Here is a 55,913-nt window from a genome sequence, read left to right on the forward strand (position 1 = left end):
CACCAACCCCGTGGAAGGCCCCAAGTCCCCAGCCACCCAAGGCTCACCGAAGATCAACATCAACCCGCCGACCATGGACGAGGGCTCGTTGCCACCAGCCACCGGCACCGATCCACGGATCCAGGGCAACGACAACGGCCGCCAGGGCGGCGCCGGCACCCTGGACTCCGGGACGCCGGACAACGGCAAGAGCGGTACCGGCTCCAAGACCACCACCGGCGGCTCGGGCTCCGAAGGTAGCAATCAGTAACGGGCCATTCGCGCTGTCATCCAGCCAGTCCTGCTTGCCAGGATCCAAGAGGAAAGATGCCATGACTCGAGGAAGCAAAGCCAAGTACACCCTGGCCCAGCGCCGCAAGGCGGCGGCCATCGAGGCCAGCTATGAAGAACGCGGCCTGCCCCCGGAAGAGGCCGAAGCCAGGGCCTGGGCCACGGTCAACAAGCAGTCCGGCGGTGGCGAGCGGGCCGGAGGCTCCGGCAGGGACAAGCACCCGGCGGACAAGGCCCGGGCCCGCAGCGACTCAGCCCGGCGCGCAGCCGCGAGCCGCGAGGGCCATCCGCGTAACAGCAAGGCGTCGCTGTCCACCCAGAGCAAGGACAGCCTGCTCCAGGAAGCGCGGGTGAAGAACATTGCGGGACGCTCGCGGATGCGCAAGCAGGAGTTGATCGAGGCCCTGCGCAAGGCCGGCTGAAGCCTTCAACCGGCCCGCAGCAGCACATCCACCTCGGCGCTGCGAGGAGCGGTGGCCGGCCCCCGGCGCGTCACCGCCAGGGCCGCCGCCGCATTGGCCCGGCGCGCGGCGGCCAGGGGTGCGAGACCAGCGGCCAGCGCGGCGATGAACACCCCGGCGTGGGCATCCCCGGCACCGTTGCTGTCCACCGCCTCGACTGCGAATCCAGGTACCCGCACCGCCTCGCCCTGCTGGTTGAGCCAGCAGCCCTGGGCACCGTCGCGCAGCACCATCAATGCCTCGCGGGCCAGTTGCGGGGCCAGCCGCAGCATGGCCTCGGCGATGTCCTGGCTAGCGGTGAACTGCAGGGCCTCGGCGCGATTGCTGCTCCAGATATTCACCCGGGGCAGCAAGGCCGCCAGCAGCGCCGGTTCCACCAAAGCCAGTAGCGGCCCCGGGTCGAACATCAGCGGCAGCGTGGCCGGTAGCTCCAGCAACCAGTCGAGCAGGGCTTGGGCCTTGTGCGCCTGCAACAGGCTATAGCCACTGACGTACAAGTAGTCTGTGGCTGTCACTGTTACCTGGGCCAGGTCCTCGGCCGACAGCTCGCCCTCGGCGCCGATATGGGAAATGAAGGTGCGTTCGGCACTGTCATCGGTCAGCGCCACGCACACACCAGTGTCGGCACCGGGACTGCAAGCCAGGCTCAGGCGAATGCCTTCGGCCTGCATCGCCGCGCGTACCAGGTCGCCGAAGCGACCCTGGCCATGACGGCCGAGATAGACCACCGGCATACCGCTGCGCGCCGCCGCCACCATGACATTGAAACCGCCACCGGCCTCGAAGTTCGCCGACCTGGCCAGCACATCGCCGCCTGGTGACGGCAGGCCGGGCACGTCCATGACCAGGTCGACGATGGCCTGGCCGCTGTGCAGCAACCTAGGCATTGGCCTGCTCGATGAAAGCGGCGCGTCGATCGCGAGCCCCGCCCAGGAGCCCATAACCGCCACCGGCGACCAGGAAGGTGATGACCCAGCCCAGGCCGTTCTGGCCCAGCCAGGAATCAGCCAGCGGCCCGGTGAACCAGACATCCTCGGCGGTGGTGCCGATGCTGGTGAAACAGAACCCCAGGACGATGGCCAGCACCCAGGCGCCAAACGCCCGCCACTCGATGCCGCCCTGGTACCAGTAGGCACTGGTGGGGCTGACATCCAGCAAGTCGGCGGCGCTGTAGTAGTGACGGTGGACCAGATCCATCACGAAGATCCCCACCCAGGCGGTGATGGGTACCGCCAGCAGGGAAATGAAACTGATGAAGGGGCCATAGAAGCTGTCGGCGATCAGCATGAAATAGATCGAGCCGATGAAGATCGCCACGATGTCCACCAGCACCGCATAGACGCGCTTGACCTTGAGGCCCAGGGTCAGCGCAGTGAGGCCGGCGGAATACACCGACAGGTTGTTGGACAGCAGCAACCCGCCAAAAGCGGCGACCAGGTACGGCACCGCCATCCAGGTCGGCAGCATGTCACGGATGGCGATGATCGGATCCACCGCCGACGCCAGGTGGTCATTGCCCACCGATAGCAGCCCGCCCAGGGTGATCAGCAGCACCAACGGGATGCCGGCGCCAAAGGCCGCCGAGGCCACCAGGCGGCCGGCAGTGACCGAGCGCTGCTGGTAGCGCGACATGTCCGCGCCGGAGCTGGCCCAGCCGATCCCGGTGCCGGCGGCCATGGTGCCAATGCCGATGATCATCGCGCTCATGGGCGCCGGCGAGGCGTTGAACACCGCCGTCCAGTCGATGGTGGCACAGAGAAAACCGCCCACCAGCACGTTCAACGCACCGAAGCCGTAGGTCGCCCACTTCTGGATCAGCAGCAAGGTGGCATGGCCCAGGCCGGACACGCTCAGGGTCAGCAGGACGAAGATGGCAATGAACAGCAAGGTCAGCAGCGGTGCGTCCTTGGCCGAGGCCGGGGTCTGGAAGAGGATCGAGCTCAGGGACAGCAGGACGAAGGCCGCGGTGGTGGTATTGACCGTTTCCCAGCCCACCCGGGACAGCATCGACACCAGGGTCGGGCCGATGTTGCCACGCACACCGAAGATGGCCCGGGACAGGGTCAGACTTGGCGCCCGTCCCCGCCGGCCGGCCACGGAGATGAGGCCGACCACCGCGAACGACCCCACCGACCCGAGGATCGCCACCAACAGCACCTGCCAGATCGACAACCCGCGAAAAGCCACCAGCGTCGCCCCCAGGGGCAAGCCCAGGATGCTGATGTTGGCCGCGAACCAGACCCAGAACAGTTGCAGCGGATGACCGTTGCACTCCGCCTCGGGAACCGGCTCGATACCCCGGGTCTCCAGTTGCCCGGCACCCTGCCCGCCTGTCGATGAACTCATGTTTGACGCTCCTTGCCATTGTTGTGGTGTCAGGCAATTTCGGAAGTCGTTGAACGTCCCGGCATTCCCGGCCATATCCGGCGCCTGCGTGGTCTGGCAGGCACCGGGCTTTCCCTGACGATCGGCAGCTTGCCGACGATGCAGCAACAAGCCCGGCGACTCAGCGCAGGGCCAGCAGTTGTTCTACCAGAGGCTGCAGGTCCAGCCCATTGACTTGCCGCAACAGGGCGATCAGCTCGCCAGGCCAGCACTGCAAGCCCTGGCAGGCACCGAGCATGGCGCCCAGGATGGCCGCGATGGTATCGGTATCGCCGCCCAGGCTGGCCGCCATGCACAGGGCCTCGAACGGCTCCAACCGGCCCTGCGCCACTTGCCCGGCCAGGGCGAAGCTGGCCACCACCGACTCTTGGGAAGCCACCGAGGTACCGACCAGTTCATACAGGGTCTGGGCGAATCCGGCCTTGTCGCCAGCCACCCCCAGGGTCGCGGCCCATTGCAGCCGGGCCGCCATGCTCGCGCCGGCCACCCAGTGCCCCTGCACCTCGGCCTGGTTGGCGATCTGCCGGCCCAGGGCCAGGGCGTCGCCCAGGGACGCACCATTGATACCAGCGGAGACCACTGCCGCTACAGCGGCGGCACTGGCGATGCCCAGGCTGGTGTTGTGGGTCACCTGGCAGGCCTGGACCACCGCCCGGATGAATGCCTCGGGCGCCGCCACGTCGCTGGCGATGCCCACCGGGGTGATCCGCATGGCCGCGCCATTGGTGGTGCCGTAGCGCCCCGCCTCCTCCACCGAGTGGCCGGCGAGGATCATTTCGATAGCGTGCTTGGTGGAAGGGCCGAGCAGGTCCTGGGAGCCCCTGGCCTGCATCGCCGCTTCCCAGTCGATCAGGCTCTGGGCCAGCTCCTGGGGGGCGATCCGCCCGTGGCCGCGGACCAGCAACTGGCCGACCAGGATGGCTTGCTCGGTGTCGTCGGTGATCGAGCCCCTGGGCATGTTGGCGGCGATCGGCTGGTCCGGGCCGGCGTCCTCCAGGGTATGGATGGTCCCGAAGCGCTGCAGGATCTGCTCACGACTCAGGGATTGGGTGGGCATGCCCAGGGCGTCGCCCAGGGCCAGTCCATAAAAAGCGCCAAGTGCCCGCTGCAGCGGGCTCACTGGGACTCTCCAAATTGCAGGTGCATGCGGAAATGCTGCGGATCCAGCAGGCTCTCGACCTGCTCCATGAAACGCCCCTGGCGGTCGTAAGTCGTGCGCAGGGCCTTGAGGAACACCTCTCCAGTGGCCCGCCCCAGCAGTTCGGCATCTTCGACGCTCAGCGGCTCGGCGCCGATCCACTGGTCGCCACGCTCGCCGATATAGCCGTAGGCAGCCAGGGTTATGGTCAGGGAATCATCGATCAGGCCGACCCGGGGCAGGCCTTCCAGTCCGCCGGATGCGGGGATCAGCGAACGCTCCAGGGACAATACCCGGCCATCGGTGCTGCGCCGGCGCCGATCCAGGGCGATGAACTGATCGGTACCCAGGCGATGCTTGAGATCCGGGCGGCAGATCGCCTCCAGGCGCAGCACCTCGGTATTGATCAGCGCCCCGCTGTCGGCCAGCGCCTGGGCCCAACCGTGGTTCTGGTCCAGGGCGACACCATCGAAGGTGACGATGGAACCGACCCCGCTTTGCGTGGCGATGTAGTTGCGACGCTTGAGCTCGGCCAGGGCCTCGCGCAAGGTGCCGCGACTGACACCGAATTCCTCGGCCAGGCGATGCTCGCCCGGCAGTTGAGAGCCGTCTTCCATCAGACCGCTTTCAATGCGCCGGATCAGTTCGTCGACCACCCTTTTTTTCTTATCGAATCGGACATGTTTGATCATGTCCGGCTTGATACATGAAACGTCCGAGGAAGAGCAAGAAATATCTTCTTACAACAGTTCGAAACGTCCCCGAGGCGACCGGGCGGCTTGCGCCCGTTCATTTCCCGGCGAGCCTGCAACGGCTGGCAACCTGGAACGGATCCCGGAGGGCTAGGGCTCCTGGCCGATGGGGAAGAACACTCCGTCACTCCACACCCCGAGCCAGCTCTGGCCATCGAGGATGCGGGTCTGCGCCAGGTCCACCAACTGGTAGAAGACGTTGCGGTGGATCAGCGCCTCCAGATTGTGTCGAACCAGGATATATGGCGCCGGCTCCTGGGTCCGGGGATCGATGGCCACCCGCAGCGGGTGCTGGTTGCCGGCACACACCTGTTCATCGACATTGGTGGCAAAGCGCAGCACCTGGTCTTCACCCTGCCCTTGCACCTGGAGGGTCACGGCGACGAAGGGCGCATCGTCGACCTTGATCCCCACCTTCTCCACCGGAGTGACGAGGAAATAGTCGTCGCCATCGCGGCGGATGATGGTGGAGAACAACTTGACCATGGGCTTGCGGCCGATGGGAGTGCCCAGGTAGTACCAGGTGCCGTCGCGGGCGATACGCATGTCGATATCGCCGCAGAAATCGGGGTTCCATGAATGGACCGGTGGCAGGCCTTTTTCGGCCGTGGGAATCTGCGCCAGCAGATCATTGGCTTTGCCTGGACCACTCATGCCACCCTCCTCGTCAATCAGTCGCTCAGACCCAACAGGCTACGAGCGTATTGCTGCAAGGGCGGGCCGAGCAAGTCTTGTGGCTTGTTATCGTGGAACGTCAGTAAACCGCCGCGACTGCGAATCCGCGCCGAATCGATCAGATACTGGGTGCTGGTTTCGATCAACATGATCTGGATGGTGCTGGTGTCGATGCCAAGACGGTCCACTGCTTCCTGGTCCAGCCACTCATCGGAGTTGCCGATGCGATCGTCGGCCTTGGCGAAACGCGCATAGAGCAGGTAGTGCGCACCCTGGCTGCGGGCCTCGGCCATGGCCTCGTTGAGACCTTCCGGAGCGCGAGCCCGGCGAACCATGGGGAAATACTCGACGAAACCGTTGAAAGCCTCTTCGGCCACTACGTTGGGCCGTGGATAGGCATTGCCAGGCGGCACGAAATGCCCCTGGGCGATGAAAATGTACGAATCAGGCTGAATGCGGAACGAGCTGGTGCGACGGGTATCGCTGTGATCGAGCACACCCGCGTCGCTCAGGTGGTAGCGCACCCCTTCGCCCATATCACTGACATTCATGCAGCCGCCGAGCGCCAAAAAGGCCAGCAGCAAAACCAGGCTACGCATCCTACCCCTCCAAGAGCCGGTGACGGAAAACCGGCGAATGGCCACGAGATGCAGCTTCCGCGCCAGCTCCGCACTTGCAGGGCAGCGTTTGCGCAAGAGGATCAACCACCGATGATCTTCATCACCGTGGCACCACCTGAGAAGGCCACATCCTGCTTGTCGCCCAGGGCCTTGACCAGCAGCCCTTGCAAGGCTGGCAGGGCCTGGTGCCGTGGCTTGTCCAGCAGGTCGCCGACATAGTGGCGATTGCTCGACGACAGGCAACCGTGCAACCAGCCGGTGGACGACAGCCGCAGGCGCGAGCAGGTCCGGCAGAACGGCACGCTTTCGTTGGCGATCACGCCGAAGTGGCCAAGGCCGGGAATCTGGTAGCGCACGGCCGTGGCATCCACCGGCGCGTCGGCCTGGAGGTACTCGTAGCGCTGGCCGATCAGGTCCAGCAATTGCCGCAGGCTGACGAATTGCTGCAGGAAGGCGTTGTTGTCGCTGGCCAGGTGGCCCATGCGCATCAACTCGATGAAGCGCAGCTCATACCCCTGCTCGAGGCAGTAATCGAGCAACGGCATGACCTGGTCCAGGTTCTGCCCGCGCAACGGCACCATGTTGACCTTGATCTTCAATCCCGCGGCCCGCGCCTGCCCCAGGCCGTCGAGCACCGTGGCCAGGTCGCCGCCACGGGCGATACCGCGAAAGGCCGCGGCGTCCAGGGTGTCGAGGGAAACGTTGATACGGCGGATACCGGCATCCACCAGCAGCGGCAGCTTGCGGGCCAGTAGCTGGCCATTGGTGGTCAGGCTGATGTCTTCCAGGCCCATGCGCCCCACCGCGCCCATGAAGGCTTCCAGCTTGGGACTGACCAGGGGTTCGCCACCGGTGATACGCAGGCGCTCGATGCCCGCCGCCTCGATCAGGTAGGCCACGCCGCGGGCCATCGCCTCGGCCGACAACTCGTCCCGGGCGGCCACCAGCCGCTTGCCGTTGGGCACGCAGTAGGTACAGGCGTAATTGCAGGCTGACGTCAGGCTGATCCGCAGATTGCGAAAGCGCCTGCCTTGACGGTCAACGATCATGGATGACTCCGGCGAAGGAAGGGAAAGGCGCGCAAAACCTGACTCAAAAATCAGGTTTTGACAAGTCCCATGCCTGAGTATATTCCTCGGGCACTGCGCCATACAGGTCCTGATGGCGCAATCCCAAGGCGGGCGGGCTCAGCTGCCGGAGGTGTCGGGGTCGCGCTTGCGCTTGTTGCCCATGCGCACGCCGATGTCCATCAGGAACTGGAAGAAGCCTTCCTGATCTTCCAGGACATTGCTCCAGAACGGCGAGTGATACAGCGCCACCGCGCCATGCACCAATGCCCAGGAAGCGCAGTAGTGGAAGTACGGCGGTACGTCTTCCAGCTTGCCTTCGCTGATGCGGCCCTTGATCAGCAGGGTCAGGCGCTCGAAGTTGGAAGCACGGATCTTGTGCAGCTCCTCGACCATCTCCGGTACCTGGTTGCCCTTGACCACCTTTTCTTCCAGGCGGTCGAACAGCCGATAGCGCTGCGGGTCACGCATGCGGAACTCGAAGTAGGCCCGGGACAGGGCTTCCTTGTCCTTGTCGACATCGGCAGAGTGCAGCAACTCGTTCAGGTCACGCTCGTAATCGAGCATCAGGCGCAGGTAGATCTCCGCCTTGGACTTGAAATGCTTGTAGATGGTCCCTTTGCCGATACCCACTGCATCCGCAATCATCTCGACAGTGACGCTGTCTTCACCTTGTTCGAGGAACAGCTTGAGCGCGGTATCGAGAATTTCTTGCTCGCGGCGGCGAAACTCACGGACCTTACGAGGTTCTTTCTGCATAAGAAAAGATCTGTTCGGGGTCAAAATCGAAGCCGCGTATTATGCCTAACTTGCGCCAAAATGCACGGATCATCCATCGTTGCTGCTGCTTCAGGCATAAAACCCAACTCACCGCCAGCGCCCCGGGAGGCCTGGAAAAGCCGGTATAGGCCATGAATACGGGGTCGGCAACCGGTTCCAGGAAAAAACACCAGGCAACTCCAAGCCCCGGAACAGACCACCAAGCCCCAGTTCCCCCGCAACGGGAACCGCCACCCCCTGGCCAGGGCTGGTCCTTGACGAAAACCAGGCAACGAGTCGCGTTCTCAATCAGCCACGACCGCATGCCCTGCCCTGGCCACAAGCCGATTACATCAACAGCATCGATGCCCAACAGGGGAACAGCCTATGCCCAGTGATGCTCAAGACAAAAGGCGAGGAGGGATTATTTCGTGGAAAACCGAGGGATATCCAGCAAATTTCGGCAAATTATCGAGCAAGATCCGGCTTGCGCCAAAAGTGAGATCTCAAGCGAAGCGCCCGTATTCCAAATTTGTTTAAGAAACGGACAAGGCAAACTGGACTGAACCCGATCCTGATCAATACTTGAACTGTCGGCGGGACATCTCCCCCAAGTGAAACGCCGATCTAGGTGCCGAAGGACCGCGCGCCTAAGTTTTACTCCTAATGGTCTTAACCCGGATTCACCCCCCAGAACCCGGGTTTTTTTTGCCTGGAATTCCTCCAGGCCAGGGCAGGATCAGGCCTGCTCCTTGACCCGCGCCAGGGGGAACAGCCGCTTGAAGTTCGCCGTGGTCTGTGCGGCAAAGGCCTCGTAGGACTCGCCGCGCAACATCGCCAGGAACTCCGCCACTTCACGCACGTACTGCGGCAGGTTGGGTTTGCCGCGATAGGGAATCGGCGCCAGGTAGGGGGAATCGGTTTCCACCAGCAACCGATCGGCCGGTACTTGCCGGGCCACATCACGCAAGGCGTCGGCATTGCGAAAGGTGACGATCCCCGACAGGGAAATATAGAACCCCAGGTCCAGGGCCGCCTTGGCCATGTCCCAGTCCTCGGTGAAGCAGTGCAAGACCCCGGCATTGGGTAGCGCCGCTTCACGCAGCAAGGCCAGGGTATCGGCCCGCGCGCCACGGGTATGCACCACCACCGGCTTGCCGGTCTGCCGGGCCGCCTGCAGATGCAGGCGGAAGGACGCCTGCTGCAGCTCGGCCGCCTCGGGCTCGTAGTGATAGTCCAGGCCGGTCTCGCCGATGGCCACCACCCGTGGATGGTTCAGTTCGTCCAGCAGCCAGTCCAGCGCCGGCGCGGCCCCAGGCTGCACATCCAAAGGATGCACCCCTACCGAACAGTCGACATCGTCATAACGATCGGCCAGGGCCTTCACGTCCGCGGCATTGTCGGCGCTGACACCGATGCACAGGAAGTGTCCGACGCCGCGCTCGCGGGCCGCCGCCAGCGCGGCATCCAGGGAGCCGTCATGGGCGGCCAGGTCGAGGCGATCAAGGTGGCAATGGGAATCTACGAGCATAGGGGCGACAACTTGCATCCGATAAATGAAAAGGCCGGATGACTGCATCCGACCAGGGAAAGAACTGATTCTAGGCGCCGGGCGTCAGTTCTGGGTAGGCAACGCCGCCCATTGCACCAGCAGCGCCTCGAGCAGCAGCACCCGGTTGAGGTTGGCCTTGTTCAGCACCTTCTGCCGCTGGGCCAGGATCCAGTCCTGCATGGCCAGCACCTTGGCCTGGGCGGACTTCTGCGCCAGGTACTGCACCACCTTGCGCATGTCCGCCAGCCCCAGGCCTTGCTCATCCTGGGTCAGTTGATAGCGCAGGATCAGGTTCGACCAGTCGCAGAACCAGTCGAACAGCAACAACAACGGCACGGCGTTCCAGGACTCGGCCAGCTGGGTCGGCGATTGCTGCTGCTTGAGCAGCTTCTTCACCCCTTCCACCACCTGCGCCCGCTGCTCGCGCGCGCCCTGGGTGTGCAGGCTGACGGCGGCCAGGGGCGAACCGGCGGCCAGGGCCAGCAACTCTACCCGCTCCTCGTCGCTGCATTCGGGCAAGGCAGCGGCCAGCCAGTGCATGCTCATGACCTCGCTGGGCAACGGGCACGCCTGCTGCACGCAGCGGCTCTTGATGGTCGGCAGCAATCGGCTGGGCTGGTGGCTGACCAGCAACAGCACGGTGTCCCCGGAAGGTTCCTCGAGGCTCTTCAAGAGGGCGTTGGCGGCATTGATGTTCATCGCCTCCACCGGCTCGATCAGCACCACCTTGCGCCCGCCCAACTGCGCGGTCTGGACCACGAAGCTCACCAGGTCGCGAACCTGGTCGACCTTGATCGGCTTGTCAGCTTCCTCGGGCTCCAGGATGTAGTTGTCCGGATGGCTGCCGGCCTGCAACAGCAGGCAAGACTTGCATTGGCCACAGGCCTCCAGGCCCTCCGGGCGCTGGCACAGCAGCCGGGCCATCAGGCGCTCGGCCAGGGCCCGCTTGCCGATACCCGCCGGGCCATGCAGGAGGTAGGCATGGGCATGCTGGGTACGCCCCGCCAGTTGCTGCCAAAGGCCATCCTGCCAGGGGAAGACGTCAGCCACGGGCGCGCTCCAGCAACTGCGGCAGCAAGCCATCCAGGGAGCGCTGGACCTCGGCCAGGGGCTGGGACGCATCCACCAGGAAATAACGCTCGGGAGCGGCTTGGGCACGCTTGAGGAAGGCTTGGCGAACCTTCTGGAAGAACTCGCGGCCTTCCTGCTCGAAACGATCCAGTCGACCGCGGGCACTGGCACGCGCCAGGCCAACTTCCACCGGCAGGTCGAAGACCAGGGTCAGGTCCGGGCGCAGCGGGCCCTGGACGAAGTCTTCCAGGGCCTCGATCCGTGCCAGGCTCAAGCCGCGGCCGGCGCCCTGGTAGGCATAGGTCGAATCGGTGAAGCGATCGCAGAGCACCACTGCACCGCGCTCCAGCGCCGGGCGGATCACCGTTGCCAGGTGCTGGGCCCGGGCAGCGAATACCAGCAACAGCTCGGTGTCGGCATTCATGATCTCGTCGGCCGGAGTCAACAGCACCTCGCGAATCCGCTCGGCCAGGGGCGTGCCACCCGGTTCGCGGGTCAGCACCACCTCGATGCCCGCTGCGCGCAGGCGCTCGGCGAGGTACTCGCGGTTGGTGCTCTTGCCGGCGCCTTCCGGGCCTTCCAGGGTAATAAACAAACCAGTCACGGGCAGTCCTTGATCAAATTCATTGCGGGCTTTTCGGCGTTTGCCCAGGCTCGGCAGGAACGGCCGCTGGCGCCGTTGGAGTCGGCTCAACCTCGGACGGTGCCTGCTCCGGCGCGGCGCTCGGGCTCGGCGCCTCGGGAGCCGTCGGGCTGGAGGCCGGAGCCGGACTGGAACGATAGTCGGCACGGCGCTTGATTTGGAACTCGCGCACGGCGCTGTTGTGAGCGTCCAGGTCATCGGAGAACACATGGCTGCCATCTCCGCGAGCGACGAAGTACAGGCTCTTGCCCGGCACCGGGTTGAGCGCGGCGTGGATCGCCTCGCGCCCCACCATGGCAATCGGCGTCGGTGGCAGGCCGGCGTTCACATAGGTGTTGTAGGGCGTCGCTTCCTTCAGGTGAGCCCGGGTCAACTTGCCGGTGTAGCGCTCACCCAGGCCGTAGATCACTGTGGGATCGGTCTGCAGCAGCATGCCGATCTGCATCCGGCGCACGAACACACCGGCAATCTGCCCACGTTCCTGGGGCACGCCGGTTTCCTTCTCCACCAGGGAGGCCATGATCAGCGCCTGGTAGGGGTCGGCATAGGGAACATCCTCGGCGCGCTTGTCCCACTCCTTGGCCAGCACGCTGTCCAGGCGGTCGTAGGCCTTGGCCAGGAGCTCGGCATCGCTCATGCCCCGGACGAAGCGATAGGTATCGGGAAAGAACCGCCCCTCGGGAAACACCCCACCGTGGCCGAGTTTTTCCATCACCTGGGCGTCGCTGAGGCCGGCCAGGGTTTGTTGCAACTTGTCGCTCTTGGCCAGGGCATTGCGGACCTGGCGGAAGTTCCAGCCCTCCACCAGGGTCAGGCTGTATTGCACCACCTCGCCGCGCTGCCAGGCACCGATCAGGCCCTGGGCAGTCATGCCCGGGGTCATGCGGTACTCACCACTGTGCAGGGGCTGGCCCGGCAGGTTGAAACGCCAATACAGGCGCAGCCAGAAAGCATCCTGGATCACACCGTCGGCTTGCAGGCGATTGAAGGTTCCGGTGGGGGTGGAGCCGGCGGGAACATCGAGCAGTTGTTCCTGACTCAGGTTCAACGGTTGCTCCAGGGCCGAGTTCAGTTTCCAGGCACTGACACCCAGCAGCAGCCCTGCCAGGACCAGTCCGGTTTCCAGCAGGAGCAGTAATTTACGTCTCACGAATCAAGCATCCAGTAGTGCGCGGGTAATGCCCTGCAGTTTACGGGTGAGCGGTCCCGCCGACCAGCGCATCCCGGCGCAGCACAGTACCGGCCAGATGCCATAGACGCTGTTGCACACGAAGACTTCATCAGCCTGCCGCAACTGCTCGAGACTGATGTCGGTGATCGCCACGGGAATGCCTTGCAGCTGGGCCTGGGCAAGGATTTCGCCGCGCATCACCCCGGCCACGCCACAACGGCTCAGGTCCGACGTCAGCAGCTGCCCTCCAGCGACCAGGAACAGATTGCTGAACACGCCCTCGATCACGCGCCCGGCGCCATCGAGCATCAGGCCTTCGGCATGCTCGCTATCGCGCCATTCGGCACGGGCCAGGACCTGCTCCAGGCGGTTGAGGTGCTTGAGACCAGCCAGCAAGGGCTGCTCGGACAGGCGCGTGGCACAAGGAAACAGCCGAATGCCTTGTGCGGCATGGGCCGCCGGGTAGGCCGGCAAGGCGCCACCCTGGAGGATCCGCCGCGCCGGCGCCGCAGGATCGGCCGCGTAGCCGCGCAGGCTATCGCCCCGGGTCAGGATCAGCTTGAGCACCCCTTCGTCCAGGGCTTGGGCGTAGGCCAGCACTTCGCTGCGCACCAGCTCCGGATCCGTCACCAGGGCCAAGCGCCGACAGCCTTCGGCCAGGCGCTGCAAGTGCCGCTCGAGCAGCAGCGGCTTGCCGGATCTGACGGCGATGGTCTCGAACAGACCATCGCCGTAGGCCAGGCCACGGTCCTTGAGCGACAGAGCGTCAGCCGGACGACCGTCGACCCAGCTGTGCATCACTCGGAAAACCGACGGAATACCAGGGAGCCGTTGGTACCGCCAAAACCGAAGGAGTTGGACAGCACGACATCGATATCCATGCTGCGCGCAGTGTGCGGCACGAAATCCAGGTCGCAGCCTTCATCGGGCTCATCCAGGTTGATGGTGGGTGGCGCGACCTGGCTGTTGATCGCCAGCACGCTGAAGATCGCCTCGATCGCCCCAGCGGCGCCCAACAGGTGGCCAGTCATGGATTTGGTGGAGCTGACCGCGAGCTTGTAGGCGTGGTCGCCGAACACACTCTTGATCGCTTCGGCTTCCGCCAGGTCGCCAGCTGGCGTCGAAGTGCCATGGGCATTGATGTACTGCACCTGGTCGGCATTGATCTTCGCGTCGCGCAAGGCATTGGCGATGCAACGGGCAGCACCGGCGCCATCGGCGGGTGGCGAAGTCATGTGGTAGGCGTCGCCGCTCATGCCAAAACCGATCAGCTCGGCATAGATGGTGGCACCACGCGCCTTGGCATGCTCCAGCTCTTCCAGGACCAGGGCGCCGGAACCATCGGACAGCACGAAGCCATCACGCCCCTTGTCCCACGGCCGGCTGGCGCGGGTCGGTTCGTCGTTGCGGGTCGACAGCGCACGGGAGGCGCCAAAACCACCCATGCCCAGGCCGCAAGCGGCCATCTCGGCGCCACCGGCAATCATCACGTCGGCTTCGCCGTAGGCAATGTTGCGCGCAGCCATGCCGATGCAGTGGGTGCCCGTGGTGCACGCCGTGGAAATGGCGTAGTTCGGTCCCTGGAGCCCAAGGTGAATGGACAGGAAACCGGAAATCATGTTGATGATCGAACCGGGCACGAAGAACGGAGAAATCCGTCGCGGGCCGGAGTCGTGCAGGGTGCGGCTGGTTTCTTCGATATTGGTCAGACCGCCAATACCCGAGCCCATGGCCACGCCGATGCGATCACGGTTGGCATCGGTGACTTCCAGGCCGGCATTGCGTACTGCCTGGAAACCGGCCGCCAGGCCGTATTGAATGAACAGGTCGAGCTTGCGGGCCTCTTTGGCCGACAGGTATTCCTCGACATTGAAGCCTTTTACCGAGCCGCCAAAACGGGTGGAATAGGCAGAAAGGTCGGTGTGCTCGATCAGACCGATGCCACTTTGGCCAGCCAGAATGCCCTGCCAGCTAGTCGGTACATCCGTACCCAGCGGCGACAACATACCCATACCGGTGACTACGACGCGTCTACGCGACACAGCACTCTCCTTTTTCTAATGACGACACTCTTTGCATCAGGCCTAAAGAAAAAACCGCACGCCGTGACGGCAGTGCGGTTTTTCCATGACAGCAAAATACGACTACAAACGATTAAGCCTGGTGGCTGTTAACGTAGTCGATAGCTGCTTGAACGGTAGTGATCTTCTCAGCTTCTTCGTCAGGGATTTCGGTCTCGAATTCCTCTTCCAGAGCCATCACCAGCTCAACGGTGTCAAGGGAGTCGGCACCCAGGTCTTCAACGAAGGAAGCGGTGTTAACAACTTCTTCTTCTTTAACGCCCAGTTGCTCAGCAACGATTTTCTTGACGCGCTCTTCGATGGTGCTCATACCTTGTTTTCACTCCTAATGGACAAATTCAGGCAGCTGGCCAGTGGGTAAGTGTATAGAAAGGCTTTTCAGCTTTTCAACCGAAAGCTTTACCACTCAACCCTTTGGCCATCTGCCTATAAATAGATTGCAGCTTTATAACGGATTTTAGACAGCTCGTATGACACTTTTTTGAAGCAATCCGTCACATCTGCCTCACATGTACATCCCGCCGTTGACCGGGATTGTAGCCCCAGTAACGTATGCCGCACCGTCGGATGCCAGGAAAGCGACCACTTGCGCGATCTCTTGGGCCTGGCCCAGACGGCCCAGCGGAATCTGTGCCTGCAGGGCTTCACGCTGTGCTTCCGGCAGCTCGCGGGTCATATCGGTATCGATGAAACCAGGAGCGACCGAGTTCACAGTGATCGACCGCGAACCTACTTCCCGCGCCAGGGCACGGCTGAAACCTTCGAGGCCGGCCTTGGCGGCGGCGTAGTTTACTTGGCCTGCGTTGCCCATGGCACCCACAACCGAGCCAATATTGATAATTCGACCCCAACGAGCCTTGGTCATGCCGCGCAGGACGCCCTTGGACAGGCGATACAGGCTATTGAGGTTGGTATCGACCACGTCGTACCACTCGTCATCTTTCATGCGCATCATCAGGTTGTCGCGGGTGATACCGGCGTTGTTCACCAGGATCGCCGGCGCACCGAACTGCTCGGTGATGCTGGCCAGGACCGCAGCCACGGACTCGTCGCTGGTGACATTGAGTTCCAGGCCAGTGCCTTGAACGCCGTTTTCCTTGAGGGTGGCAGCGATACGCTCGGCACCCGAGGCGGAAGTGGCGGTACCCACCACGATGGCACCCATGCGCCCCAGCTCGAGGGCGATGGCCTGGCCGATCCCACGGCTGGCGCCGGTCACCAGTGCAACTTTACCTTGCAGACTCATGCAAGCTTCTCCTAGTTCAGGCCAACGCTGCGCGGGCGGCAGCGAAAGCATCCGGGGTATTCAGGTTAGAGGTCGAAACGCCTTCGGCGCAGCGCTTGTTGAGGCCAGCCAGGACCTTGCCCGGACCGCACTCAACCAGCTCGGTAGCACCGCTGGCGGCCAGGGTTTGCACCGATTCGACCCAACGTACAGGCTTGTACAGCTGCTCCAGCAGATCGCGCTTGAGGCTATCCAGGTCAACCGCCACCGCAGCGCTGACGTTCTGCACCAGAGGGATCTGCGGAGCCTGCCAATCGATCGCGGCGATCGACTCGGCAAAACGCTCGGCCGCAGGGCGCATCAGCTCGCAGTGGGATGGCACGCTGACCGGCAACGGCATGGCACGCTTGGCACCGCGGGCCTTGCAACCTTCGATGGCACGGTCCACGGCAGCCTTGGCACCGGCGATCACCACCTGGCCCGGGGAGTTATAGTTCACCGCGCTGACCACTTCACCTTGCGCCGCCTCTTCACAGGCAGCCACCACGTCGGCATCGTCCAGGCCAAGGACCGCCGCCATGGCGCCCTGCCCTGCCGGCACCGCTTCCTGCATCAGCTGGCCACGACGTTCCACCAGCTTGACCGCCTCGGCCAGGGTCAGGCTGCCGGCAGCGACCAGGGCGCTGTACTCGCCCAGGCTGTGGCCGGCAACGAATGCCGGGCGCGCACCGCCCTCGGCCAGCCACAGGCGCCACAGAGCGATGGACGCGGTGAGAATCGCGGGTTGAGTCTTGTCGGTCTGATTCAGCAGCTCCGCCGGACCTTCCTGGGTCAGGGCCCAGAGATCGTAGCCCAGGGCATCGGAGGCTTCCTTGAAAGTATCGAGGATCAACGGGTACTGCGCGCCCAGCTCGGCCAACATGCCGAGGGACTGCGAGCCCTGTCCTGGAAAGACGAATGCGAGGGATGCAGACATGTAACGAGCCCCTAATGATCTTGTCGTCGGAGAATTGACGTCACACCGTAGTGGACGCAAGAAACTGACAGTTGGATGGCCAATCGTACCGAGCGGTCACATTTAAGCATCCCGCCGGGAAAATGCCTAAGGCAGCAGGTCTTCGAGGCGCCCGTGCAAGCGTCGCGGCAGATCTTCCTGGATCTCGATCAGCGCGCGCTGAATCGCACTCTGGAAGCCCTGAACTCCCGCCGAGCCATGGCTCTTGACCACGATCCCCTGTAAACCCAGGAAGCTCGCGCCATTGTGCCGGGCCGGCGCCAGGTCCGCCTGCAGTCGCCGCATCAAAGGCAAGGCCAAGGCCCCTACCGCCCGAGAAAGCATGCCCTGCTTGAACAGCGCCTCGATGCGGGACGCGATCATGGTCGCCAGGCCTTCACTGGACTTGAGCAGGATATTGCCAACGAAGCCGTCACACACCACCACGTCCGCTTCGCCACGATACAGACCGTCTCCCTCGACAAAGCCGATGTAGTTCAAGCCCCGGGCCTGCTGCAGGAGATTCGCCGCCAGCTTGACCTGCTGATTGCCCTTGATGTCTTCGGTGCCGATGTTCAGCAAGGCCACCCGGGGACGAGCGATGCCCAGGCTCTCCGCCGCAACCGAACCCATGATGGCGAACTGCAGCAAATGCTCGGCACTGCAATCGACGTTGGCCCCCAGGTCGAGCAACTGACAGTAGCCGCGCTGGGTGGGAATGGCAGCCACCATTGCCGGGCGATCAATACCGGGCAAGGTCTTGAGTACGTAACGCGACAGCGCCATGAGCGCCCCGGTATTACCGGCACTGACACAAGCCTGGACCTTTTCCTCGCGCAACAGCTCAAGCGCCACCCGCATCGAAGAATCAGGCTTGCCGCGCAAGGCCTGGGAAGGCTTTTCGTCCATGGTGATCACCTCGCTCGCAGGGGCGATCGACAGGCGCGCGCGATCCACGGCCGAATGGCTGGAAATCAGTTCTTCAAGGAGGGAGGGTTGACCCACCAGGGTCAGGTGCAGCGAGGGGGTAGCAGACAGGCACGCAATACTGGCCTGAACAATGCTGCGGGGACCGAAGTCCCCGCCCATTGCGTCAATCGCGATGACTTGAGCGGACAAGGATTACTCGTCAGCGCCCTTGTCGATCACTTTACGACCACGGTATACGCCTTCTGGCGATACGTGGTGACGCAGGTGAACTTCACCGGTGGTCTTTTCTACGGACAGGGTGCTAGCCTCGAGAGCATCGTGGGAACGACGCATGTCACGGGCAGAGCGGGATTTTTTGTTCTGCTGAACAGCCATAATTGATTAACTCCTAAACGTTTGGGTCACGCTTTAACTGCGCCAATACACTGAACGGGTTGGACCGCGTTACCTCGTCCTCGCTCGGTTCGGGCTCATCGAGCCCCGCCGGCTGCTGGCATTCTTCCGGATGATGAGCAGGCACGATGGGCAAGGCGAGCAACAGCTCATCCTCGATCAACGCCTGCAGATCCAAAGGATCTTCGCCCAGTTCCAGCACGTCATAACCTTTCGGCAACGACTGGGTATTCGCACCCTCCTTCACCACCGCGTAACTGCATTCGCTGTGGATCGGCAGGGTGACCAGCTCAAGACAACGCTGGCAAACCATTTTGACTTCGACGTCGATGGAGCTGTGGATAACTACAGCTTTACGCTCGTCACGCTCGAAAACGAATTTAGCCTGCACCGTACCGACATCGTCGGCAAGCGGGTCGCAGAGTCTCTCCAAATCGGCCAGCAGCACTTCCCCCTGGAGGGTGGTACCACGGTCAGCCAATTTGCGCGGGTCAACGTGAGGTGGAATCGGGTCATTCAACATAGGCGCAGCATTATAGGGATGCCCCCAGCCATGTCAAAGGAAATTCAGCCCTGTCCGTCACTTGCCCGCCCCGCTAGAATTCCCGGCCCGCCCAGGAGATGCGCATGCTGCCTTTACTACTCGCCTCAAGCTCGACCTACCGCCGGGAATTACTGTCCCGCCTGCAACTGCCATTCACCTGCAGCTCCCCCGACATAGACGAAAGCCATCGCCCAGGCGAAAGCGCCGTGGAACTGGTCAAACGCCTGGCCGAGGAAAAGGCTCGTGCCCTCGCCCCCAGCCACCCAGGCCACCTGATCATCGGCTCGGATCAAGTCGCAGTATTGGGCGAACGAATCATCGGCAAGCCCCACACCTTCGACAAGGCCCGCCAGCAACTGCTGGACGCCAGCGGCGCCAGCGTGACCTTCCTCACCGGCCTGGCCCTGCTCAACAACCAGACTGGCCAATGCCAGGTCGACTGCATTCCCTTCACAGTGCACATGCGCACCCTGGACGACCAGCGCATCGAGCGCTATCTGAATGCCGAGCGCCCCTTCGATTGCGCCGGCAGCTTCAAGGCCGAGGGCCTCGGGGTCAGCCTGTTCAAAAGCACTGACGGCAGCGACGCCACCAGCCTGGTCGGACTGCCACTTATCCGCCTGGTGGACATGCTGCTGGTCGAAGGCGTGGACATACCTTGAGACCACGAAAAAGCCGGCCATAAGGCCGGCTTTCATTGGACGCCAGAGGCTCAACGCAAGGTCGGCCCCTGGAAGCCCATCCACATGGCGATCTGCTCGGCGACGCTGGCGCCAAGCTTCTTCGAGAAGCGATCGAAGGGCGACTCCTGGACGGTGAAGTCCACCACTTCCTTCTCTCCGATCACGTCACGCGCAACCGAACTGGTATTGCCCAGCCCGTCAATCAATCCCAACTGCAACGCCTGCTCGCCGGACCACACCAGGCCGGAAAACAGCTCGGGGTGCTCCTTGTCCTTCAACCGCTCGCCACGCCCCTGCTTGACGCTGGCGATGAACTGGCGATGAGTGGTGTCCAGCACACCCTGCCAGAACTGCGTCTCCTCGGGCTTTTGCGGCTGGAAGGGGTCAAGGAACGACTTGTGCTCACCAGAGGTATAGGTACGACGCTCGACCCCCAGCTTCTCCATGGTCCCGACAAAGCCATATCCAGCTGCAGTGACGCCGATGGACCCCACGAGGCTGGCCTTGTCGGCATAAATCTGATCAGCAGCACTGGCGATGTAGTAAGCGCCCGAAGCTCCAAGATCGGAAATCACCGCATAGACCTTGGTGTCCTTGTGCAAGGCCCGCAGACGGCGGATCTCGTCATAGACATACCCGGACTGCACCGGGCTGCCACCCGGACTGTTGATTCGCAGCACGATGCCCTTGACCTTCGGATCGTCGAAAGCGGTGCGCAGACTGCCGACGATATTGTCCGCACTGGCAGATTCCTTGTCCGCGATCACCCCGGCCACATCGATTACCGCGGTGTAGCTGCCACCACGGGTGGCGCTCTTCTCGATGCTCATCAACGGAGTGAACACGAGCAATGCCACGAACAGATACACAAAGGTCAGCAACTTGAAGAAGATCCCCCAACGCCGCGACCGCCGCTGTTCCTGGACACCGGCCAACAGGGTCTTTTCTAAGAGTTTCCAGCTTCTGTCGTCAGGGCCTTCGGCGCCCGATGCGCGTGGTGCCTTCCATTCGTCGGTCATGCCTACTACCTCAGCCAAAAATTAACTCGCAGCCCGATTGAGCCAGGCATGCAATTGAGGAAAATGATCGATGGACAAGCGCGGCTCCAGCATTTGCAACGCCTCGATAGGCTGGGCACCGTAGCTTACGGCGACCGAATCCATGCCCGCATTGCGCGCCATCAACAGGTCGAAGGAAGAATCCCCAACCATCAGCGCCTGCCTGGCTCCAACCCCACAATGCGCAAGGATTTCTTCCAGCATCAAGGGGTGCGGTTTGCTGGCAGTCTCATCCGCGGCCCGGGTGATATCGAAGTACTCCCCCCAACCATGAGCCTTCAGCACCCGATCAAGGCCACGCCGCGCCTTGCCGGTCGCGACTGCCAACCGATACCCCTCGACCCGAAAGCTCTCGAGCGACTGCACTACCCCGTCAAATAGCGGCGAGGGCTCGGCATCGAGCGCGATGTAGTGATCCGCGTAGTGCTGACGAAACGTCACCAACTGCTCATCATCGATTTCCGGATACAGGGTCCGGATCGCCTCCGGGAGGCCCAGGCCGATAATGCCCTTGACGGCGGAGTCATCGCACCGGGAAAAGCCGGAACGGTCGGCGGACACATGCATCGATTCGACAATCCGACCAATGGAATCCGCCAGGGTGCCATCCCAATCGAAGATCAGCAGCTTGTAATCAGGGTGCACTCAGGCGCTCCACGGTCCTGGCCCACATCTCGTCCACCGGGGCCTGCAATTTCAGCTCGCCACCATCGGGCAGCGGCACCGTCAACATGTAGGCGTGCAGGAACAGGCGTTTACCGCCCAGATCGCGGATTTCCCGAGTGAAATCATCGTCGCCGTACTTGCTGTCACCGGCGATGCAATGCCCGGCATGCAGGGTGTGCACCCGAATCTGATGCGTACGTCCGGTCACCGGCTTGGCTTCGACCATGGTGGCAAAATCGCCGAAGCGACGCAGAACCTTGAACACCGTCAAGGCCTCCTTGCCCTCTTCGTTGACCTCCACCATGCGCTCCCCAGAGCGCAGGTTGCTCTTGAGCAACGGGGCCCGCACTTGCTTCAAGGCGGTCGCCCAATGGCCACGCACCAACGCCATGTAGCGTTTATCCACACCGTCGCCACGCAATGCAGCATGCAAATGACGCAACATGCTGCGCTTCTTGGCGATCATCAGGAGACCGGAAGTGTCGCGATCGAGGCGATGCACCAACTCCAGCTCCTTGGCATCCGGCCGCAACTGACGAAAGGCTTCGATCACGCCGAAATTCAGGCCACTGCCGCCATGCACGGCAATGCCGGCCGGCTTGTTGATCACGATCAGCGCCTTGTCTTCGAAGACGATGGAAGACTCCAGACGCTGCAGCAACCCCTGGGCCAGAGGCACAGGCTCATCGCGCTCGGGCACGCGCACCGGGGGCACGCGCACAACATCGCCCTCCTGCAACTTGTACTCGGGCTTGATCCGCCCCTTGTTCACCCGCACTTCGCCTTTGCGCAAAATGCGATAAATCAAGGTCTTGGGCACGCCTTTGAGTCGAGCGAGAAGGAAATTATCAATACGTTGGCCGGCATATTCCGGCGTGACCTCAAGCAGTTGAACGCCTGGAGTCGAGGGGGCAGTAGTCGTCATGTCGCGGATAATAACAATTTTTATGGATTTGAAGCACTTAATGATTACTGCTATAGTCGCGAACGCCGCCAAAAGCGGCTGGACAGAGGAACAGCGGCCAACAGCCGGCCCTGACCAACGCAATTCATGAGGACGCAAGGCCGTCCTACGCAGCTCTCGCCACATAACGGACGAGTTGGACGCTGTAACAAGCGCAGGTGACATGAGGCCTGAAACCCGTAGGAAGCAGAGTTCCACTCGCCTCTTACGCAGCGATTAACGGCCAGTTCACAAAGTGCAGTCAGCGACTGACGACACCCAGGCGGAAGTTGTGGAAACAACGCCTTAGCCATGATGCGTGACCTCCCCTTTCGGAGTTCACGGTAAATGCCAACCCGCTGCGGATTCTGCGCGCGGCAGCACCCGAATTATCAGGGATACGTGTAGGGTGGAGATGCACAACCGTCGGACTGTGTAGCATTAGGCTTTATCAAGACGCTTCATCTCGTCCACAGTCGCCGGTTGATTCCTCCTCCTGACAGACTTTTGCTTAAGCGGTGCTTTAGTCACCACAGCAAGCAGGACGCGTGAGTCGCGACTTCGTTCCCGGTTGACAGGGACGAACCTCGCTAGACACTCGAGTGGTCAACCACTCCTGACGCACCTGACACCGACCGTGAGAAGTCGTGTGTGCCGAACGCCGTTTCCGGCAGCCCGGAAACCGACGGTACTACATGAAAAGAATGCTGATTAACGCAACTCAACCCGAAGAGTTGCGTGTTGCCCTGGTAGACGGCCAGCGCCTCTACGACCTGGACATCGAGTCCGGTGCACGCGAGCAGAAAAAGGCCAACATCTATAAAGGCCGCATCACTCGTATCGAACCTAGCCTCGAGGCTGCCTTTGTCGATTTCGGCTCTGAGCGCCACGGCTTCCTGCCTCTCAAAGAAATCTCCCGCGAATACTTCAAGAAAGCCCCTGAAGGCCGCGTCAACATCAAGGACGTCCTGAGCGAAGGCCAGGAAGTCATCGTCCAGGTCGAGAAAGAAGAACGTGGCAACAAGGGCGCAGCCCTGACCACTTTCATCAGCCTGGCCGGTCGCTACCTGGTCCTGATGCCGAACAACCCTCGCGCCGGTGGCATCTCGCGCCGCATCGAAGGCGAAGAGCGCAACGAACTGCGCGAAGCACTGAACGGCCTGGTGGCACCTGCCGACATGGGCCTGATCGTCCGCACTGCCGGCCTGGGCCGCAGCAGCGAAGAAATGCAGTGGGACCTGGACTACCTGCTGCAACTCTGGACCGCTATCAAGGAAGCGTCCCAGGACCGTTCCGCGCCATTCCTGATCTACCAGGAAAGCAACGTCATCATCCGCGCGATCCGCGACTACCTGCGCCAGGATATCGGCGAAGTGCTGATCGACAGCGTCGAAGCCCAGGACGAAGCCCTGACCTTCATCCGCCAGGTGATGCCGCAGTACGCCAGCAAGATCAAGCTGTACGAAGACAGCGTGCCGCTGTTCAACCGCTTCCAGATCGAAAGCCAGATCGAGACCGCCTTCCAGCGCGTGGTCGAACTGCCTTCCGGCGGCTCCATCGTCATCGACCCGACCGAAGCCCTGGTGTCCATCGACATCAACTCGGCTCGCGCCACCAAAGGCAGCGACATCGAAGAAACCGCCCTGCAGACCAACCTGGAAGCGGCGGAAGAAATCGCTCGCCAGCTGCGCCTGCGTGATATCGGCGGCCTGATCGTCATCGACTTCATCGACATGACCCCTGCCAAGAACCAGCGTGCCGTGGAAGAAAAAGTCCGCGAATGCCTGGAAGCCGACCGCGCCCGCGTGCAGATCGGCCGCATTTCGCGCTTCGGCCTGCTGGAAATGTCCCGTCAGCGCCTGCGTCCATCCCTGGGCGAGAGCAGCGGGATCGTCTGCCCACGCTGCAGCGGCACCGGCATCATCCGTGACGTCGAGTCGCTGTCCCTGGCCATCCTGCGCCTGATCGAAGAAGAAGCCCTGAAGGACCGCACCGCCGAAGTCCGCGCCCAGGTACCGATCCCGGTCGCCGCGTTCCTGCTCAACGAAAAACGCAACTCGATTACCAAGATCGAACTGCGTACCCGCGCCCGTATCATCATCCTGCCGAACGATCACCTGGAGACGCCACACTTCGAAGTCCAGCGCCTGCGTGATGACAACCCGGACGCCAACAACAACCAGTCCAGCTACGAAATCGCCGCTGCCGCAGCCGAGGCCGAAGAGCCACAACCGGCCGCCGGCACTCGCACCCTGGTTCGCCAGGAAGCCGCGGTGAAGACAGCTCCAGCGCGTGCCAACGCTCCGGTTCCTACCGAAGCCGCCGCCCCAGCGCCTGCTCCGGCACCGACTCCGGTGGCCGAGCCAAGCCTGTTCAAGGGCCTGGTCAAGTCCCTGGTCAGCCTGTTCGCCAGCAAGGAAGAGCCTGCCGCACCAGTGGTGGCCGAGAAACCGACCCCCGAGCGTCCTGCCCGTAACGAAGAACGTCGTAACGGTCGCCAGCAGAGCCGTAGCCGCAACGGTCGTCGTGACGAAGATCGCAAGCCGCGCGAAGAACGTGCTCCGCGTGAGGAACGCGTACCACGGGAAGAGCGTCAGCCGCGTGAACTGCGCGAAGCTCGTGATGAAGGCCAGGCCACTGCTCGCGAAGAGCGCCAGCCGCGTGCACCGCGTGAAGAACGCCAGCCACGCGCCCCGCGCGAAGATCGCAAGCCTCGCGGCGAGCGTGAAGAGCGCGTACGCGAACTGCGCGAACCCCTGGATGCCGCTCCAGCGGTAGCCGCTGCCGCCGCTACTGCAGCCGTGGCCGAAGAGCGTCCGGCTCGCCAGCCACGCGAAGAGCGCCAGCCACGTGCGCCACGTGAAGAGCGCCAACCACGTGCCGAACAGGCCCAGGCCGCAGCCGTCAGCGAAGAAGAAGCGCTGCCTAACGAAGAGCAACTGCTGGAAGAAGGCCAGGACAACGCCGAAGGCGAGCGTCCACGTCGTCGCTCCCGCGGCCAGCGTCGTCGCAGCAACCGTCGCGAGCGTCAGCGTGACGCCAACGGCAACCTGATCGAAGGCTCGGAAGAAAACACCGAAGAGCCAAGCAGCGACGACCTGGCCGCCGGCCTGGCAGTCACCGCTGCCGTTGCCAGCACCGTGATCAGCGCCAATGCCGAAGCCGAGGCTCATCAGCAAGCCGAACGCGCTACCGCCGCCGTTGCCGAACCGGCCCCTGAAGCACCGGTGGTCGAGGCCACCACTGCGGTAGAGGCTCCAGCCGCACCAGCCGTGGAAGTGGCTCCAGCAGCCGAAGTCGCACCAGCCGCTGAACAGCCGGTCGAGGTCGCTGCCGAACCCGCCGTGGTCGTCGAGGCCCAGCCGGTGGTTGCCGAGCAGCCTGTCGTAGAACCTGTAGCCCCAGCGCCAGCGTTCGAAGAACCAGCCGCCGAGCCAGCCCCGGTAGCCGCTCCAGTAGCTGAACCGGTGATCGAGCAGCCAGTGGTTGCCGAGCAGCCAGCCCCGGTAGTGGAGCCTGCTCCGGTTGTCGCTCCAGTAGCGGTCGAGGCTCCAGCTCCGGTAGCCGAAGCGGCTCCGGCCAGCGCCCTGACCAGCAACGGCCGCGCACCCAACGACCCGCGCGAAGTGCGTCGCCGCAAGCGTGAAGCCGAGCGCCTGCAGAAGGAAGCCGAACTGGCTGCCGCTGCTGCTCCGGCCGAAGCCGTGGTCGCTGTCGAAGCTACACCGGTAGTTGAAGCCCCTGCGATCGTCGAGGCAGCTCCTGCACCTGTCGAAGCACCTGCCGCAGCTCCTGCGCCAGTTGCCGAGCCTGAGGCGCAGCAACCTGCCCCAGTGGTCGAAGAAGCGCCACGCGCTGTCGAGCACAGCCCTGAGCACGTAGCCCACACCGAAGAGAAAGAGCACGAGACCAAACCTCTCGTCTGATTCCATCGGCTGATAAAAAGCCCCGCTCCGGACCTCCGGGCGGGGCTTTTTCATACCCGTGCTTCAGCTCTGCCGATAGTCCAGCGCCTGCGGCACATCCACATCCCACAGGACACCCGGATCACTCACCGGTACCTCGACCACCGCCCCGGAAGCAAACAACGACCTGCCCCCGCGATCACCGGCCAACCCGAGCAGCGCTTGGCCATAAGCCCGGCCAAAACCCACCGGATGCCCCAGCTCGTCACCCTGCCTTGGCACGCAAATCCACCCTGGCTCCATGGCCTCGACCACTTGCCGGATAGTGTCGGCCTGGATGAAGGGCATATCCCCCAACACCACCAGCCAACCCTTGGCCTCTGCCGCGGCGCTCACCGCTGCTGCCAGACTATGGCCCATGCCGGCGGACTCCAACTGCAGCACTTCACAGCCATGGGCCCGACCCAATGCCAGGACCTGCGGCCGGTGTGCAGTGGTCACCAGGACTCGATGCACAATCTCCCCCGGCAGATTCACCAACGCCTGCTCCAGGACCGGCCGCAACACCCCGTCACGCCCCAGGCAGGGCGCCAGCAGCTTGTCCTGGCCATGCCCCGCCACATCCTGATAACGCCTGCCCTGCCCCGCCGCCAGGATCAGCGCACAGGGCAGCAGGCTCATACGGCCACCTGGCTGGCGTGGGACGCGGGCTTTTTCTGCACGGTTTCGACGCCGTTCTTCAGTGCCACGATCTCGGCCATCAGCGACAAGGCGATCTCCGCCGGGGTATGGCTGCCGATATGCAGGCCCACCGGCCCGTGCAGACGCCCGATAGCCTGGGCCGACAACCCCAGCAGCGCCAGGTTGTCCCGGCGCTTGCGACTGTTGACCCGGGAGCCCAGCGCACCGACGTAGAAGGCCCGGGAGTCGAGCGCCGTGAGCAAGGCCATGTCGTCCAAGCGCGGATCATGGGTCAGGGCCACCACGGCAGTACGCTCATCGGGCTCGATACTCGAAACCGCATCGTCGGGCATGCCGGCGACAAACCGTCCGTCCTCCGCGTCCCAGCCATGCACGAACTCCCGCCGTGGATCGCAGACCAGCACCTCGAAGTCCAGCAGGCGGGCCATTTGCGCCACGTATCGGGACAGCTGCCCGGCGCCGATCAACAGCAAGCGCCAGCGCGGCCCGTAGATCGCCCGCAAGATGGCTCCGTCGAACGCCAGCTCATCGCTCTTGCGTGCCGGCTCGAGTCGCACCGCGCCGGTGGCCAGGTTCAGTTCCCGGGCCACGATCTGGTGCGCCTGGCACCGCTCGAGCAGTTCGGCGACCCAGGCCGGATCACCGACCCGCTCCTCGGCCAGGCGCAGGGTGCCGCCACACGGCAAGCCGAAACGCGCCGCCTCCTCCAGGGTCACGCCATAGGTCACCAACTGGACCGGCGGCCCCTGCATCGCCAGGCGCCCATCTGCCAGGCGCGCAATCAGGTCATCCTCGATGCAGCCACCGGACACCGAGCCGATCACCACCCCGTCATCGCGCAGCGCCAGCATGGCGCCTGGCGGTCGCGGTGCACTGCCCCAGGTCTGGACCACGCTGTACAGCACCACCGCCCGACCGGCGCGCCGCCACTCCAGGACACTGCGCAGGACATTCAGGTCGACGCTGTCCATCAGGCGCTCGCCTGCTGCCAGCCCTGCAGCTGGTAGCGTACCGGCAAGTTGCGGATGCGCTTGCCGGTAGCGGCGAAGATCGCATTGCACAACGCCGGCGCAATCGGCGGCACTCCGGGCTCGCCGACGCCACCCAGTGGCACCTCCCCGGGCGGCGTCACCAGGTGCACCTGCACCTCCTTGGGCGCCAGGGACATGCGCGCCACTTCGTACATGTGGAAGTTGTCCTGCTGGACCTTGCCGTCCTTGAAGCTGATTTCCCCCAGCACCGCGTTGCCCAGGCCCATGACACAAGCCCCCTCGAACTGCGAACGGATACGCTCGGGGTTGATCTGCGGACCACAATCCACGGCGATATCGGCCTTGTGCACAATCAGGGTGCCATCGCTCTTGACCTCCACTTCGATCACCGCTGCGACGTAGGTCACGAAGCTGTAGTGCACCGCCAGTCCCAGGCCGCGACCCTTGGGCAGCTCCCGCCCCCAACCGGCGGCCTTGGCGGCGGTTTCCAGCACCGTGCGCAGGCGACCGGTGTCGATGGGATAGCGCTCGGGGGATTCGCCATAGTTCCACTCCTCGCTCAAGGTCCGCGGATCGATCTGCCGATCAGGCCCCAGCAGGCGCAACTGGTAGCGCAACGGATCTTCACCGGCCTTGTGAGCCAGCTCGTCGACGAAGCTCTGGATCGCGAAGCCATGGGGAATGTTCGACACCGAGCGATACCAGCCAACCCGGGTGTGGGCAGCCGCCTCGGGGTTCTCCAGGCGCACGTTGGGAATGGCATAGGCCATGTTGGTAAAACCCATGCCCAGCTCGAAAGCCGCCTCATGGTTCATGCCCGGGGCGAACAAGGCCGTGATACTCGGCGCCACGGTGCGGTGCAGCCACGCCGCAGGCATGCCGTCCTTGTTCAACCCGGCCTTGAGGTATTCGGCCGACACGGTGTGGAAATACGAGTTGTGGATATCGTCCTCGCGGGTCCACTGCACCCGCACCGCCTTGCCGGGAAAGGCCTTGGCCAGGATCGTCGCCTCGATGATGAAATCGGGCTTGGACTTGCGACCGAAGCCGCCGCCCAGCAGGGTGACGTTCACCGTGACCTGGTCGAAACCGATCCCCAGCCGCTCGGCGATGCGCTCGCGAGTCACCTGGGGCGCCTGGCTCGGCGCCCAGGCTTCGCAGCGACCGTCCTGGAAGCGGGCCACGGCCACCATCGGCTCCATCGGCGCCTGGGCCAGGTGCGGCAAGTAGTAGGTGGCCTCCAGGCTGCCGTCGGCGCTCTCCAGGGCCTGCTCGAGGTTGCCGGTGCTGCGCACCACCTTGCCTGGCTGGTGCGCGGCCGCCTCCAGCTCCTTGCGGTAGTCGATGGAGTTGTAGCCGGCGTTGACCCCATCCTCCCACTCGAGCTTCAACGCCTCGCGGCCCTTGATCGCCGCCCAGGTATTGCTCGCCACCACCGCGACACCGCCCAGGGGCTGGAACTCCGAGGGCAAGGGACGGCTTTCGATCGGGATCACCTTGATCACCCCGGGCACTTTCAGCGCCGCGCTGTCATCGACGGACTTGAGCTTGCCGCCATAGACCCGGGGCCGGGCCACCACGGCGAACAGCATGCCTTCGAAATGCACGTCGGCGCCGTACACCGCACGACCATTGACGATGTCCTGGCCGTCGATCGCCCGGGTCGCTTCCTTGCCGATGTAGCGGAACTGCGAAGCTGGCTTCAGGCGCAGGCTGTCCCGCGGCGGCACCGCCAGGGCCCCGGCGGCGACGGCCAGGGCGCCGTAGCCCAGTTCACGCCCGCTGGGCTGGTGGACCACCTTGTGCAACTGCGCCCGGCATTCCGCCAGTGGCACCTGCCACTGGGCGGCGGCCGCTTGCTCGAGCATGGTCCGCGCTGCCGCGCCGCAACGGCGCATGGGCTCGTACCAATGGCGCATGCTGCGCGAGCCATCGGTGTCCTGGTTGCCATAACGCGCCTCGTCACCCGGCGCCTGCCTGACCTTGACCAGGGCCCAGTCGGCTTCCAGCTCGTCGGCCACCACCATGCACAGGCTGGTACGCACGCCCTGGCCCATTTCCGAGCGGTTGCAGGTGACCGTTACGCTGCCGTCGGCATCGATGCTGACATAGACCTTGGGATCGTCGACCCAGCCGTGGGGCATGCCGTCGGCGCCGAACTTCTTGTCCTCGGCAAAGGCATCCTGCCAACCCCAGCTGGCGGCCAGCACCAGGGCACCGGTGGCGCCCACGCCCTTGAGAAAGCCCCGGCGACTCAGGTTGGCCAGGGTGAAATCAGTGGGTAGAGGACTCATGCCTTGGCCTCCTGCAATTGGCCGGAAGCGCGACGGATCGCGGTCTTGATCCGGTTGTAGGTGCCGCAGCGGCAGATATTGCCGAGCATCGCCTCCTCGATCTGTTCGTCACTGGGGTTGGGGTGGATCTTGAGCAGCGCCGTGGCGGACATGATCTGCCCGCCCTGGCAATAGCCGCACTGGGCTACCGCGGTGTCCAGCCAGGCCTGCTGCACCAGTTGGCCCACCGGATCGTTGTGCAGGTTGTCGATGGTGCTGACGTTCTTGCCCAGCACCGAGCCAACCGGGGTGATGCAACTGCGGGCAGGATCGCCGTCGATATGGATGGTGCAGGCACCACACAAGCCCATGCCGCAGCCGAACTTGGTGCCGTTGTAGCCGATCACGTCGCGGATCGCCCACAACAGGGGCATATCCTCGCTGACGTCCAGTGGATGGTCTTGTCCGTTGAGTTTCAGGGTAATCATGGGCACGCCCGCATTCTATGGAGGGATGGGGTCGAACCATCTGTCGCGCGGTACCGCGACTGCGGGGCACGCAGATCGGCTCAGGCTAATCGGGCTCTCTTGTGAAGCTCGAGCTTCACCGGGCCCTTGGGAACAGCAAGAAGCACATTCTTAGCCTGCTAAGTTAAGCCCTAATTAAGCAAAAAGCCTTGTCCGAACGTCATTCGGGCAAGGCTTTTTTCGGGCCAGGGGGCGGCGAACGGTCATGCCCCGTAGAGGTTGGGCTCCATCTCCAGCTCGACGCCGAAACGCTCGGCGATGTCGCGCTGGATCCTCTGGGCCAACGCCAACAACTGCCGTCCGCTGGCGTTGCCGTAGTTGACCAGCACCAGCGACTGCAAGCGATGGACCCCGGCATCGGCCTCGCGAAAGCCCTTCCAGCCTGCCTGCTCGATCAGCCAGCCGGCCGCCAGCTTCACCTGCCCATCCGCCTGGGGGTAGGCCACCAGGCCTGGGTGCGCCTGGCGAATGCGCTCCGCCAGCGCCGCCGGCACCACCGGGTTCTTGAAGAAGCTGCCGGCGTTGCCCAGCACCGCCGGGTCCGGGAGCTTCTCGCTGCGAATGCTGCAAATCGCCTGGCTGACATCGCCGGCAGTGGGCCGCTCGATGCCCTGCTCCGCCAGGCGCTGGCGTACCGGGCCGTACTCAAGGCGCAGATGCTCGGCCCGACTCAGGGCAAAACGCACCCGCAGGATCAGCCAACGACCAACCTCCTGCTTGAACAGGCTGTCGCGGTAGGCGAACCGGCACTGCTCCAGGTCGAACTCGCGCAACTCGCCGGTCTGCCGATCGAGGGCGGTGAGACCGGCGAACACGTCCTTGATCTCGACACCATAGGCACCGATGTTCTGCATCGGCGCGGCACCGACGGTGCCGGGAATCAGGCTGAGGTTCTCCAACCCGGACAAGCCCTGCCCCAGGGTCCACTGGACGAAGGGGTGCCAGGGCTCCCCGGCTTCGGCTTCCACCACCACCCGCTGCCCATCGTCCTCGAGCAGGCGGGTACCGCGGCTGGCCATGCGCAGCACCAGGGCCTGGATATCCCCGGCCAGCAGCAGGTTGCTGCCGCCACCGATCACCAGCAATGGCAACTGGTGCTCGCGACTGTAGTCCAGGGCCTCACGGACTTCGGCGTCATCATGGGCCTGGGCGAACAGCCGGGCCTTGACCTCGACCCCGAAGCTGTTGAACGGCTTGAGCGACACATCGGGTTGGATGACCAGGCTCATAGGCGCCCCTGCAATTCGATCACCAGGCGATCACAGGCCGCTTCGATCAGGTCCAGAACTTGCTCGAAACCCTTTTCACCGTCGTAGTACGGGTCCGGCACCTCGTCGCGCACCGCCTCGTAGCGGCGCAGGAACAGGTCCAGCTCGGCCTTGCCATTGGCCGGTTGCAGGGCCTTGAGGTTGCGCAGGTTGCTCTGGTCCATGGCGAAGATCAGGTCATAGCGCGAGAAGTCGGCGCTGCTGACCTGCTGCGCCCGTTGCGCCGACAGGTCGTAGCCGCGCTGCAACGCCGCCCGCTGGCTGCGGGAGTCCGGCGCCTTGCCGACGTGCCAGTCGCTGGTGCCGGCGGAAGCCACGTGTACCTGCTCGGCAAGACCGGCTGCACGCAGTTTGTGGCGCAACACGCCTTCGGCGGTGGGTGAGCGACAGATGTTGCCCAGGCAGACGAACAGGACCTGCATCAGGCCTCCAGCAGGCGTCGGACGCGCTCGAGGTCTTCGGCGGTATCCACGCCGGTGGGCGGGGCTTCGAGGGCATCGGCCACATGGATGCGCACGCCGTGCCACAAGGCCCGCAGCTGCTCCAGGGACTCGGTGTTCTCCAGCCAGCAAGGCCCCCAGTTGACGAAGTCATGGAGGAAACCGGCACGGTAGGCGTAGATGCCGATATGGCGGCGGTAAGGCACGCCGGCGGGCAGTTCGTCACGATTGCGGGCAAAGGCGTCACGGGCCCAAGGCAGGGTCGAGCGGCTGAAGGTCAGCGCCAGGCCGTTGAGGTCGCTGACCACCTTGACCACGTTGGGGTTGAACAGGGTCTGTGCATCCTCGATCGGCTCGGCCAGGGTGGCCATGCGCGCTTCGGGATGGGCCGCCAGGTTGGCCGCCACCTGGTCGATCACCGCCGGCGGGATCAGCGGCTCGTCACCCTGGACGTTGACCACGATAGCGTCCGCCGCCAGCCCCAGCTGGGTGGCGACCTCGGCCAGGCGGTCGGTGCCGGAGTTGTGGTCTTCACGGGTCAGCAGCGCTTCGGCGCCAAAGCCCTGGCACGCATCGACGATACGCTGGTCGTCGGTAGCCACCACCACGCGCTCGGCGCGGCTCTTGCGGGCCTGCTCCCAGACCCACTGGACCATCGGCTTGCCGGCGATCATCTGCAGCGGCTTGCCCGGCAAGCGGGTGGAGGCGAAACGCGCCGGGATGACAACGGTGAAGGCGCTGGTCATTTGTCCAGGCGCTCCTCGGTGGTCAGGGTGCGAGCCTCGCTTTCCAGCATCACCGGGATGCCGTCGCGGATCGGATAGGCCAGGCCGGCGCCCTTGCTGATCAGCTCGGTCTTGTCGGCGCTGAGTTTGAGAGGGCCCTTGCAGATCGGGCAGGCCAGGATGTCGAGCAGTTTGGTGTCCATGAGGGTTTCCCTGGATAGAAGCGGTTTAAGGCAATAGACGGTCAGGCAGCAGGCGCATCAACTGGGTGTCGAACCAGGCGACGAAGGCTGGCGATGGCACCGCGTCGACCGCCAGGTACCACCAGTCGGCCGCCGCGAACTCGCGGCACTTGACCGCATCTTTCTCGGTCATGACCAGCGGCAACGACGGGGTGAAGGCCAAGGCCTGCGCACTGTATTGGGCATGGTCGGCAAATGCATGGGGGACAGGTCGCAAGTGTAGCGTTTCAAGGGTATTGAAGAAACGCTGGGGGTTGCCGATGCCGGCCACCGCGTGCACCGCTTGCCCCGGGGTGAAATGCGCCAGCGGACGACGCTCGCCGCTTTGCAGGTTGATCAGCGCCGAAGGCTGGAGCTCAAAGGCGAAACCATCGTCGCGATCGGCGGCGGCACCGTTGTACAGCACGGCATCCACACTGTGCAGGCGCTCCACCGGCTCGCGCAGCGGGCCGGCCGGCAGGCAACGGCGATTGCCCAGGCCGCGGGCCGCGTCGATCAGCACCAGCTCCAGGTCGCGAGCCAGTCGGTAATGCTGCAGGCCATCGTCGGAGAGGATCAGGTCCAGCGGCTCGGCGGCGAGCAGGGCTTGCACCGCGCGGCTACGATCGGGATCGATCATCAATGGCACGCCGCAGCGCTGGACGATCAGCAGCGGTTCGTCGCCCGCCACCTCGGCGCTGTCCGTGGCCGTGACCCGCCAGGGCAACTGGGCTGGCTTGGCGCCATAACCACGGCTGACCACGCCGACGCGCAGGCCGAGGCGCTGGCAATGCTCCACCAACCACAGGATCAACGGAGTCTTGCCGGTGCCACCGACCGTGATGTTGCCCACCACCACCAGGGGCACCGGCGGCTGGTAGATCTCGCCCTCGCCGGCCAGGAAGCGCTGGCGCTTGCCCACCACGACACGGCGGTACAGCCATTCCAGTGGCTGCAGCAGTTTCAGTGCGCGATGGCCCTGGTACCAGGCGGCGAGCAAACGATCGGAAAGTGCCATCAGGGAGCCGGCGCCGCCTCGACGGTGGTCATGCGCAGGTGGCTGAAACCGAGCTTGCCGGCCGCGTCCATGGCAGTGATCACCGCTTGATGCTGGGTCTTGCCGTCGGCGCTGATGGACAGCGGCAGGTTGGTATCGCCAGCGGATTCCTTCTGCAAGGCCTCGATCAGGGTCGCCAGGTCGTTCTTGGGCAATACCTGGTTGTTCACCGAGAACGCCCCGTCGGCGCTGATGGCGATATCCAGCTGCTTGACCTGCTGGTCCTCGGCCGGCGAGCCGCTGACGGCTTCGGGCAGGTCGACACGCAATTCGGTTTCCCGGGTGAAGGTGGTGGTGACCACGAAGAACAACAGCAGGATGAACACCACATCGATCAGCGACGCGAGGTTGATGTCCACTGTTTCCCGGGGTTTGCGACGGAATTTCACGCTGCGCCCTCGGCCAGGTCGACATCGCGGTCGCCCTGGATCACTTCCACCAGCTTGATCGCCTCCTGCTCCATGCCCACCACCAGCTCATCGACCCGGCGTTGCAGGAAACGGTGGAAGAACACCGAGGGGATCCCCACCATCAGGCCCGCAGCGGTGGTGATCAGGGCCTTGGAGATACCTCCGGCCAGCACATGGGCGTTGGTGGTCATGCCCGAGCCCATGAACGAGCTGAAGATATCGATCATGCCCAGCACGGTGCCCAGCAGGCCCAGCAGCGGCGCCATGGCGGCGATGGTGCCCAGGGCGTTGAGGTAGCGCTCCAGCTCGTGGATGACCCGGGCCGCCGCTTCCTCGATGCATTCCTTCATGATCTCGCGGCCATGCTTGGAATTGGCCAGGCCCGCAGCCAGGATCTCGCCCAGGGGCGAATCGGCACGCAGTTCCTTGAGCTTGTCCTTGTTCAGCTGCTTGTCCTTGATCCAGCGCCAGACCTGGCCCAGGAGGTGGGGCGGGGTCACACGGCTGGCCCGCAGGGTCCACAAGCGCTCGGCGATGATGCCCACGGCCGCGATGGAACTCAGGATGATCGGCAGCATCATCCAACCGCCGGATTTGACCAATTCCCACACAGTGACAGCCCCCTCGAAAAAGTGCGCCACTCTAACATAGGGGCCGGACGCACCGAAGACCGTGATGTCGCATGTTTCCAGGCTTTAATAACCCACGGTTATTTAAGGCATTGTGACCGGCTCACGCCAGAACCGCCGTTGCTCGCGCACGCTGTAGGGCGGCGCAAAAGCCCCCAGTCGCAACCTCAACGCGCCCTGCTCGGCACTGTCATAAAGCGCCACGCCCAGGCTCCGATAACGCGCCACCACCTGCGGGTGCGGGTGACCGAAGGCATTGCCCCGGCCCCGGGAAACCAGTACCGCGTCGGGCGCCAACCGTTGTAGCAGGGCCATGGACGAAGAGGTCCGGCTGCCATGGTGCGGCGCCTGCAACCAATGGGTCCGCTGCGCCAGCGGGCCCTGGAGCAAAGCCCGTTCCGCATGGATATCGATGTCGCCAGTGAGCAGCAGGCGCTCACCCCGGGCCTCGACCTGCAACACACAGGAAGCCTGGTTGCCATCGCGCGCGCCGGCCCATTGCCACTGGCGGAAACGCACGCCATCCCATTGCCAGCTCGCCCCGGACTCGCACGGCATGGCCTGCAAGATGGCCGGCAATGCCTCGGGCTCGCCACTACGCACCAGGCGAACCGGCAACGCCCGCTGCACCGCCAGGGCGCCACCGGCATGATCGTTATCGGCATGGCTGAGCAACATCAGGTCCAGCTGGTGGATGCCCAAGCGCTGCAGGGTCGGCACCACTACCCGCTCGCCGAGGTCGAAATCGCCGCTACGGGCGCCCGCGTCGTACAGCATCGCGTGGTTACGGGTACGCAGGACGAACGACAGCCCCTGGCCCACATCCAGCTGCCAGACCTCGGCCTCGCCGAAGGGCGCTCGCGGCTGCGGCGGCCAGGCCACCAGCAGCAACAGCGGCCAGCCGAGAATCCGCAGCGGCACGCCGGGCGGCAGCAACAGCAACAACGCCCCCAGACTGGCGAGGCTCCAGATCCAGGCGGGCAACAGCGGCGCGACCCAGGCCGGCCGCCATCCGGCGATCAGCCCCAGCACACGGAACAGTCCCTCCAGCAGCCCACCGGCCAGCCACAACAAGCCTTCGCCCACCACTGGCAAGGGCAACAACAGGCTTCCCAGCAAAGCCGGCGGCAACACCAGCAGGCTGACCCAAGGCACCGCCAGCAGGTTGGCCAGCGGACCGCTGAGGCTGATGGGCAGGCCCAGGGCCAGCATCGGCGGCAGCAGGCCGATCGCTATCAGCCATTGGGCGCGGGTCCAGCTCTGCCACCAGCGCCAGGCCCCCAGCCGCCCGGCGAAGGTGAAGATCAGGATCGCCACCGCCGCGAACGACAGCCAGAAGCCCGGTTGCAGGCTGGCCAGGGGTTCGAGCAACAGCACCGCATCCAGCGCCAGCAGCAGCGGCCACCAAGTGCCCAGGTGACGAAAGCGCAAGCGCCAGAGCAGGACCAGGGCCACCATCACGCAGGCGCGCTGCACCGGCACGTCGAACCCCGCGAGCAACCCGTAGCCCAACGCCCCGAGAAAGCCCAGGACGCAGGCCCACGGCAGCCATGGCCAGCGCGCGGGCCAGGCGCCGAGCCGCGCCAGCCCCGCCACGACGAGATAGATCACCCCCGCCAAGAGGCTGATGTGCTGCCCGGAAATGACCATCAGGTGCACGGTGCCGGTGTCTTGCAACAGCTGCCAGTCCTCTCGCGTCAGCCCGGAACCATCCCCCATCACCAATGCGGCCAGCCCTCCGCTCCGGCCATGGGCCTGGACCGCCAGCAAGCGCTGGCGCAAGCGGTCGCGCCAGGCGCCCTGGGCCGGCGCCAGCAACTGGCCATCCTTGACCGTACCGACGGCGCCGATACGCCGCGCCAGCAGCCACGCCTCGTAGTCGAACCCCTGTAGGTTGAGCAACCCCACGGGGCGGCGCAGTGTCACCGCCAGACGCCAGCGCTCGCCGCTCTTGACCGGCGGCCCGTCACGCCAGCTCACGCGAATTCGCCGTGGCAGGCGCTCGCGTCGGGCCTGGGCATCTTGCAACTCGAACCGCACCACCTGTGCCCCAGCCTCCGGCAAACCGCTGATCCGTCCTTCCAGCCAGCGAGTCTGGCCGTCCAGGCGCGACGCCAACCGATCGTCGAGCGCCCACTGCGCACAGGCACAGGCCCAACTGAAACCGAATAGGAAAAATGCCACCGGATGTGTACGAAACGGCAACAGCAGCAAGGCCAGCACCAATACCGGCAACAACCACCAGAGTGGCGGCAAGGCCGGCAGAAAACCCAGCGCCAGAAGCCCCGCGGCCAAGCCCAGCATCCCTGTTCGCATCAGCCAATCCATCCATGACGAGCCCTACCCTTGGCTTAGCCGAGGACGGCCGGACACGGCTTTATCATTTGTCACAATGTCTGAATTTGCCCTGTTTACAATCCAGTCATAATTACCGCTTGACCCGACCGAGAAGCCTTATGCCCCGGCGCTTATTCAAACGTTACATGCCAGATCCCACCAGCATCCGGGAACACAAGTCCTTACGCTTTCTCGGCACCTTGCTGCATGACGCCAACCTCTGGCACCTCAACCGGCACTCCGTGGCCCGCGCCATGGCCGTGGGCCTGTTCGCCGCCTTCATCCCGATCCCGATGCAGATGTTGCTGGCCGCGGTGCTGGCCATCTGGTTGCGGGGCAACATGCCCATCAGCGTCAGCCTGGTATGGCTGACCAATCCCATCACCATGCCCCCGGTGTTCTTCTGCACCTATCAGCTAGGCGCCTGGCTAATGAACGTGCCGCCGCGCACCCTGCCCGACAGCCTCACCTGGGAGTGGATCAGCAGCCAACTGGCCACCCTCTGGCAACCCTTCCTGCTCGGTTCGGTGGTGGCCGGCCTGGCCCTGGGCGCCCTGGCCTACTGCCTGACCATGCTCTACTGGCGCTGGTGGGTCGGCCGCCAATGGCAACGCCGCAAGCTGCAGCGGCGCTAGAAACGACAACGGCCTCCCGAGGGAGGCCGTTGTCGTTGATGGGGCAGTTGCCTACTGGCGCATGCCGCGCCCGCTGACCAGCAACCTGGCACAGCCTATGTAGAGCACCGCGGTGGCCACCAGCATGAACGTGATCGCCGTGCCGATACTGATATCCGATACCCCGAGGATGCCGTAGCGGAACGAGTTGACCATGTGCAGCACCGGGTTGGCCAGGGACACGGTCTGCCAGAACGGCGGCAGCAGGTTGATCGAGTAGAACACTCCGCCCAGGTAGGTCAGCGGCGTCAGCACGAAGGTCGGGATGATCGAGATATCGTCGAAGTTGCGCGCGAATACCGCGTTGATGAAGCCCAGCAACGAGAAGATCGTGGCCGTCAGCACCACCACCAGCACAGTGACGCCCAGGTGGTGCACCTGCAGCTTGGTGAAGAATAGCGACAGCAAGGTCACGATGATCCCCACCATCAGCCCGCGCAACACGCCGCCCAGGGTATAGCCGATGAGGATGGTGTGGGGCGAGACCGGCGACACCATCAATTCCTCGATGGAGCGCTGAAACTTGCTGCCGAAGAAGCTCGACACCACGTTGCCGTAGGAGTTGGTGATCACCGACATCATGATCAGCCCCGGCACGATGTACTCCATGTAGGTGAAGCCACCCATGTCGCCGATCTGCCGGCCGATCAGGTTACCGAAGATGACGAAGTACAGGACCATGGTGATGGCCGGCGGCAGCAGGGTCTGCGGCCAGATCCGGGTGAAGCGCCGGACCTCGCGGTAGACGATGGTGTTGAGCGCTACCAGGTTGGGCTTGAACTCCGAACTCATACCGCCACCTTCGACAGGTTTTTCTCCACCAGGGACACGAACAGCTCCTCAAGTCGGTTGGTCTTGTTACGCAGGCTCAGCACCTCGATGTTCTGCAGCGCCAGCTGGCTGAACAGGGCCGTGATGCCCACGGCCTTGTCCACCTGGACCTCCAGGGTATGGCTATCCACCAGACGGGTCGGATAGCCGGCCAGTTGCGGAACCACGTGCAAGTCATGCTTGAGGTCGAGCAGGAAGGTTTCCACATGCAGCTGGCTGAGCAGCTGGCGCATGCTGGTGTTCTCGACGATGGTGCCGTGGTCGATGATGCCGATGTTGCGGCACAGCTGCTCGGCCTCTTCCAGGTAATGGGTGGTGAGGATGATGGTGATGCCCTTCTGGTTGAGCTCGGTGAGGAAGCTCCACATCGAACGGCGCAGCTCGATGTCGACCCCGGCGGTCGGCTCGTCGAGGATCAGCAGGCGCGGCTCGTGGACCAGGGCCCGGGCGATCATCAACCGGCGCTTCATGCCGCCGGACAGCGAGCGCGAAGGTACATCGCGCTTGTCCCACAGGCCGAGCTGGGTCAGGTACTGCTCGGCCCGCTCCTTGGCGATCTTCGCCGGGATGCCGTAGTAGCCGGCCTGGGTCACGACGATGTCGAAGGTCTTCTCGAACTGGTTGAAGTTGAACTCCTGGGGCACCACGCCAATGCTGCGCTTGAGCGCGGCCGGCTGGCGGTCCAGATCATGGCCGAAGACATTCACCGTGCCGCTGGTCTTGTTCACCAGGGTCGAGAGGATGCCGATGGTGGTGGATTTACCGGCCCCGTTGGGGCCGAGCAAGGCAAAGAAGTCACCCTCGGCGACGTCCAGATCGATACCACTCAGGGCCTGGAAACCGTTGCCGTAGGTTTTGGTTAGCTGCCGGATGGACAGAGCGGAACTCATATCGGATTCATGCACCAAGAAGGGGAAGTTTTATAGGTAAGGGCAGGCCGGGTCGATTGCAACATTGCCGGACGCCCGCCATGTTGCGGGCCGGCGCCCTGCAAGTACAGTCATGCATATCGATAGTGGGTATTAAGTCAAAGCGGTCATCACCGCCCGACGGTAGGCCGGCCGTGCCGCCAGCCGCTGGTACCAGGCCTGCAGGTGAGGTAGCGCCGGGCGCTCGATGGGTATCTCGAACCAGGCGTAGATGAAGCTGCCCAGGGGAATATCGCCCATGCCGATCTCCTGGCCGGACAGGTAAGGCTGGTTCGCCAGGGCCTGGTCGACCCGCTCCAGCAACTGGGCACAGGTGTCCCTGGCGGCGTCGATTCGCACCCAGTCCTGCTCGGCCGAAGGGGTGCGCAGTACCCCCCAGAACAGGGGACGGAATACATCAGCGAAGGTCGAGGTGGTCCAGTCCATCCACTTCTCGGCACTGGCCCGGGCCTGTACGTCGGTCGGATACCAGGGCGTGCCGGCGGCATGCCGGGCCAGCAGGTAGCGCACGATGGTGTTGGATTCCCAGAGCACGAAGCCTTCGTCCTCGATCATCGGGATCCGCCCGTTGGGGTTCAGCGCCCGGTACTCCGGGGTGTCCACCACACCGAAGGCGCCGCCGGCATCCAGGGACTCATAGGCCAGCCCCAGCTCTTCGGCGCACCACAGCGCCTTCCTGACATTCGATGAATTCTTGCGTCCCCAGATCTTCAGCATGACCATCCCTCGGTAATGAATGCCGGGGCAGTCTACGCCTGATCAGTCACGACTCAAATCGCTGTGCATATCACCAAGTCCCGTGAATTGCGGCTGGCCGATCAGATGCGGATAGCATTTTTTCAGGTGGTCGAAAAAGAAGTGCTCCGGGACATCGGCGAACTGCCCATGGTCCACCAGGTACTCCATCGCCTGCTCGCCCTGGCGGTTGAAGGGCTGGAACACGCTGTCCTGCACACCGTCGAAATCCAGCGGTGCCACATCGAACAGCTCGCACAGGTCCTGGTTGAACGCCGGCGTGGCCTTGACCCAGCGCCCATCCAGGTACAACTCGGTGTAGCCGTGCATGGCGAACACGTCGCTGCGCAACAACTCCAGCAGGCGCGGGGGCGACAAGTGATTACGCACATCGGCCAGGCCGATGCGTGCCGCAATCCCGCAGTGCCTGGCACAACCGGCCAGCAAGGTGGCCTTGGGCACGCAATAGCTTTCCCCCGTGGCCAGGGCATGGCTGCCGCGCAGGGTTCCGGGATCGAGGCTGAAGGTATAGGGGTTGTAGCGCACGGCCTCACGCACCGCGTAGTAGAGGCTCATAGCCTGCTGCCGGGGATCACGATCGATGCCGCGATGAGATTCGGCGAACTCCACCACTGCAGGGTGGTCACTATCGATGAAGCGGCTGGGACGCAGGTACTCGTGCATGGGCATAACCTCCAGGTGAACCCTGAGTCTATAGAGGCATCCAGCACAGAGATAACGACGTTTCGGCCAAAGATCATGGCCTGCTTCACCCAGCCGGACGGAATGTGCAGCCGACGTTCACCGGCCAGGGCCAGCCTGCCCCGCACCGCCCCGGGCACCCGCTTGGCCGCACGCCGGCTAAGCTCTGAAGGTGCTTCGGGTCCCTGGCCTCATGGAGGATTGAATATGCTGTTGTTGTGGATATTGGTTCTGTTGGCAGGCATCGCCTACCTGGCACACCGCCGCACTGCTCCGTTGCCCGCCCTGGGCGCAGTCGCCATCTACCTGCTGGCCATGGGCATCTTCAGCCATGCTCCCGGCTGGTTGCTACTGGTGTGCTGGGTGCTCTTGGCGGCAGTGGCGGCGCCCCTGTTGCTACCCGACCTGCGGCGCAAGCATTTCAGCGCCCCGCTGTTCAACTGGTTCCAGAAAGTCCTGCCGCCGATGTCGCAAACCGAGCGCGACGCCATCGACGCCGGCACCGTGTGGTGGGATGGCGAGCTGTTCAGCGGGCGTCCTGACTGGAACACCCTGCTGGCCTACCCCAAGGTCCAGCTCACCGAGGAAGAACAAGCCTTCATCGATGGTCCCACCGAAGAGCTCTGCGCCATGGTCAGCGACTGGCAGATCGGCCAGCAGATGGACCTGCCTGCCGAGGCCTGGGCACATATCAAGGAGCACGGTTTCTTCGCCCTGATCATTCCCAAGGAGTACGGCGGCAAGGGCTTCTCGGCCTATGCCCACTCCCAGGTGGCAATGAAGCTGGCGACCCGTAGCGGCGACCTGGCCTCCACGGTCATGGTCCCCAACTCCCTGGGCCCGGCCGAACTATTGCTGCACTACGGCACCGACGAACAGCGCAACCACTACCTGCCGCGCCTGGCCCGGGGCGACGACATTCCCTGCTTCGCCCTGACCGGCCCCCTGGCCGGCTCCGACGCCGGCGCCATGCCGGACACCGGGATCATCTGCAAGGGCCAGTGGCAAGGACAGGAAACCCTCGGCCTGCGCCTGAACTGGGAAAAGCGCTACATCACCCTGGGGCCGGTCGCCACCCTGCTGGGCCTGGCCTTCAAGGCCCATGACCCGGACCACCTGCTGGGCGACGAAGAGGACCTGGGCATCAGCCTGGCCTTGATCCCCACCGACACCCCCGGGGTGGAAATCGGCCGCCGCCACCTGCCCCTGGGCGCCGCCTTCATGAATGGCCCCAACTCCGGCAAAGACGTGTTCATCCCCCTGGACTTCCTCATCGGCGGCCAGGAGATGCTCGGCAAGGGCTGGATGATGCTGATGAACTGCCTGTCGGTGGGACGCTCCATCTCGCTACCGGCAGTGGGCACCGGCGCCGCCAAGTTCACCAGCCTGGTCACCGGCCAGTACGCTCAGGTACGTGAGCAGTTCAACGTGCCGCTGGCGGCCTTCGAAGGCATCCAGGAAGCCCTGGCGCGCATCGGCGGCAATGCCTGGCTGATGGACAGCGCGCGCATGCTCACCGCCAATGCCGTGGACCTGGGGGAAAAACCCTCGGTGCTGTCGGCGATCCTCAAGTACCACCTCACCGAGCGCGGCCGCGAATGCATCGGCCACGCCATGGACGTGCACGGCGGCAAGGGCATCATCATGGGGCCCAACAACTACCTGGGCCGCAACTGGCAGGGCGCGCCGATCTTCATCACCGTGGAAGGCGCCAACATCCTGTCGCGCAACCTGATGATCTTCGGCCAGGGAGCGATCCGCTGCCATCCCTTCGTGCTCAAGGAAATGGCCCTGGCCGGGCGCGAGGACCATGACCAGGCCCTGAAGGAGTTCGATGCCCTGCTGCTCAAGCACATCGGCTTCGCCGTGAGTAACGCCGCCAGCACCCTGGTGCTGAACCTGGGCCTGGGCCGCTTTGAAAAAGCCCCGGGGGACAGCCTCAGCCAGGGCTACTTCCGCGCCTTGAACCGCCAGGCCGCGGCCTTCGCCCTGCTCGCCGACCTGTCGATGATGCTCCTGGGTGGCGAACTCAAGCGCCGCGAGCGCCTGTCCGCACGCCTGGGCGATGTGCTGAGCCACCTGTACCTGGGTTCGGCGGCGCTCAAGCGCTACCACGACCTGGACTCGCCGGAGTACCTGCAACCGCTGCTGGCCTGGGCCATGGAAGAAAGCCTTGGCCACTCGGAGCGAGCCCTGGACGAACTGCTGCGCAACTTCCCCAGCCGCACCTTCGGCTGCCTGCTGCGGGTCCTGGTGTTTCCCTTCGGCCGGCGCCATACCGGCCCCTCGGATCGACTGGACGCCGAAGTGGCGGCGATCATCGGCCGGGCCAAGGGCGACCCGGCCCTGGAAGCCGTGCTCGAAGGTTGCTACCGCCCGCAAGCGGCGGACGATCCGGTGGGGGCCCTGCAGCATGCCTGCGAACTGCTCAGCGCCGCCCATCCACAATACAAGCGCCTGCACGAGGCGTTGAAAAGCGGCCAGTTCAAGCCTGCTGCCGGCGAGTCGATCATCGACGCCGCGCTGGAGGCCGGTGTCCTGCAGGCAGCCGAGGCGCAAAGCCTGCACGCGGCCGAAGCAGCGCGGCGCAAAGTCATCGATGTGGATGATTTCGCCAAGGAAGAGTTGACCTTGAGCGAAGGCAAGACCCGCTAAGCGACCGCCCTTGGGCTGGTCGATTATGAAACCGGGCGTGGGGGCTATATACTCCCGCGCCCGTTTTGCTCTTGAGGACCCTGTCATGTCCAACGCCGTCGCCGATCATCTCGTCCTGCTGGACCACCTGCGCAGCATCCTGGTGGCCGTGGGAGAAGCCGAACAGGTTCCCGAAGAAAGCCACGCGCTGTTCCTGGAGCGCTTCGATGAACTGCGCGCCTCGCTGCCAATCGATCCGATCGAAAGCCAGTACCTGGGCCAGGACCTGCTGTGCCAGATCATGCAACGCTACCCACAGATCGCCCACCTGGTGCCGCGCGACCTGCTGTGGTACTTCGCCGGCGACTGCCTGCACTACATGCCCGACGAGGAAATCGACCTGTTCCAGGCCCTCGAGGAACGGCGCTACGAGGCCGAGCAGAACGACGAGCCCTTCGACTGGAACCAGGAAAAACAGCTGTTGGCGCTCTCCGACCAGGACAGCAAGCACTGATCGACACGCCTGGCGTCACCAAGGCCCGCACGGTTGCACCGGCGGGCCTTTTTCATGGGCGCCGTTTGCCGGCGACTAGGGCGCCCTGCCCGGCCGGCCCAGGGTCGGCTCCTTGGCCAGGCACTCCACCAGGTAATCGATGAACACCCGCAACTTGGGCGGCAGGTAGCGGGTCGGCGAGTGCAGCAGCCAGGCGCCGCCATGGTAGGAGGCCAAGAAGGTCCACTCCGGCAGCACCTGCACGATCAAGCCCTGCTCCAGGGCATGGCGCGCGGTGAAGTACGGCAGGCTGCCGATCCCCAGGTGCTGCAGCACCGCATCCAGGCGTACGCCGGTGTGGTTGGCGGCATAGCGCCCACGCACCGCCACGGTGACCGCCTTGCTGCCCTGGGTGAACTTCCAGCGCGCGTCGCTGGGCGTCTCGCCCAAGTAGATGCAACTGTGCTGGCGCAGGTCCTGGGGATGGACCGGCGTACCGTGCTCCGCCAGGTACTGCGGCGTGGCACACAGCAGATGATCGATGCGCAGCAACTGGCGGCCGATCAACCCTGGCGGCGGCCGGTCGGTGATGCGGATCGCCAGGTCGACATGATCGTCGATCAGGTCGACGTCCCGGTCTTCGTGCAGCAACTCCACATCCACCTTCGGGTAACGCCGCAGGAACTCGGGCATATGCGGGTGCACCACGAAACGCCCCACCGCCTTGGGCACGCTGACCCGCACCACGCCCTGGGCCTCGTGGGTGAACTGGCCGCTGATCTCCATCACCGAACGCGCCGCGCTGACCATCTCGCAGCAACGCTTGAACACTTCCTCGCCACCGTCGCTCAAGCGCAGCTTGCGGGTGGTGCGTTGCAGCAAGCGGGTGGCCAGGGCCTTCTCCAGGCGCGAAACGCTGCGACTCACCGCCGAAGGCGAAGAACCCAGCTGGCGCGCGGCCTCGGAGAAGCTGCCGGTCTCCACCACGCGGACGAAAATGGCCATTTCGGCCAGCAAAGGCAGGGGTAGATTTATGCTCATGACGCAATAGTCCATTGAGTTCCGAACGGATTATCACGCAATCGAGGCCGCCACATAATAAAAAAACACTCACTTGCAAGGTCTCGACCATGACGCTGCGCCTGTATTTCCAAGACGATGAACTGAATGTCCCGGTGCAAGTCCTGGACTGCACCAGGGTGGACGACTCGTTCATCGCCACCCTCGACGCCACGCCCTTCCACCCCCAGGGCGGCGGCCAACCCAGCGACACCGGCTGGATTGGCGAGGCCCGGGTATTGCGGGTGCTGCAGGAGGGTGAACAGATCCTGCACCACCTGTCCCAGCCCCTGGAGCCCGGCTCTTTCATCGCCCGGGTGGACCCGGACCAACGCCTGTTCAACAGCCGCATGCACTCGGCCGGGCACCTGATCGGCCACTTCGGCCAGAGCCAGGGCTGGATACCGGTCAAGGCCCACCACTGGCCGGGCGAAGGCCGGGTGTCGTTCAAGCCGGGGCCGGCAGCCCAGGCCATCGATGCCGACCTGGTGCACAACGCCATCGAGCAATGGATAAGCGCGGACTTGCAACGCCGCATCGAGCTGCAGGACGGCATGCGCCAGGTCGGCTTCGGCCCGCTGCCCACCTTCGGTTGCGGTGGTACCCACGTGTCTCGGCTGCGAGAACTGGGCCAGGTACGAATTGAATCGGTAACGGAAAAAAAGGGCGTGCTCTCGGTCAGCTACGACCTGGCCTGAACCTGCCCTCGCTCGCCCACCTGCTTTGCGGAGTCTCCATGTTGTCCACCTATCTGGGTGAATTCGCCACCCTGGCGCTGGTTCACTTTCTCGCCGTGCTCGCTCCCGGGCCGGACTTCGCCGTCACCATCCGCCAGAGCGTGCGCTTCGGCCGGCTGGTCGGCACCTGCACCGCCCTGGGGATCGGCGCCGGCATCTCGGTCCACGTGCTCTATACCTTGCTGGGGGTCGGGGCCCTGATGCACGCCACGCCCTGGCTGCTGGGCGGCGCCAAGCTGCTGGGCGCCGCCTACATCCTGTACCTGGGCATCAGCCTGCTACGCAGCAAGGCCAAGTCCGCCCTGCCCGGCGACTCGCCCGACCAGGGGCCGCAACCGACGGCGGCCCGGGCCTTCGTCACCGGTTTCCTGACCAACGCCACCAATCCCAAGGCGACCCTGTTCTTCCTGGCGATCTTCACCACCCTGGTCAGCGCCACCACGCCCTTGGCTATCCAGGCGCTGTATGGCGCCTGGATGTGCCTGGTGAACGGAGTGTGGTTCGTCATCGTCGCGCTGTTCTTTTCCAGCGCCCGGGTGCGCTCGCTGTTCATGCGCCTGGGACACTGGTTCGAACGCGGCATGGGCCTGGTCCTGCTGCTGTTCGCCGGGCGCTTGCTGCTCTCGCTCTGAGCCGCCCGGACCGCCATGCTAGCTGACGGCCGCCAATGCCCGGCGGCCGACGCAACGCTCAAGGCAAGCGCGCAATGCATCGGCATCCAGTTGCCTGGACCCGATCACCACCAAATGGCTGCCCGGCGCGTCTTGCTCCGGCCAGGCCCCAGCGGGCTGGATATCCAGGCGCGAGCCCACCAGGTGCAGGATGAAGCGCTGCCCGGGATAGTCCTCCAGCTGGACAAAACCCTTGGCGCGATAGACATGCTCCGCAAACTCCCCCAGGACCTTGCGCAGCTCTTGCAGGGACAAGGGCGCCGCACTCTGCCAGCTGAAGCTGCTGAACAACTGGTCGTGCCGACGGGAGGCCGGCTGGCCGTCATGGCGGGCAAGCGGCACCAGGCGATTGGGACGGATATCGAAAATGAACGGCAGGGGGATGTCGGCAAACACCGCCTCATGGACCTTGGCCCGGGGAAACAGCCACTGGTGCTTGAGCGCCTGCAGGCGCTCGGGGCTCACCAGGTCGACCTTGTTGATCACCACGATGTCGGCGGCAGCCAGTTGTTCCTGGGCCAGGGGCCTGACTTCCTGCGGCAGTTCGCCCTGGCGTTCGGCATCGAGCAGTACCACCACGGTGTCCAGGGCCAGCCGCTGGCGAAACTGCGGGTACCTCAAGGTGTGCACCACCCGCCCGGGATCGGAGACGCCACTGGTTTCGATCAGGATATGCTCGGGCCGCCCCTCGACCATGCTGCACAACTTCTCGAGTTGCTCGATGAGATCGCTTTCCACCGTGCAGCAAATACAGCCATTGGCCAGGCTGGTGATGTTTTGCGTGGCACTGACGATCAAACCGGCATCGATGTTTATCTCACCGAAATCATTGACCATGACGGCGATCTTCAATCCATGGTCGCCATTGAGGATACGGTTCAACAAAGTGGTTTTTCCGGAGCCGAGAAAGCCGGAGATGACACTCACATGAATGGTTGGAAGTATCGATGACATTGTTTTCTCACCCTTGAAAGTTCAGAGCGCTCAGCGCGCGAATGACTGGCACACCCGCAACCAGCTACATCTTGTCGTAGAACCGCGGCAGGTCCTTGCGCCAGCGCGCCTGCCAGGACGTGCCGCCGAAACGATTATGCCGATCCCAGACCACGCTGCCTTCCAGGACGGTGAGCTCGACCTGGGTGTTGTGGATATTGCCCCGGGGCTCGAGCTCGAACAGGTTGCGGTCGAGCACGATCAGGTCCGCCGACTTGCCCACCTCGATGCTGCCGCAACGATGCTCAAGCTCCATGCACCAGGCGCCGTTGATGGTCATCACGCGGATCGCCTGCTCCAGGGAAATGGGGCTGCCGTAGTAACGCTCGTCGCTCTGATCCCAGGGGTTCTGGCGGGTGATCATGGTCTCGAAGCCGATCCACGGGTTGATGTTGGATACCGGCCAGTCGGTGCCCATCACCGCCACCCCGCCGGCCTCGAGCACGCCCTTGAAGTTGAACAGGCGCTGGGAGCGCTCCTCGCCATTGGCTTGGGCCCGGGCCATGGAGAACGGATAGGGATACCAGGCTACCGGGGAGAAGTCGGCGGTGACCTGCAGCTCCTTGAAACGCGGCAGGTTCTCGTTCAGCAGTACCGATGAATGCGCACAGTGATGGCGTACGCCGTCGGGCCCATTGCGCCGCCGGGCCTCGGCCACCGCGTCGAGGAAAATATCCGACGCCGCATCGCCGGTGCAGTGGGCGATCACGCGGATGCCCTGGCGGTCCAGGTCCACCACCAGGTCGGTGATGTGCTCCGGGGTCAGGTTCAGGCTGCCGCGCCACTGCCCGGCGCCGCTGTAGGGCGTGGCGAAATACGAGGACTGGGTCTCGTGGGTGCCGTCGAAGTGGAACTTCACCGCGCCGGCATTCAAGCGGGCACTGCGATAGAAGTGCCGCTCGCCGGCGAGCAACTCCCAACGCCGCCTGACCGGGAAGATATCGTCTTGCCAACTGATCGCCGCCTCGACCCGCAGCGTCAGGTCCCCGGCATCGTCCAGGGCCTTGAGGGCATTGAGGCGATGCTCGCAGACGTGTACGTACTTGGTCCCGACCACCCCGCGACCGGTCTGGTACTGCACGCCTTCGCCATAGGCGCGGACCAGGGCGTGCATCGGGGTGGGCGGCATCGCCGCATGGATCATGGCGTAGCCACCGTCCACCAGGATGCCGCTGGGCTCGCCGGTCACCGAGTCGCGGACGATGTAGCCGTTGGCCGGGTCCTTGGTCTGCGCATCGATGCCGGCCAGCTCCAGGGCCTTGGAGTTGACCATGATCGAACCCCAGGAGCGGTCGAGGATCGCCACCGGGCGATCGGCGATGATCCGGTCCAGCCAGGCACGGCCAGGCTCGATCCCGGCCTTGCGAAACTCGAAGTGGACGAAGTATTGCCCGTAGATCCAGCCGTCGCCCGGATGCTCGCTGGCGTACTTGAGGATGCTGGCCTCGATGTCTTGCGGCGTGGGGCTGTCCAGGCCGACCTCCAGGTAGCCCGAGTAGCCTGGCGCCAGGGCCAGGTCGGGGTGGGTATGCATGTCATAGATACCCGGCATGGCGAACGCACCTTCCAGGTCCACCACCCGGGTGTGTTCATCGACATGCGCCTGGATCTGGGCATTGCTGCCTACCGCGACGAAGACCCCGTCCTTTATCGCCACCGCCTCGGCCCAGGGTTGTCGTTCATCGACGGTGTAGATGCTGCCGTTGATGAATACCGTGTCGGATTTTGCGGTGCCATGCCCGGTGTGGCTCGACTTGAAGTTGTTGTTCTTCTTGCTGTTCATGTGAACACCTTCGCCAGGGATATCTAGCGAACAAGATCCATCAACCCCAACGTGCCCTCAATATCATCTTCCGGCATTCGAATATCATTAGCAGGCCGTTGAAAAACTAACTGCGTTGCCATCGCTGCGTTAAAAACAGGCTCAAAATGCTCATTTACCCCATGTAAACTGCGCTTTTTCGCCTGTTTTTGCCTTGCGCTGGCTGCCTCGCCTACGTTTTTCAACAGCCTGTTAGGCGGCAACCGGCAAGTTGATCACCGAGCGACTTGTTCCAGGCCGAAACGACACTCCTGGGCAGTCATGCCGAACCACTTCTTGAACGCTCGGTAGAAGTTCGGCGGATAGTCATAACCCAGGGTGTAACTAACTTCCTGCAAGGGAATACGAGTCTTCTCCAGGTACTCCCTGGCCAGCCCCATGCGCACCTCGAGGACCACCGTGCGGTAATTGACTCCGGCCCTGGCCAGGTGCCGGTAGAAAGTCACCGGGGTCATCCTGAACCGTTCGGCCATGGCCTCGAGGCTGGGAAACTCGCGCTGGGGATTCATCAGCAAGCGACGCCGCACCTCATCGATCAGATCGCTCTTGTTGCCATCGAGCTGGGCCATGACCAGCAGGCATTGTTCATGACACAGGCGCGACGTAGAGGGGTTGGCCGCCGGAAACGGCAATTCGTACCAGGCTTCGGGAAACGACAATCGGGTGCAGGGCCGGGAAAACTCGATCCGCCCAGGAAAGATCTCGCCATAGAGCGCCTTGTAGGCCGGCGCCGGGTAATCCAGTTCAAGGCGCAGCTCCCGACTGCCGCTGACTGCGGGCAGGCGCTGGCAGATCCAGTGCCAGGTGGAGGCCAGCCATTCCTCCTGCAAGCCCCGGATATTGCTCGGGTGCAGGGGCGAATCGAGTATCACCTCGACCCGCCCGTCGCACACCTGCCTGGTGCCGTTCAGCGGATGGGGCAGCAACGGCGTGCTGCCGAAGGTCAGGTCCCAGGACTTGCGCAGGTTTTCCGCACTCAGGCAGGCATACCCCAAGAGGCCGATATCGGTGATGTCGTAGAGCGCTCCCAGGCGCAGGTAGAAGCCCTGCTCGGCCATGGTCTCGGGGATTTGCTCGAGCAACTGGTAGTACTGCCGGAAACTCAGGCCGTGTTCGTCGCCGGCCAGCACGGCCTTGGCGTCGACACCCACCTGGTGCAGCGCCGCCGACAAGTCGAACGGCGGGGCAAAGTCCCGCAGGCAGCGACGCAGATGCCGCAGGAAGTTGGCGGCGATACGATTGGTTTCCTGCGTGGCGATCAAGCGCACCATGTTCCTGCTCTCCTCCCGGCAACCTGTGCTCACAGCAGGCTAGCCCCATAAGCGTCATTCAATAAGGCCAGTGGTAAGGCGCATGCACCCGTGGCGCCAGCTCCAGCGAGCGGACATGCTCGGCGATGTCCCCCAGCGAAGCGAACCAGATGCGCTCGTCGTCCAACAGGCGCTCGATCATCTGCTCCATGGCGTGGATGCGCGACGCACGTCCGCTGACGAAGGGATGGTTGACCAGGTTGAACAGGCCGCCATAACGCACCTGGGCCTCGATCTCCGTCCACCACAGCTCGTGTACCTTGCGCGGAGTCTCGATGGGGCGGCCATCGTCGAAACCGGGAATCCAGTTGTATTGCTCCCAATCGTCGCTGGACCAGTGGAACGGCAATTCCACCAGGGTCCGCCCGCTGCCATCGCCGACATCCAGCAGGTACGGAGCGTCGCTGTCCATCAGCGAGCTGTCGTAGTGAAAACCGCGATCGGCCAGCAATGGCGGCGTGAGGAAGGACATTTCACCCAAGGGTGCGCGAAAGGCCCGGGGACGCATCCCGGCGACCCGCTCCAGGGCCTCCAGGCCGCGATCGAGTACATCCGCTTCCTGTTGCGCGCTCATGTCCCGCAAAGGCTCATGCAGGTAGCCGTGGTGGCCGATCTCGTGCCCGCCATCGACGATGGCGCGCACCATATCGGGATAACGCTCGGCGGTATAGCCGGGGATGAAGAAAGTGCTGCGCAAGCCATAACGCCGCAGGACATCGAGAATCCGCGGCACCCCGACCTCGGGCCCGAACATCTGGTGGGTCATCATCGCCAGGCGATACCGGGCCACGGGATCGTTGCTCAGGATCGCGGCTTCGGCGTCGACGTCGAAGCTCCAGGCCACGGCGGCCTGCTTGCCATGGGGCCAGGGAAAGCGCGGCAGATCGGGGAGTGATCCGGACATATGAGGGTCCTCAAGAAAATATCGATGGAGACAGGGTGTCGGGGCCGGTACTCCGGCGGCCGTTCACCACTGCACGAATTCGGGCCGGGACAGCCGCCAGGACAGGCGGTCCAGGCAGGCCAGTTGCTCCTGGTCCAGGCGGATGGCAGGCGACCAGGAGGCCTCGGCCAGTTGCTCGAGCCGGTCCGGACCGATGAGGGTCGAGGTGACGCCCGGCTGCGCCTGGGTCCAGGCCAGGGCCACGGCGGCCACCGGGACCTGCAGGTCCCGGGCGATCTGCTGCAGGGCCTCGAGCAGTTGCCAGCCCTCCTCCACGCAGTACTGCGCCAGGAAGCGCGCCCGCGATCCGCAAGGTGCCTGGCGCAGCGGCACCGCCCCGGCCAGAAAACCGCTGGCCAGGCTGGAGTAGGTGACAATGCCCAGCCCATGGTCCAGGGCGATGCGTTGCAGTGCCGGTTCGTACTCGCCACGGTTGAGCAGGTTGAAACGTGGTTGCTCCACCTGGATCGCCGGATACCCGCTGCCGCGCCGGGCCAGGTCCAGCAGCGGTGTGAGCAAGTCGCCGAAGGCCTCCAGCCACTCCTCGGGATGGGCCTGGGGATCGGGCCAATGGGCATACAACACATCGATGCACTCGGTACGCAGGCGCCGCAGGCTGTCCTCCACTGCACGCATGATGTGGGCCCGGGTCAATCCTTCGCCGTCGGCCCCCTCCCACATGCGCGCCCGCACCTTGGTGGTCAGCACCAGGTCATCGCGCCCGCCCCGGGTTTGCAACCAGCGGCCGATGATGTCTTCGCTCATGCCGACATGGGCCCGGTTGGCAGCGAACTGCTCGGTGCTCTGGTCACCGCCATACATGTTGGCGGTATCGATCAGGTTGCCGCCCGCTGCGCGGTAGGCGTCGAGGATCCGCATCGATTGCACGTCACTGGCGGTCCAGCCGAACTGCATCGTGCCCAGGGCCACCGGCGATACCCGCAGCCCCGTGCGCCCCAGCACCCGCCGTGCCCCCAGGGCCGTGGCCACCGTCGTACCGCATGCTTGTGGAGCCATGGCGTCAATACCCCGCGATGATCTGGCCGCCGTTGATGGCGATGGTCTGGCCGGTCAGGTAGGCGGCTTCGGCGGATGCCAGGAAACACACCAGCCGGGTGATTTCCCAGGCATCGCCCCAGCGTCCCAGGGGGATGCTCTTGCAATCCTCGGCGATCGCGTCGGGGCCGTAGTCGGCGGCCATCCGCGTGGCCACGCTCCCCGGGGCCACGGTATTGACCAGGATGCCCTTGGGCCCCAGTTCCACTGCCAGGTTGCGCGCCAAGCCCAGCAACGCGCCCTTGGCTGCGCAGTAGGCATGGCCGAAGCCCGGACCGCGCTGGGCCCACATCGAGGAGATGATGACGATCCGTGGGTGGCGGCTCTGTTCCAACCAGGGCAGCGCCGCCCGGCACAGGTTCCGGGCCCCACCCACATGTACCGCCATGGTCCGGTCCCAGTCGGCATCGTCGGTGTCGAGCAGGCCCTGCTGGGCGTGCACGGTGCCAGCGTTGGAGACCAGGGCGTCGATCCCGCCGAACAGCTGTGCGGTACGGGCCACCGCCGCCTCCACCGCTGGGCGATCGCTCATGTCGACCTTCAGTGCCAGCAACGGTCCGAGGCCGGCGAGTTGCACCCTAGCCTGCCCCAGCGCGGTTTCATCGATATCGAAAATCGCCACCCGGGCTCCGCGCCGCAGCAACTCGGCCGCATGTTCCGCGCCCATGCCCTGGGCACCTCCGGTGACGATGACGCAACTATCTGCGAAAACAGCGGGACCTGAAGCCATGGTCGGGATACTCCTGGACAGACGAAGGAAGGAAAGTCAGTGCAAGTGGATTTCACGGGGCGCCGCCCCCGCCGCCTCCCGGGTGCCCAGCCCGGGGCCCGAAGGCCCGAAGACATAGGCCGGCTCGGGATAGAGCAGCAGCGACAGATAGAACAGCAGGCCGCCGCAGACGAAAGCCACGACGAAGCTCAGGTCCAGGCCTCCAGCCAGGTGGGCCCAGGGCCCGGTATACAGCGGCGGTGCCGCGCAGAAGGCCAGGCCCAGTAGCGCGGCGGCCAGCCAGGCAGCCGTGGCCCGCCAATTGATGCCGCGGACATACCAGTAGCGCCCGCCGGTCTGTGCCCGGGTGAAGACCTGCAGGTCATCGCAGTGGTAGTGGCCACGCCGCTGGGCATAGCCGATGGTCATGATCAGGATCCAGGGCGCGGTGATCACCAGCAGCAAGACCAGGAAGGCATTGACCACGCTGACCGCACTCCAGGCAAACACCCCCAGGTAGACCAGCGCCACGGCGACCATCGCGATTCCCAGCGTGGCTTGCTGGCGATTCAGGCGCGGGATCAACGACGAGGTGTCCAGCCCGGTGCCGTAGAGGCCGACCGTCGCCTGGGCGATGCCGGCGACCAGGCCCAGCAGCACCAGGCCGGCGACATACCAGGAGGGTGAATGGGAGATCAGCGCCGGGATGAAGTTGGCCGCCTCGCCGGCGAAGCTGACGCAGACGAAGGCACCCCAGAGCATGGGCCCGCCCATGCCCAGGACGCCGCCGAAAAAGGTGCAGGCCATGATGCTCGGGCAGGAGTGGCGCTGGGGATCGATATAGCGCGTCCAGTCACCGACGAAGACGCCATAGGACAGCACCACCGAGGCATTGATCAGCATGCTGCTGATCCAGGTCCGCCAGAAATCGCCCAGGGCATATTCCCCGCCGGCGTAACCGGCATCGAAACCCTCGCCGAATGCCAGCAAGCCGAGCAACAGCACCGCGCTCATCAACGGCATCATCAGGCGCTCCTGGATACGCACCAACAGATGAAAACCGCGTACCGCCACCACTATCACCACGATCGCGATGAGGGCGTAGCAGGCGGCCTGGTGCAATGGCCCGGGAGTGATCCCCATCATTCTGCCGAAACCCGCCGCCAGGGCATCGCCGCTGGTCCAGATGGTGATGGCGATGAAACCCAGGGCCGAGAACAAGGCCAGGCAGGTGCCGATGAAACGTCCGGCGACACCGAAATGCGCGCCACTGGACACCGCGTTGTTGGTGCCGGTGCGCGGGCCGAACAGGCTCATGGGCGCCAGCAGCAGGGAACCGATCAGGCAGCCGCAAAGGATGGAAGCGACCGAAGCCCACCAACTCAGGCCGAACAGGATGGGAAAGGAGCCGAAGATGATGACGCTGTAGGTCAGGTTGCTGCCGTACAAGACCGTGAATACATGCCAGGGGCGGTAGTTTCTTTCACCGACCGGGACAGTGTCGACACCACGGCTTTCGATGGTGGTGGCAGAAGGCGATCCGGGGGTCATCGACGCATACCTTTATTCTTATAGGTAGGGGCAAGTTGCTTTCGATGGAGAAACTAGGTCCCGGCGCCATTGGATTCAATATCATATTCGATCAATCAAATATCATTTTCCGACATGATTGCAGGCCGCTGGAGCCCCCCGGACAAGGGCACGCGATAAACCAACGTAGTGAAGAGACTTTTATGAAACGCAAACAAAAACGCCGCTCGAATGAGCGGCGTTTTTGTGAATTTGGAGCGGGAAACGAGACTCGAACTCGCGACCCCGACCTTGGCAAGGTCGTGCTCTACCAACTGAGCTATTCCCGCAAATGGCGTCCCCTAGGGGACTCGAACCCCTGTTACCGCCGTGAAAGGGCGGTGTCCTAGGCCACTAGACGAAGGGGACACGCTACCCGCAACACATGGTGTGTGTTTCGGACTCCAGAACCGCATCCGAAGACTTGGATTCTGGTTTCACTCAGCCTCGCCCGAAGGCCAGACCGTTTAAAATTGGAG

At 64.1% G+C, this 55,913-nt stretch carries 56 protein-coding genes and 3 tRNA genes (1 of these 59 running past the window's edge); 9 read left to right on the forward strand and 50 right to left on the reverse strand.

Features of this window, described 5'->3' with window-relative positions; all coding sequences use genetic code 11:
- Both AC3WK8_RS28715 and AC3WK8_RS28720 read left to right on the forward strand, forming a co-directional pair.
- Positions 1 to 250, forward strand: a 250-nt coding sequence (locus AC3WK8_RS28715) for a hypothetical protein (RefSeq protein ID WP_103326495.1), incomplete at its 5' end; no start/stop codon positions are given.
- Positions 251 to 311: 61 nt separating this feature from the next.
- Entirely contained in the window at positions 312 to 692 is a 381-nt protein-coding gene (locus AC3WK8_RS28720; protein WP_085597177.1) for a Rho termination factor N-terminal domain-containing protein, read from the forward strand.
- A gap of 5 nt (positions 693 to 697) precedes the next feature.
- On the opposite strand, the gene AC3WK8_RS28725 is transcribed toward AC3WK8_RS28720, so the two are convergent.
- From AC3WK8_RS28725 to AC3WK8_RS28820, 20 genes are all read right to left on the reverse strand, one after another.
- Positions 698 to 1,618: a PfkB family carbohydrate kinase gene (locus AC3WK8_RS28725; RefSeq protein WP_103326496.1), complete on the reverse strand. Its 921-nt coding sequence runs from the start codon at positions 1,616 to 1,618 to the stop codon at positions 698 to 700.
- Positions 1,611 to 3,077: a purine-cytosine permease family protein gene (locus AC3WK8_RS28730; RefSeq protein ID WP_085597185.1), complete on the reverse strand. Its 1,467-nt coding sequence runs from the start codon at positions 3,075 to 3,077 to the stop codon at positions 1,611 to 1,613. The genes AC3WK8_RS28725 and AC3WK8_RS28730 overlap by 8 nt, the downstream gene beginning before the upstream one ends.
- Before the next feature lie 160 nt (positions 3,078 to 3,237).
- Positions 3,238 to 4,236, reverse strand: a complete 999-nt coding sequence (locus AC3WK8_RS28735) for an ADP-ribosylglycohydrolase family protein (RefSeq protein ID WP_085597186.1) — start codon at positions 4,234 to 4,236, stop codon at positions 3,238 to 3,240.
- Entirely contained in the window at positions 4,233 to 4,946 is a 714-nt protein-coding gene (locus AC3WK8_RS28740) for a GntR family transcriptional regulator (protein ID WP_031321263.1), read from the reverse strand. The genes AC3WK8_RS28735 and AC3WK8_RS28740 overlap by 4 nt, the downstream gene beginning before the upstream one ends.
- A 150-nt stretch (positions 4,947 to 5,096) precedes the next feature.
- Entirely contained in the window at positions 5,097 to 5,660 is a 564-nt protein-coding gene (locus AC3WK8_RS28745; protein ID WP_103326497.1) for a DUF1285 domain-containing protein, read from the reverse strand.
- A gap of 17 nt (positions 5,661 to 5,677) precedes the next feature.
- On the reverse strand, positions 5,678 to 6,280 hold the full coding sequence (locus tag AC3WK8_RS28750; RefSeq protein ID WP_022643181.1) for a DUF4823 domain-containing protein: 603 nt from the start codon (positions 6,278 to 6,280) through the stop codon (positions 5,678 to 5,680).
- A 101-nt stretch (positions 6,281 to 6,381) separates the two neighbouring features.
- Positions 6,382 to 7,350 (reverse strand): GTP 3',8-cyclase MoaA, encoded by a 969-nt coding sequence (locus AC3WK8_RS28755; RefSeq protein ID WP_103326498.1) that lies wholly within the window; start codon positions 7,348 to 7,350, stop codon positions 6,382 to 6,384.
- 138 nt (positions 7,351 to 7,488) lie between these two features.
- Positions 7,489 to 8,127 (reverse strand): TetR/AcrR family transcriptional regulator, encoded by a 639-nt coding sequence (locus AC3WK8_RS28760; protein WP_085597189.1) that lies wholly within the window; start codon positions 8,125 to 8,127, stop codon positions 7,489 to 7,491.
- Positions 8,128 to 8,866: 739 nt separating this feature from the next.
- Complete coding sequence (locus tag AC3WK8_RS28765; protein ID WP_103326499.1) at positions 8,867 to 9,658, reverse strand: TatD family hydrolase; 792 nt, start codon at positions 9,656 to 9,658, stop codon at positions 8,867 to 8,869.
- Between the two features lie 84 nt (positions 9,659 to 9,742).
- Positions 9,743 to 10,729 carry a DNA polymerase III subunit delta' gene (locus AC3WK8_RS28770; protein WP_103326500.1) on the reverse strand — a complete coding sequence of 329 codons (987 nt, stop codon included), beginning with the start codon at positions 10,727 to 10,729 and terminating at the stop codon, positions 9,743 to 9,745.
- Complete coding sequence (tmk, locus tag AC3WK8_RS28775; RefSeq protein ID WP_053135813.1) at positions 10,722 to 11,354, reverse strand: dTMP kinase; 633 nt, start codon at positions 11,352 to 11,354, stop codon at positions 10,722 to 10,724. Before tmk ends, AC3WK8_RS28770 begins: the two co-directional genes overlap by 8 nt.
- Before the next feature lie 19 nt (positions 11,355 to 11,373).
- Positions 11,374 to 12,543 carry an endolytic transglycosylase MltG gene (gene mltG, locus AC3WK8_RS28780; protein ID WP_103326501.1) on the reverse strand — a complete coding sequence of 390 codons (1,170 nt, stop codon included), beginning with the start codon at positions 12,541 to 12,543 and terminating at the stop codon, positions 11,374 to 11,376.
- A gap of 3 nt (positions 12,544 to 12,546) precedes the next feature.
- Positions 12,547 to 13,362: an aminodeoxychorismate lyase gene (pabC, locus tag AC3WK8_RS28785; RefSeq protein WP_103326502.1), complete on the reverse strand. Its 816-nt coding sequence runs from the start codon at positions 13,360 to 13,362 to the stop codon at positions 12,547 to 12,549.
- Entirely contained in the window at positions 13,362 to 14,606 is a 1,245-nt protein-coding gene (gene fabF / locus AC3WK8_RS28790) for a beta-ketoacyl-ACP synthase II (protein ID WP_031321260.1), read from the reverse strand. The genes pabC and fabF overlap by 1 nt, the downstream gene beginning before the upstream one ends.
- Positions 14,607 to 14,718: 112 nt before the next feature.
- Positions 14,719 to 14,955, reverse strand: coding sequence for an acyl carrier protein (gene acpP, locus AC3WK8_RS28795; RefSeq protein WP_004884578.1), 237 nt, complete (start codon positions 14,953 to 14,955; stop codon positions 14,719 to 14,721).
- A 195-nt stretch (positions 14,956 to 15,150) separates the two neighbouring features.
- On the reverse strand, positions 15,151 to 15,891 hold the full coding sequence (gene fabG, locus AC3WK8_RS28800; RefSeq protein WP_022643173.1) for a 3-oxoacyl-ACP reductase FabG: 741 nt from the start codon (positions 15,889 to 15,891) through the stop codon (positions 15,151 to 15,153).
- A 16-nt stretch (positions 15,892 to 15,907) separates the two neighbouring features.
- A complete protein-coding gene (gene fabD / locus AC3WK8_RS28805) occupies positions 15,908 to 16,846 on the reverse strand; it encodes an ACP S-malonyltransferase (RefSeq protein WP_085597194.1) in 939 nt (312 codons plus the stop codon).
- A 126-nt stretch (positions 16,847 to 16,972) separates the two neighbouring features.
- Complete coding sequence (gene plsX / locus AC3WK8_RS28810; protein WP_085066058.1) at positions 16,973 to 17,983, reverse strand: phosphate acyltransferase PlsX; 1,011 nt, start codon at positions 17,981 to 17,983, stop codon at positions 16,973 to 16,975.
- Between the two features lie 3 nt (positions 17,984 to 17,986).
- The gene (gene rpmF, locus AC3WK8_RS28815; RefSeq protein WP_003179396.1) at positions 17,987 to 18,169 is read right to left on the reverse strand and encodes a 50S ribosomal protein L32; all 183 of its coding nucleotides are present in this window, start codon (positions 18,167 to 18,169) and stop codon (positions 17,987 to 17,989) included.
- Between the two features lie 13 nt (positions 18,170 to 18,182).
- A complete protein-coding gene (locus AC3WK8_RS28820) occupies positions 18,183 to 18,710 on the reverse strand; it encodes a YceD family protein (RefSeq protein ID WP_053135801.1) in 528 nt (175 codons plus the stop codon).
- 104 nt (positions 18,711 to 18,814) lie between these two features.
- Here AC3WK8_RS28820 and AC3WK8_RS28825 point away from each other — a divergent pair, with 104 nt between their 5' ends.
- Entirely contained in the window at positions 18,815 to 19,393 is a 579-nt protein-coding gene (locus tag AC3WK8_RS28825) for a Maf family protein (RefSeq protein WP_022643168.1), read from the forward strand.
- Between the two features lie 50 nt (positions 19,394 to 19,443).
- Here AC3WK8_RS28825 and sppA read toward each other — a convergent pair whose 3' ends face one another.
- The 3 genes from sppA to rluC are packed head-to-tail and all read right to left on the reverse strand — an operon-like array spanning position 19,444 to position 22,063.
- Entirely contained in the window at positions 19,444 to 20,433 is a 990-nt protein-coding gene (sppA, locus tag AC3WK8_RS28830; RefSeq protein ID WP_103326503.1) for a signal peptide peptidase SppA, read from the reverse strand.
- A gap of 21 nt (positions 20,434 to 20,454) precedes the next feature.
- A complete protein-coding gene (locus AC3WK8_RS28835; RefSeq protein WP_103326504.1) occupies positions 20,455 to 21,117 on the reverse strand; it encodes an HAD-IA family hydrolase in 663 nt (220 codons plus the stop codon).
- On the reverse strand, positions 21,107 to 22,063 hold the full coding sequence (rluC, locus tag AC3WK8_RS28840) for a 23S rRNA pseudouridine(955/2504/2580) synthase RluC (protein ID WP_085597198.1): 957 nt from the start codon (positions 22,061 to 22,063) through the stop codon (positions 21,107 to 21,109). The genes AC3WK8_RS28835 and rluC overlap by 11 nt, the downstream gene beginning before the upstream one ends.
- Positions 22,064 to 22,776: 713 nt before the next feature.
- Between rluC and rne the strand changes: the two genes are divergently transcribed.
- Positions 22,777 to 26,007 carry a ribonuclease E gene (gene rne / locus AC3WK8_RS28845; protein WP_103326505.1) on the forward strand — a complete coding sequence of 1,077 codons (3,231 nt, stop codon included), beginning with the start codon at positions 22,777 to 22,779 and terminating at the stop codon, positions 26,005 to 26,007.
- A gap of 63 nt (positions 26,008 to 26,070) precedes the next feature.
- Here rne and AC3WK8_RS28850 read toward each other — a convergent pair whose 3' ends face one another.
- The 12 genes from AC3WK8_RS28850 to AC3WK8_RS28905 form a co-directional block, all read right to left on the reverse strand.
- Positions 26,071 to 26,667, reverse strand: coding sequence for a nucleotidyltransferase family protein (locus AC3WK8_RS28850; protein ID WP_103326506.1), 597 nt, complete (start codon positions 26,665 to 26,667; stop codon positions 26,071 to 26,073).
- Entirely contained in the window at positions 26,664 to 27,659 is a 996-nt protein-coding gene (locus tag AC3WK8_RS28855; RefSeq protein ID WP_103326507.1) for an XdhC family protein, read from the reverse strand. The genes AC3WK8_RS28850 and AC3WK8_RS28855 overlap by 4 nt, the downstream gene beginning before the upstream one ends.
- Positions 27,659 to 29,974 (reverse strand): xanthine dehydrogenase family protein molybdopterin-binding subunit, encoded by a 2,316-nt coding sequence (locus AC3WK8_RS28860; RefSeq protein ID WP_103326508.1) that lies wholly within the window; start codon positions 29,972 to 29,974, stop codon positions 27,659 to 27,661. Before AC3WK8_RS28860 ends, AC3WK8_RS28855 begins: the two co-directional genes overlap by 1 nt.
- Complete coding sequence (locus AC3WK8_RS28865) at positions 29,971 to 30,441, reverse strand: (2Fe-2S)-binding protein (RefSeq protein ID WP_022643160.1); 471 nt, start codon at positions 30,439 to 30,441, stop codon at positions 29,971 to 29,973. The genes AC3WK8_RS28860 and AC3WK8_RS28865 overlap by 4 nt, the downstream gene beginning before the upstream one ends.
- 242 nt (positions 30,442 to 30,683) lie before the next feature.
- Complete coding sequence (gene murB, locus AC3WK8_RS28870) at positions 30,684 to 31,709, reverse strand: UDP-N-acetylmuramate dehydrogenase (RefSeq protein WP_103326509.1); 1,026 nt, start codon at positions 31,707 to 31,709, stop codon at positions 30,684 to 30,686.
- Positions 31,706 to 32,170 carry a low molecular weight protein-tyrosine-phosphatase gene (locus AC3WK8_RS28875; protein WP_103326510.1) on the reverse strand — a complete coding sequence of 155 codons (465 nt, stop codon included), beginning with the start codon at positions 32,168 to 32,170 and terminating at the stop codon, positions 31,706 to 31,708. Before AC3WK8_RS28875 ends, murB begins: the two co-directional genes overlap by 4 nt.
- Positions 32,170 to 32,934 carry a 3-deoxy-manno-octulosonate cytidylyltransferase gene (gene kdsB / locus AC3WK8_RS28880; protein WP_053135780.1) on the reverse strand — a complete coding sequence of 255 codons (765 nt, stop codon included), beginning with the start codon at positions 32,932 to 32,934 and terminating at the stop codon, positions 32,170 to 32,172. Before kdsB ends, AC3WK8_RS28875 begins: the two co-directional genes overlap by 1 nt.
- Positions 32,931 to 33,116: a Trm112 family protein gene (locus AC3WK8_RS28885; protein ID WP_011060103.1), complete on the reverse strand. Its 186-nt coding sequence runs from the start codon at positions 33,114 to 33,116 to the stop codon at positions 32,931 to 32,933. The genes kdsB and AC3WK8_RS28885 overlap by 4 nt, the downstream gene beginning before the upstream one ends.
- 25 nt (positions 33,117 to 33,141) lie before the next feature.
- On the reverse strand, positions 33,142 to 34,152 hold the full coding sequence (gene lpxK / locus AC3WK8_RS28890) for a tetraacyldisaccharide 4'-kinase (protein WP_103326511.1): 1,011 nt from the start codon (positions 34,150 to 34,152) through the stop codon (positions 33,142 to 33,144).
- On the reverse strand, positions 34,152 to 34,580 hold the full coding sequence (locus AC3WK8_RS28895; RefSeq protein WP_085597205.1) for an ExbD/TolR family protein: 429 nt from the start codon (positions 34,578 to 34,580) through the stop codon (positions 34,152 to 34,154). The genes lpxK and AC3WK8_RS28895 overlap by 1 nt, the downstream gene beginning before the upstream one ends.
- Positions 34,577 to 35,212 (reverse strand): MotA/TolQ/ExbB proton channel family protein, encoded by a 636-nt coding sequence (locus tag AC3WK8_RS28900; RefSeq protein WP_022643155.1) that lies wholly within the window; start codon positions 35,210 to 35,212, stop codon positions 34,577 to 34,579. The genes AC3WK8_RS28895 and AC3WK8_RS28900 overlap by 4 nt, the downstream gene beginning before the upstream one ends.
- Before the next feature lie 102 nt (positions 35,213 to 35,314).
- The gene (locus AC3WK8_RS28905) at positions 35,315 to 37,546 is read right to left on the reverse strand and encodes a DNA internalization-related competence protein ComEC/Rec2 (RefSeq protein ID WP_103326512.1); all 2,232 of its coding nucleotides are present in this window, start codon (positions 37,544 to 37,546) and stop codon (positions 35,315 to 35,317) included.
- Positions 37,547 to 37,686: 140 nt separating this feature from the next.
- Between AC3WK8_RS28905 and AC3WK8_RS28910 the strand changes: the two genes are divergently transcribed.
- Complete coding sequence (locus AC3WK8_RS28910) at positions 37,687 to 38,202, forward strand: DUF2062 domain-containing protein (protein ID WP_031321234.1); 516 nt, start codon at positions 37,687 to 37,689, stop codon at positions 38,200 to 38,202.
- Positions 38,203 to 38,253: 51 nt separating this feature from the next.
- On the opposite strand, the gene AC3WK8_RS28915 is transcribed toward AC3WK8_RS28910, so the two are convergent.
- The 4 genes from AC3WK8_RS28915 to AC3WK8_RS28930 form a co-directional block, all read right to left on the reverse strand.
- The gene (locus AC3WK8_RS28915) at positions 38,254 to 39,033 is read right to left on the reverse strand and encodes an ABC transporter permease (protein WP_022643152.1); all 780 of its coding nucleotides are present in this window, start codon (positions 39,031 to 39,033) and stop codon (positions 38,254 to 38,256) included.
- Positions 39,030 to 39,962, reverse strand: coding sequence for an ABC transporter ATP-binding protein (locus AC3WK8_RS28920; RefSeq protein WP_022643151.1), 933 nt, complete (start codon positions 39,960 to 39,962; stop codon positions 39,030 to 39,032). The genes AC3WK8_RS28915 and AC3WK8_RS28920 overlap by 4 nt, the downstream gene beginning before the upstream one ends.
- Before the next feature lie 132 nt (positions 39,963 to 40,094).
- A complete protein-coding gene (locus tag AC3WK8_RS28925; protein WP_103326518.1) occupies positions 40,095 to 40,718 on the reverse strand; it encodes a glutathione S-transferase family protein in 624 nt (207 codons plus the stop codon).
- A gap of 42 nt (positions 40,719 to 40,760) precedes the next feature.
- Entirely contained in the window at positions 40,761 to 41,420 is a 660-nt protein-coding gene (locus AC3WK8_RS28930) for a transglutaminase-like domain-containing protein (protein ID WP_085597207.1), read from the reverse strand.
- Positions 41,421 to 41,645: 225 nt separating this feature from the next.
- Here AC3WK8_RS28930 and AC3WK8_RS28935 point away from each other — a divergent pair, with 225 nt between their 5' ends.
- Both AC3WK8_RS28935 and AC3WK8_RS28940 read left to right on the forward strand, forming a co-directional pair.
- The gene (locus AC3WK8_RS28935; RefSeq protein ID WP_085597208.1) at positions 41,646 to 44,093 is read left to right on the forward strand and encodes an acyl-CoA dehydrogenase; all 2,448 of its coding nucleotides are present in this window, start codon (positions 41,646 to 41,648) and stop codon (positions 44,091 to 44,093) included.
- An 85-nt stretch (positions 44,094 to 44,178) separates the two neighbouring features.
- Positions 44,179 to 44,586 (forward strand): PA2817 family protein, encoded by a 408-nt coding sequence (locus AC3WK8_RS28940; protein WP_053135767.1) that lies wholly within the window; start codon positions 44,179 to 44,181, stop codon positions 44,584 to 44,586.
- 75 nt (positions 44,587 to 44,661) lie between these two features.
- On the opposite strand, the gene AC3WK8_RS28945 is transcribed toward AC3WK8_RS28940, so the two are convergent.
- Complete coding sequence (locus AC3WK8_RS28945; RefSeq protein WP_031321230.1) at positions 44,662 to 45,606, reverse strand: LysR family transcriptional regulator; 945 nt, start codon at positions 45,604 to 45,606, stop codon at positions 44,662 to 44,664.
- A gap of 89 nt (positions 45,607 to 45,695) precedes the next feature.
- Here AC3WK8_RS28945 and AC3WK8_RS28950 point away from each other — a divergent pair, with 89 nt between their 5' ends.
- Positions 45,696 to 46,322 (forward strand): alanyl-tRNA editing protein, encoded by a 627-nt coding sequence (locus AC3WK8_RS28950; protein WP_085597209.1) that lies wholly within the window; start codon positions 45,696 to 45,698, stop codon positions 46,320 to 46,322.
- Between the two features lie 38 nt (positions 46,323 to 46,360).
- Positions 46,361 to 46,993, forward strand: coding sequence for a LysE family translocator (locus tag AC3WK8_RS28955; protein ID WP_103326513.1), 633 nt, complete (start codon positions 46,361 to 46,363; stop codon positions 46,991 to 46,993).
- 18 nt (positions 46,994 to 47,011) lie between these two features.
- Here the strand turns inward: AC3WK8_RS28955 and AC3WK8_RS28960 are convergent, their stop codons facing one another.
- The 10 genes from AC3WK8_RS28960 to AC3WK8_RS29005 all read right to left on the reverse strand — a co-directional run.
- Complete coding sequence (locus AC3WK8_RS28960) at positions 47,012 to 47,986, reverse strand: CobW family GTP-binding protein (RefSeq protein WP_085597211.1); 975 nt, start codon at positions 47,984 to 47,986, stop codon at positions 47,012 to 47,014.
- Between the two features lie 64 nt (positions 47,987 to 48,050).
- Complete coding sequence (locus AC3WK8_RS28965) at positions 48,051 to 49,808, reverse strand: amidohydrolase (RefSeq protein ID WP_103326514.1); 1,758 nt, start codon at positions 49,806 to 49,808, stop codon at positions 48,051 to 48,053.
- A 254-nt stretch (positions 49,809 to 50,062) separates the two neighbouring features.
- Positions 50,063 to 51,118, reverse strand: a complete 1,056-nt coding sequence (locus AC3WK8_RS28970) for an AraC family transcriptional regulator (RefSeq protein ID WP_085597213.1) — start codon at positions 51,116 to 51,118, stop codon at positions 50,063 to 50,065.
- A 58-nt stretch (positions 51,119 to 51,176) separates the two neighbouring features.
- Positions 51,177 to 52,061 (reverse strand): polysaccharide deacetylase family protein, encoded by an 885-nt coding sequence (locus AC3WK8_RS28975; RefSeq protein ID WP_085597214.1) that lies wholly within the window; start codon positions 52,059 to 52,061, stop codon positions 51,177 to 51,179.
- Positions 52,062 to 52,124: 63 nt separating this feature from the next.
- The gene (locus AC3WK8_RS28980; protein WP_103326515.1) at positions 52,125 to 53,117 is read right to left on the reverse strand and encodes an aldo/keto reductase; all 993 of its coding nucleotides are present in this window, start codon (positions 53,115 to 53,117) and stop codon (positions 52,125 to 52,127) included.
- 4 nt (positions 53,118 to 53,121) lie between these two features.
- Positions 53,122 to 53,886 (reverse strand): SDR family NAD(P)-dependent oxidoreductase, encoded by a 765-nt coding sequence (locus tag AC3WK8_RS28985; RefSeq protein WP_103326516.1) that lies wholly within the window; start codon positions 53,884 to 53,886, stop codon positions 53,122 to 53,124.
- A gap of 36 nt (positions 53,887 to 53,922) precedes the next feature.
- Positions 53,923 to 55,416: a purine-cytosine permease family protein gene (locus AC3WK8_RS28990; RefSeq protein WP_103326517.1), complete on the reverse strand. Its 1,494-nt coding sequence runs from the start codon at positions 55,414 to 55,416 to the stop codon at positions 53,923 to 53,925.
- Between the two features lie 232 nt (positions 55,417 to 55,648).
- Positions 55,649 to 55,724 (reverse strand) — tRNA-Gly (locus AC3WK8_RS28995).
- 3 nt (positions 55,725 to 55,727) lie between these two features.
- Positions 55,728 to 55,803: transfer RNA gene (locus AC3WK8_RS29000), tRNA-Glu, on the reverse strand.
- A 105-nt stretch (positions 55,804 to 55,908) separates the two neighbouring features.
- Positions 55,909 to 55,913 (reverse strand) — tRNA-Gly (locus AC3WK8_RS29005); it runs 71 nt beyond the window's last position.

The sequence above is a fragment of the Pseudomonas sp. FW507-12TSA genome (assembly GCF_058781435.1).

Excerpts from the sequence above, each read along its gene's own strand:
- AC3WK8_RS28925 (WP_103326518.1), bottom strand. The coding sequence starts at position 40,718 with ATGCTGAAGATCTGGGGACGCAAGAATTCATCGAATGTCAGGAAGGCG.
- AC3WK8_RS28825 (WP_022643168.1), top strand. The coding sequence starts at position 18,815 with ATGCTGCCTTTACTACTCGCCTCAAGCTCGACCTACCGCCGGGAATTA.
- rne (WP_103326505.1), top strand. The coding sequence starts at position 22,777 with ATGAAAAGAATGCTGATTAACGCAACTCAACCCGAAGAGTTGCGTGTT.
- lpxK (WP_103326511.1), bottom strand. The coding sequence starts at position 34,152 with ATGGCACTTTCCGATCGTTTGCTCGCCGCCTGGTACCAGGGCCATCGC.
- rluC (WP_085597198.1), bottom strand. The coding sequence starts at position 22,063 with ATGACGACTACTGCCCCCTCGACTCCAGGCGTTCAACTGCTTGAGGTC.
- pabC (WP_103326502.1), bottom strand. The coding sequence starts at position 13,362 with ATGCACAGCTGGGTCGACGGTCGTCCGGCTGACGCTCTGTCGCTCAAG.
- AC3WK8_RS28920 (WP_022643151.1), bottom strand. The coding sequence starts at position 39,962 with ATGAGTTCCGCTCTGTCCATCCGGCAGCTAACCAAAACCTACGGCAAC.
- murB (WP_103326509.1), bottom strand. The coding sequence starts at position 31,709 with ATGAGCCTGGTCATCCAACCCGATGTGTCGCTCAAGCCGTTCAACAGC.
- AC3WK8_RS28965 (WP_103326514.1), bottom strand. The coding sequence starts at position 49,808 with ATGAACAGCAAGAAGAACAACAACTTCAAGTCGAGCCACACCGGGCAT.
- AC3WK8_RS28720 (WP_085597177.1), top strand. The coding sequence starts at position 312 with ATGACTCGAGGAAGCAAAGCCAAGTACACCCTGGCCCAGCGCCGCAAG.
- AC3WK8_RS28860 (WP_103326508.1), bottom strand. The coding sequence starts at position 29,974 with ATGAGTCCTCTACCCACTGATTTCACCCTGGCCAACCTGAGTCGCCGG.
- AC3WK8_RS28730 (WP_085597185.1), bottom strand. The coding sequence starts at position 3,077 with ATGAGTTCATCGACAGGCGGGCAGGGTGCCGGGCAACTGGAGACCCGG.
- AC3WK8_RS28750 (WP_022643181.1), bottom strand. The coding sequence starts at position 6,280 with ATGCGTAGCCTGGTTTTGCTGCTGGCCTTTTTGGCGCTCGGCGGCTGC.
- AC3WK8_RS28760 (WP_085597189.1), bottom strand. The coding sequence starts at position 8,127 with ATGCAGAAAGAACCTCGTAAGGTCCGTGAGTTTCGCCGCCGCGAGCAA.
- AC3WK8_RS28910 (WP_031321234.1), top strand. The coding sequence starts at position 37,687 with ATGCCCCGGCGCTTATTCAAACGTTACATGCCAGATCCCACCAGCATC.
- AC3WK8_RS28945 (WP_031321230.1), bottom strand. The coding sequence starts at position 45,606 with ATGAGCATAAATCTACCCCTGCCTTTGCTGGCCGAAATGGCCATTTTC.
- sppA (WP_103326503.1), bottom strand. The coding sequence starts at position 20,433 with ATGACCGACGAATGGAAGGCACCACGCGCATCGGGCGCCGAAGGCCCT.
- rpmF (WP_003179396.1), bottom strand. The coding sequence starts at position 18,169 with ATGGCTGTTCAGCAGAACAAAAAATCCCGCTCTGCCCGTGACATGCGT.
- AC3WK8_RS28885 (WP_011060103.1), bottom strand. The coding sequence starts at position 33,116 with ATGGACACCAAACTGCTCGACATCCTGGCCTGCCCGATCTGCAAGGGC.
- AC3WK8_RS28850 (WP_103326506.1), bottom strand. The coding sequence starts at position 26,667 with ATGAGCCTGCTGCCCTGTGCGCTGATCCTGGCGGCGGGGCAGGGCAGG.
- AC3WK8_RS28940 (WP_053135767.1), top strand. The coding sequence starts at position 44,179 with ATGTCCAACGCCGTCGCCGATCATCTCGTCCTGCTGGACCACCTGCGC.
- AC3WK8_RS28820 (WP_053135801.1), bottom strand. The coding sequence starts at position 18,710 with ATGTTGAATGACCCGATTCCACCTCACGTTGACCCGCGCAAATTGGCT.
- AC3WK8_RS28990 (WP_103326517.1), bottom strand. The coding sequence starts at position 55,416 with ATGACCCCCGGATCGCCTTCTGCCACCACCATCGAAAGCCGTGGTGTC.
- AC3WK8_RS28975 (WP_085597214.1), bottom strand. The coding sequence starts at position 52,061 with ATGTCCGGATCACTCCCCGATCTGCCGCGCTTTCCCTGGCCCCATGGC.
- AC3WK8_RS28755 (WP_103326498.1), bottom strand. The coding sequence starts at position 7,350 with ATGATCGTTGACCGTCAAGGCAGGCGCTTTCGCAATCTGCGGATCAGC.
- AC3WK8_RS28740 (WP_031321263.1), bottom strand. The coding sequence starts at position 4,946 with ATGATCAAACATGTCCGATTCGATAAGAAAAAAAGGGTGGTCGACGAA.
- AC3WK8_RS28855 (WP_103326507.1), bottom strand. The coding sequence starts at position 27,659 with ATGGACAGCGTCGACCTGAATGTCCTGCGCAGTGTCCTGGAGTGGCGG.
- AC3WK8_RS28725 (WP_103326496.1), bottom strand. The coding sequence starts at position 1,618 with ATGCCTAGGTTGCTGCACAGCGGCCAGGCCATCGTCGACCTGGTCATG.
- AC3WK8_RS28765 (WP_103326499.1), bottom strand. The coding sequence starts at position 9,658 with ATGCTCGTAGATTCCCATTGCCACCTTGATCGCCTCGACCTGGCCGCC.
- AC3WK8_RS28960 (WP_085597211.1), bottom strand. The coding sequence starts at position 47,986 with ATGTCATCGATACTTCCAACCATTCATGTGAGTGTCATCTCCGGCTTT.
- AC3WK8_RS28935 (WP_085597208.1), top strand. The coding sequence starts at position 41,646 with ATGCTGTTGTTGTGGATATTGGTTCTGTTGGCAGGCATCGCCTACCTG.
- acpP (WP_004884578.1), bottom strand. The coding sequence starts at position 14,955 with ATGAGCACCATCGAAGAGCGCGTCAAGAAAATCGTTGCTGAGCAACTG.
- AC3WK8_RS28875 (WP_103326510.1), bottom strand. The coding sequence starts at position 32,170 with ATGCAGGTCCTGTTCGTCTGCCTGGGCAACATCTGTCGCTCACCCACC.
- AC3WK8_RS28955 (WP_103326513.1), top strand. The coding sequence starts at position 46,361 with ATGTTGTCCACCTATCTGGGTGAATTCGCCACCCTGGCGCTGGTTCAC.
- AC3WK8_RS28745 (WP_103326497.1), bottom strand. The coding sequence starts at position 5,660 with ATGAGTGGTCCAGGCAAAGCCAATGATCTGCTGGCGCAGATTCCCACG.
- kdsB (WP_053135780.1), bottom strand. The coding sequence starts at position 32,934 with ATGACCAGCGCCTTCACCGTTGTCATCCCGGCGCGTTTCGCCTCCACC.
- AC3WK8_RS28865 (WP_022643160.1), bottom strand. The coding sequence starts at position 30,441 with ATGATTACCCTGAAACTCAACGGACAAGACCATCCACTGGACGTCAGC.
- AC3WK8_RS28950 (WP_085597209.1), top strand. The coding sequence starts at position 45,696 with ATGACGCTGCGCCTGTATTTCCAAGACGATGAACTGAATGTCCCGGTG.
- AC3WK8_RS28930 (WP_085597207.1), bottom strand. The coding sequence starts at position 41,420 with ATGCACGAGTACCTGCGTCCCAGCCGCTTCATCGATAGTGACCACCCT.
- fabD (WP_085597194.1), bottom strand. The coding sequence starts at position 16,846 with ATGTCTGCATCCCTCGCATTCGTCTTTCCAGGACAGGGCTCGCAGTCC.
- AC3WK8_RS28970 (WP_085597213.1), bottom strand. The coding sequence starts at position 51,118 with ATGGTGCGCTTGATCGCCACGCAGGAAACCAATCGTATCGCCGCCAAC.
- AC3WK8_RS28905 (WP_103326512.1), bottom strand. The coding sequence starts at position 37,546 with ATGCGAACAGGGATGCTGGGCTTGGCCGCGGGGCTTCTGGCGCTGGGT.
- fabG (WP_022643173.1), bottom strand. The coding sequence starts at position 15,891 with ATGAGTCTGCAAGGTAAAGTTGCACTGGTGACCGGCGCCAGCCGTGGG.
- AC3WK8_RS28980 (WP_103326515.1), bottom strand. The coding sequence starts at position 53,117 with ATGGCTCCACAAGCATGCGGTACGACGGTGGCCACGGCCCTGGGGGCA.
- AC3WK8_RS28985 (WP_103326516.1), bottom strand. The coding sequence starts at position 53,886 with ATGGCTTCAGGTCCCGCTGTTTTCGCAGATAGTTGCGTCATCGTCACC.
- AC3WK8_RS28915 (WP_022643152.1), bottom strand. The coding sequence starts at position 39,033 with ATGAGTTCGGAGTTCAAGCCCAACCTGGTAGCGCTCAACACCATCGTC.